Source organism: Acrocarpospora sp. B8E8, from assembly GCF_039871605.1.
GTDB classification, from domain to species: domain Bacteria; phylum Actinomycetota; class Actinomycetes; order Streptosporangiales; family Streptosporangiaceae; genus Acrocarpospora; species Acrocarpospora macrocephala.
The window spans coordinates 1-57,671 of sequence record NZ_JBDPLV010000058.1 but is presented as its reverse complement, the minus strand read 5'-3'; the positions used below and the strand labels follow the sequence as shown (position 1 = coordinate 57,671).

The window sequence follows — 57,671 nt, the reverse complement described above, 5'->3', positions numbered from 1 at the left end:
GAGTTCTTCCACAGCCAGGTGGGCATGACGCCGCTCTGGATGTGCCCCCTGAAAGCCACCAGAGACTGGAGCCTCTACCCGCTGGACTCCGGGCGGCTCTACGTGAACTTCGGTTTCTGGGGGATGGTGGCCCTGCCGAGAGGACGGCAGGACGGCTACTACAACCGTCTGATCGAACGCGCCGTGCACGAACTGGAGGGCCACAAGTCCCTCTATTCGACCTCCTTCTATGCTCGAGAGGAGTTCTGGCGCTTCTACAACGGAGACGCCTACTGGCCGGTCAAACGTGCGTACGACCCCGGTGGACGTTTGCTCGACCTGTATGAGAAATGTGTACGGGGAAGGTGATGACACATGAATCTCGCCGAGATCTTTGAACGGGTTGTCGGATCTGGGGCCGGCATCGAGTTCTCCGCGTACGACGGCAGCAAAGCCGGCCCATCCGGCGCGGACATCCGCCTCGAGGTGAAGTCGCCGATGGCGGTCGCCTACCTGGCCCAGGCCCCGGGTGAGCTCGGCATGGCCCGGGCCTACATCTCCGGCCATCTGGACGTGCAGGGCGACATGTACCAGCTGCTCGACCGGATGTGGTCGTTAACGATCAACGACCTCCCGACGTCTGAGAAAATCGCCGCCATCCGGGCGCTCGGCGTCAAGCCGCTGCTGACCCGGGTCCCGCTGCCCGCCCAGGAGGTCCGCCGCTCGGCGATGGCCCGCCTCGGCAGCCGGCACGCCAAGCAGCGCGACGCCGAGGCGATCCACCACCACTACGACGTCTCCAACCGCTTCTACGAGTGGGTGCTCGGGCCGTCGATGGCGTACACCTGCGCGACCTATCCCACCCCTGACGCCACGCTCGAACAGGCCCAGCACACCAAGTTCGACCTGGTCGCCAGGAAGCTCGACCTCAAGCCCGGCATGCGCCTGCTGGACGTGGGCTGCGGCTGGGGCAGCATGGTCCGCCACGCCGCCCGCGAGTACGGCGTGAAGGCGCTCGGCGTCACCCTCAGCCGCCAGCAGGCCGAATGGGCGCAGAAGGCCATCGCCGAGGAAGGCCTCGGCGAGCTCGCCGAAGTGCGTTTCCTGGACTACCGCGACGTCGCCGAATCCGACTTCGACGTGATCAGCTCCATCGGCCTCACCGAGCACATCGGCCGAGACCAGCTCGCCAACTACTTCAGTTTCCTCCACAGCAAGCTCAAGCCCGGCGGGCGCCTGCTCAACCACTGCATCACCCGCCCGACCGGCAAGGAGAAGACGATCAACAAGGGCGGTTTCATCAACCGCTACGTCTTCCCCGACGGCGAGCTGGAGTCGGTCGGCACCCTCATCCGGGAGATGGAGGACACCGGATTCGAGATCCGCCACGAGGAGAACCTGCGCGAACACTACGCGCTGACCCTCCGCGACTGGTGCCACAACCTGGACGACCACTGGGACGAAGCCGTCCGCGAAGTCGGCCAGGGCACCGCCCGCGTATGGCGCCTCTACATGGCCGGCTGCATCGTCGGCTTCGAACGCAACAAAATCCAACTCCACCAGGTCCTAGGCGTCCGCCTGGACGACGAGGGCGCCTCTTACGTCCCCCTCCGCCCGTCCCTCGACTGGCCCTGATATTTTCCGGGTACGGCTCCCGCGTCGTCACACGCGGGAGCCTCCATTGCGGGTCAGCCATGCGTCCCGCCATTCGGCGCTGCTTCGCCGCTCGTCAATGATCAGAACTGGCGGCGCCGGGGGCGGTGACCCCCGGCGGCCTGAAAGGTTGTTGGGTGTGCCCGTAGAGACAAGCACCAGCCGATATTTCGACGATTTACGGTCATAGGTTCTCTATTCGAGGGAGACCTGGAGGAGTCGGTCTCCTTCGCCGTTGGTGGTGCTGAGCCACAAGGTGTTGGCGTTTGGGACCTTCTCTACGGCGCGCAGTCTGCCGTGGACGCCCTGGAAGTAGGCTGATGCCTCGCCGGCGTCGGTGCCGTTCAGGGGGATGCGCCACAGGCGTTGGCCGCGCATCGCGGCCAGGTAGACCGTGTCACTGACGATGGCCATGCCGCTGGGGGAGGCCGTGTCGGGGGTCCAGGTTTTCTTCGGGTTGGTCATGCCTTCGGTGGTGCACTCGCCCTCGCAGGTGGGCCAGCCGTAGTTCTTGCCCGCTTCGATGAGGTTGAGTTCGTCCCAGTTGATGTTGCCGAGTTCGCTGGCCCACAGGCGTCCGGCCGAGTCCCAGGCCAGGCCCTGGGGGTTGCGGTGGCCGAGGGAGTAGACGGGGGTGCCGGAGGGGTTGTCCGGTGCGGCGGCGCCCTCCCGGGTGATGCGGAGGATCTTGCCGTTGAGGGAGGCCGGGTCCTGGGCCAGGCTGGGTTGCTGGGCGTCTCCGGTGGTGACGTAGAGGAAGCCGTCGGGGCCGAACCTGATCCGGCCGCCGTTGTGGGAACGGTTCTTGCGGATGCCGGTCAGGACGGTGCGGTAGTCGGTGAGGGCGGTGCCGTCGAAGCTCATCCGGGCGACGCGGTTGCCCTCGGCCGCTGTGTGCATGACGTATATGTCACGATCTGTGGTGCCGTTCCAGGTGGACGGGATGGCGATGCCCATCAGGCCGCCCTCGCCGTCGGTGGTGACGGTCTCCGGAACCGCGCCGACCTCGGTGCGCTGGCCTTCCGCGGTGACTTTGTAGATCTTGAAATCGTCGCGCTGGGTGACGAGGGCGTAGTCGCCGGACGGCGTCCAGGCGATGTCCCACGGGATGGTCCAGCCTTCCGACAGCGTCGCCGCCTGCTGCGGCACGCTCTCGGCGCAGGCCGCCGTGGTGAAGGTCTGGGTGCCGCTCGGCTCGGAGGTGTTCCCGGCCGCGTCCTCGGCCACCACGTGCACGGTGTACGGCGTCGCGCAGGTCAGGCCGGTGACGGTGACGCTGGTGGCGCCGGTTGTGGCCAGGACGTTCTCCGCCTCGTCGCGGACCAGGTAGGAGACGGGGTCGCCGGTGGACGCCTGCCAGGCCAGGTCGACGGTGGTGGCCGTGACGTTGGACTGGGTCAGTTCGGCCGGGGCGCTCGGGGGTTCGGTGTCCTCGGCTTCGGTGGTGGCGCATTCGACCAGCGGGCTGCTGTCGGAGACGTTTCCGGCCGCGTCCTTGGCGACGACGGTGAGCTGGTAGGTGGTGGCCGGGGTGAGGCCGACGATGAGGACCGGGGGAGCGGTCGCCTCGGCGATGGTCGTGCCGCCGTCGAAGATGTCGTAGCCGGTGACTTCGACGTTGTCGGTGGAGACCGGCCAGTCGAGGCTCAGCTGGGTGGGGCCGATGTCCTGGCAGACGGGCTGACCGGGCGCGGTCGGAATCTCGGTGTCGCCACCGGGCGGCGGACATTCACCGGGCGGAGTGGGCGATTCAACCGGAGGTGTTTCGACCGGGGGCGTTTCCCCAGGAGGCGTCTCGCCTGGAGGTGTTTCACCCGGGGGCGTCTCGCTTGGAGGCGTCTCAGCCGGAGGAGTTTCGGCGGGAGGAGTTTCTGCCGGAGGTGTCTCGGCCGGGGGTGTTTCCGCTGGTGGCGTCTCGACTGGGGGAGACGATTCGACCGGGGGCGAGCCGAGGAGTGAGGGAGTTTGTGATTCTCCCGGTGGGGTTTCTCCTGGCGGGGTCTCGGCCGGAGGTGTTTCCGCTGGGGGCGTTTCGACCGGCGGGGTTATCGTCGGGCATTCCGTCGGAGGCGGGGTTTCGGATGGCGGGGGCGTTTCGGTGGGAGGCGGTGTTTCGGTGGGAGGCGGTGTTTCGGTCGGGGGTGCCGTCAGAGTGCGGACTTCCAGGTGATCCAGGTGCGGGTTCCCCCGCCGGGACGTCGAGGTGACCCGGATGGTGTTCTCGCCCTGGACGAGCGTCGTCCGGAACGACACCGTCCGCCAGAAGCGCCACCAGCGCGTCCCCGGGAACCGCTGGTCCTCGGCCACGGTCTGCCCGTTCACCGAGATGTCCGAACGCCCGTTGCGCCGGTTCGTGTTCGCGTACCGGATCAGGATCTTCGCCGGTCCGGCCGTCTCGGCCGTGACCGACCATTCGACGTAACTCCCGGCCCGGTTGGACCCGTTGACGTATCCCTCGCCGGTATATCCCCGCCGGGCCTTCTCGACCCGGCCCTGGACGATCGTGGCGGATTCCGCTTCGTACCTGGTGCCTCGCTGGAACGGTGTCGCTGCGCCGGCGTTCGCAGCCGGTGCTGCGGTGACCAGAAGTCCCGCGACGAGCACTAACGCACCGGTGATCGCATGGCCTCGCATGGCGTGTCTCCCCGGAAACATGGATGGCGGCTGACCGTACCCGCGCCCCCTACCCGCATTGTTTCCGGGGAACCACATCAAGAAATTACGGCTACCGCAGTTCGCGTTTGAGGATCTTGCCGGTGGCGGTCATCGGCAGGCTGTCGCGGAACTCCACGATCCGGGGGTATTTGTAGGCCGCCATCATCTCCTTGGACCAGGCGACTAATTCCTCCTCCTGGACGGTGGCGCCGGGCTTGCGGATGACGTACGCCTTGACTTCCTCGCCGAGGGACTCGTGCGCGACACCCACGACGGCGGCCAGCGAGACGGCCTCGTGGGTCATCAGGACCTCCTCGATCTCCCGGGGATAGACGTTGAAACCACCCCGGATGATCATGTCCTTGGCCCGGTCGATGATGAAGTAGTAACCGTCCTCGTCCCGCCTGGCCACGTCGCCGGTGCGGAACCAGCCGTCGCGCATGACCTCCTGAGTGGCCTCCGGACGGTTGTAGTAGCCCTTCATCACGTTATGGCCGCGAATGGCGATCTCGCCCACGTCCTCGACCGTGTTCCAGTCGCTGTCGATCAGCTTCATCTCCACGCCCCAGGCGGGGGTGCCGATGGATCCGGCTTTGGGGACCTTGGCGAGCTGGTTGAAGGAGGCGACGGGCGAGGTCTCCGACAGGCCGTACCCTTCCAGGATGGCCACGCCGAAGGTCTTCTCGAAGTCCTTGAGCACTTCGAGCGGGAGGGCCGAGCCGCCGGCGACGGCCGTGACCAGGGACGTCGGGGCTTCGGTCACCGAGGTGAGCAGGGCCCAGTACATGGTGGGCACGCCCGCGAACAGGGTGACCCGCTCCTGGGCCATCAGGCGCAGCGCCTCGCCGGGTTCGAAGCGTGGCATCAGCACGATCGTGGCGCGGCGGCGGAAACCCGCGTTCATGATCACGGTCTGGCCGAAGGAGTGGAACAGCGGCAGCGTGGCCAGATACACGTCCTGCGGCTGGCGCGGGAACATCTCGTCGCTGATCATGGCGTTGATCAGCATGTTCTGGTGGCTCAGCTCGGCGCCCTTGGGCTGCCCGGTGGTGCCGCTGGTGTAGAGGATCACCGCGGTGTCCTCGGCGGAGGTCTGCACGGTCTCGAACACGTTAGAGACGCCGTCGAGTGCGGCCCAGATCGTCTCGCCGTACGGCGATTCGGTGGCCAGCGGGGTCGCGGGCAGCACGATGAAGTGCTCGGCGGCGGAGTCCTCGAACGCGGCCCGGCCGCGCTCGCCGAGCGGCAGCTCGGGGGTGCCCTCGAAGCAGAACAGCGCCTTCGCCTCGGAGTCGGCCAGATGGTAGGCGATCTCCCGGCCCTGCAGCAGCACGTTGAGCGGCACCACCGTCGCCCCGGTCTTCAGGATCCCGAAGTACACGAACGGGAAGTACGGCAGGTTGGGACAGGCGAGCGCGACCTTGTCGCCCTTGCCGATGCCCCGCGACACCAGCAGATTGGCCACCTGGTTGGCCACGGAGTCGATGAACGAGTACGGCAGGCGGAGGTCGCCGAAGACCACGGCGGTGCGGTCCGGGGTCTCCCGGGCGGTGTCCTCCAGCACGATGGACAGATTGAGCATGTGCACATAGTTCCATCGCCACCATACCGACCGGTAGGTACCACGAGGTTGCGAACTGGACGCATTCCACGAACCGGAGTAAGTACGGAGTTATGGATTTCGACTACGTGATCGTCGGGGCGGGTTCGGCCGGATGTGTCCTGGCCGCCCGGTTGAGCGAGGACCCGAACGTCAAGGTCGCGCTGATCGAGGCCGGCGGCAGTGACCGCAAGCTGGAGGTCCGCATGCCGGCCGGCTTCTCCAAGCTGTTCAAGACGCCCTGCGACTGGGACTACAGCACCACGAAGCAGGCCGAGCTCGCCGGCCGGGAGCTGTACTGGCCGCGGGGGCGCATGCTCGGCGGGACCTCCTCGATGAACGCGCAGATGTGGGTGCGCGGCACCGCCCTCGACTACGACCAGTGGGACCTGCCCGGCTGGAGCTACGACGAAGTCCTGCCCTACTTCCGGCGCGCGGAACGGCGCGCCGGTTCCAACCACGGCGACGTGTACGGCACCGAGGGCCCGATCACGATCTCCGAGCTGCGCAGCCCCAACGTCATCACTCCCGCCTTCCTGGCGGCGTGCGAGGAGATCGGCCTGACCCGGCTGGCCGAGGTGAACGGCCACACCAACGAGGGCTACGGCACGACCCCGGTCACCCAGCTCCGCGGCCACCGCTGGAGCGCCGCGGACGCCTACCTGCGCCCGGCCATGAACCGCGCCAACCTCACCGTGCTGACCGCCGCGCACGTGCACAAGGTGCTGATCGAGGACGGCCGCGCGGTGGACGTCTTATACGGCGACGACCTGCGGGTGCGGGCCGCCCGCGAGATCATCCTGTCGGCGGGCGCGATCGGCTCGCCGCAGCTGCTGATGCTCTCCGGCGTGGGCGACCCGGACGTGCTGGCCGACGACCTGATCGACCTGGTGCACGCCTCGCCGCAGGTCGGCGCGAACCTGATGGACCACCTGGTCACCGGCGCCTTCTACCAGTGCCCGCAGCCGGTCACGCTGAGCGGCGCGGAGTCGCTGCCGAACCTGCTGAACTTCCTGTTCCGGCGGCGCGGCATGCTCACCACCAGCGTGGCCGAGGCGATCGCGTTCATCCGGACCAGCCCCGACGAACCCGCCCCCGACATCGAGCTGGTCTTCGTGCCGGGGCCGTTCGTCGACCACGGCCTGACCAAGCCGTCCGGGCACGGGATCACCGTGGGCGCCGTGCTGCTCCAGCCCGAGAGCAGGGGCCGGATCACGGTGCGGGACGGGCAGGCGGTCATCGATCCGGCGTACCTGACCGCCGAGGCCGACCTGCGGCGGCTGGTCGCCGGGCTGAAGGTGGCCAAGCGGGTGGCCGCCACGTCGGCACTCGTGCCGTACGTGGGGGAGCCGATGGAGCCGTACTGGGGGCCGGAGAGCGACGAGGAGCTGGCCCGCTGGATCCGCGAGCGCGCCGAGACCATCTACCACCCGGTCGGCACCTGCAGGATGGGCGCGGACGAGGACTCCGTCGTCGATCCGGAGCTGCGGGTGCGGGGCGTGGCCGGACTGCGCGTCGTAGACGCGTCGATCATGCCGACGCTCAACCGCGGGCACACCCACGCGCCCACCGTCATGATCGCCGAAAAGGCGGCAGACCTCCTGAAGGCCGCATCATGAGCGTGACCGCCGACATCGACCTCTCCTACATCCCGTTCTGGGGACGCCCCCAGCAGGAGCGCGTGGACGCCTTCCGCCGCCTCCGCCAGCTGGAGCACCCGGTCTTCTGCTACGAGAACAGAGTGCCCTTCATCAAGCAGGGCAAGGGCTACTACGCGCTGGTACGGCACGCCGACGTCACCGAGGCCAGCCGCAACGCCGGGATCTTCAGCAGCGAACCCACCTCCAACAGCATCCCCGACATGCCCAACTGGCTGGCCGTCTACTTCGGCTCGATGATCAACATGGACGACCCCAAGCACGCCCGGCTGCGCCGGATCGTCTCGCGCGCCTTCACCCCGCGCATCCTCGCCAAGATGGAGGAGGACCTGCAGCGCGCCGCCGGGGAGATCGTCGCCGGCGCGCCGGACTCCGGCGACTTCGTCCGCGAGATCGCCGCCCGGCTGCCGGTCCAGGTGATCTGCGACATGATGGGCATCCCGCCCGACCGGCACGACGAGATCCTCCGCCACACCAACGTCATCCTGGCCAACGCCGACGCCGAATACTCCGGTATCACCGTCGACTTCAGCCACCCGGACGCCCCCTTCCGCCGCTGGCCGGTGGCGCGCGGCCTGCTCAAGCTGATCAAGGCCGGGCGCGCGCTCAGCCTGCTGGCCCAGCGGCTCGGCCGGGAGCGGCGCAAACACCCGACCGGCGACCTGACCTCACTGCTGGTCAACGGCGAGGAGCACCTGACCTCCCAGGAGCTCGGCTCGTTCTTCATCCTGCTCGTGGTGGCGGGAAGCGAGACCACCAGGAACGCGATCGCCCACGGGCTGAAGCTGCTCACCGACAATCCGCAGCAGCGAGGACTGCTCCTGAGCGACTTCGAGAAGCACGTGCCCGGCACGGTCGAGGAGGTCATCCGGTACGCGACACCCGTGATCCAGTTCCGCCGTACCCTGACCAGGGACCACACCATGAACGGCATGGACTATCGCGCGGGCGACAAGGTGCTGCTGTTCTACAACTCGGCCAACCGGGACGAGGCCGTGTTCACCGACCCGGACGTGTTCGACATCACCCGCAGCCCGAACCCGCACATCGGGTTCGGCGGTCCTGGGCCGCACTACTGCCTGGGCGCGCACCTGGCCCGGCGCGAGATCACCGTCATGTTCCGCGAGCTGTTCACCCGGTATCCGGGGATCCGCACCGTGGGGGAGCCCGACTACCTGCTGTCCAACTTCGTCAACGGCGTCAAACACGTGGACTACGCCTGGTGATCAACCGCCGTGCCGCGGCCACCTGTGGCAGGATGGAACAGAACGTCATTCTGGAGGGGTGGCCGTATGACGACTTCGCCGGTTGAGCGCGCACCGATTTCATCGGTAGCCGACATCAACCTGTCCGACTGGGACTTCTGGGGTCGTCCCATGAGCGAGCGGGAACACGCGTTCCGGCTGCTCCGCGACCTGGACACGCCCGCGTTCTTCGCCGAGCCCGAGGTCTCCTTCGCCCCGCCGGGAGTGGGCTACCACGCGCTGGTGCGGCACGCCGACATCCTGGAGGCCAGCCGGAACCCGGACGTCTTCTGCTCGGGCTCCGGCGGCGCGACCAACATCGTGGACATGCCGGCCGAGTTCATCGAGTACTTCGGCTCCATGATCAGCATGGACGATCCCCGGCACGCCCGGCTCCGGCGTATCGTCTCCCGCGCCTTCACACCCAAGATGATCAAGCAGTTCGAGGCGGACGTGGAGACGGCCGCCGGTCAGATCGTGGACGATCTCATCGCCACCGGCTCCGGCTGCGACTTCGTCACCGAAGTGGCCGCCCGGCTGCCCTTGAAGATCATCTGCGACATGATGGGCATCCCCGAGAGCGACTACCGCTTCGTCTTCGACCGCTCGAACGTCATCCTCGGCGCCTCCGACCCTGAATACGTCAGCGACCCCGCGGCCATCGCCACCTCACTGCTCACCGCCGGGATGGAACTTCAGCAGCTGGTCCAGGACCTGGCCGCGCACCGCCTCAGCACGCCCACCGACGACCTCATCTCCGCGCTGGTCAACGCCAACATCGACGGCGAGCAGCTGACCGCCCAGGAGCTCGGCTCGTTCTTCATCCTGCTCGTGGTGGCCGGCAACGAGACCACCAGGAACGCCATCTCGCACGGCTTACGCCTGCTCACCGCCAACCCCGACCAGAAGGCGCGCTGGCTCGAAGACGTGGACGGCCGGGCCGCCGGCGCGGTCGAGGAGATCGTCCGGCTGGCGGCGCCCGTCAACTACATGCGGCGCAAGGTGACGCGCGACCACGTCATGAACGGCAACCTCTACCGGACGGGCGAGAAGGTCGTCATGTACTACTGGTCGGCCAACCGGGACGCGCGGGTGTTCGCCGAGCCGGACCGGTTCGACATCGGCCGCAGCCCCAACCCGCACGTCGGGTTCGGCGGTCCTGGGCCGCACTTCTGCCTCGGGGCTCACCTGGCCCGGCGCGAGATCACGGTCATGTTCCGCGAGCTGCTGCGCCGGGTCCCGCAGATCGAGGCCGGTCCGCCGGAGCGGCTCTTCTCCAGCTTCATCAACGGGATCAAGCACATGGACTGCACGTTCTAGTCCAGTTGGTTACGAGTTCGCGACCTTGATGGACTTGAACACGGTGCCCACATCGGGGAGCAGGTCGTCCTTGATGTCGGGCACCTGCATGTAGACGATCGACGGCAGCGGCGCGCCGGTGTTCACCGCGGCGACCACCACCAGCGTCTTCCCGCCGTCGTCGCTCACCTCGTAGGCGGCGAGCTGGCCGATCCCGCCACGCAGCTTCTGCTGCCCGACCTTGGCCACCTTGTTGCCCTTCGGGAACAGGTTCTGCCTGGCCTTGAAGACCACCGCGCTCAGCACCGGGCGCAGGTCGTCGGCGGTCGTGTACTTGGACGCCAGGTCCTGCGCCAGCGGGCCGGACATGACCTGGGCGAACTGCGGCTTGCCCTTCGTGGTCAGGCCCGCGCTGACGAACTGCCGGGTGACGTAGCCGTAGGTGGCCAGGTTCTTCTGCTGGTCCACGTCCGTCTTCCACTGGCCGCCGAGCTTCGGGATCGAGACCCGCGACTCGCTGTCGGCGATCCTGCCCTGTACGGGGGACGGGGTGCCCTCATACTCCAGCAGGCTCGCGGCCTGGGGCTGGGAGGCGTTGGACGCGGAGGCCTTCGACGGCGACGGGGAGGGCTGGCTGGGGGCGGCGTCGTCGCTGCTGGCCAGCGGGCCCGCCAGGAACGCCCACAGCAGGGCCCCGATCAGCGCGATCAGGACGGAACCGGCGAGGGCGAACAGCCAGATGGGGCGGCCGCGCTCCTCGTCCTCGTACTCCTCGATGGCCTGGTAGTTCTCGCCGAAGACGTTGTTCCAGAGTTCCTGCTGGCGGTGGGCGGGAGGGGTCTTCGGGCCGCTGATCTGGCCGGCGGTGACGAATGGCTTGTACTGGTCGTCGCCCTGCGGGTGTTGCTGGGCCTGCGGGTGTTGCGGGCCCTGCGGGTGTTGTTGTTGCGGGGGGCGCTGGCCGGCCATCGGGAACTGGGGGACGCCGTGTTCGCCGGTTTGCGGGCCTGCGTAGGCGGGGGATTGCTGGGGCGGGGCGGCTTGTGGTGGGGCGGAGGCGTCCGCTCGGTAGAGGGGGGTTTCGCCGGTTCCGAACGCCTGGGGGGTCACCATGCCGAACGTCTGGGGGTCGCGGGGGCCGGGTTGCTGCTGGGGCTCGGGCGGGCGGTTGCCGTGGCGGGGCGGGGCCTGCTCGTACTGGCTGGGCTGCTCGAACTGGCCCGGCTGTCCGTGTTGTCCGGGCTGGCCGGGCTGTAGGTGTTGCCCGGGCTGGCCATGCTGACCGGGTAGCCCATGCTGTGCGGGCTGTGCGGGCTGGCCGAGCGTGGGCGCGCCGAAGGGGCCCGTCGAGAAGGGCTCGTGGGCCGGGTGCTCAGGCTCTCGCTGCCATGCGTCACGGGGATGGCGGTCCTGTGGCTGCGGGTCACGAAACTGGGGGTCACGGAACTGCGGGTCGAGCGGCTGCGGCTCGCGGAACTGAGGGTCACGGAACTGCGGGTCGAGCGGCGGCTGATCGCGGAACTGCTCGCGGGGGTCACGCGGTTGAGGTTCGCGGAACTGCTGTTCGCGGGGATCGCGTGGCGGGGGTTCGCGGAACTGCTGCTCGCGAGGGTCGCGCGGCGGGGGTTCGCGGAACTGGAAGTCGCGGGGTTGCTGGTCGCGGGGCGGCTGCGGTTCCATCGGCTGGCCGGGCTGCGGGTCGCGGTAGAGCGGTCTGCCGAAGGGGTCGGTGCCGCCGCGGCCCACCCGGGGCTGCTGGTCGTAGTCGTTGAGCGGGGGCGGGAGGACCGGGTGTTCGCCCGTCCGGTAGGGGCGCTGGCCGTACGGATCGGCGGCCGGTGGGGGCTCGAATGAGCGGCCCGGCGGGGTGGGCCCGGAGGCCGGGGGGACCTCGGGCCAGGCCGGGGGAACCTCCGGCCAGCCGCCACGAGCAGCGGCTCGCTGCGACTCGTCGTGCTCCGAGGGCATGGGACCTCCCGAGTTCATGCCCGAATTAGGGGCGCCTGGCATGATCTCATGCGACCCGGGGGGCACCGCAGCGAAACCCGAGAATGCCCCGCGGAACTGCTCACCCGTGGGGTCGGTCGGCGGATCCTGCATCGGAAGATCCGTTTGCCGGAATTCCGGGCCCGATCCCGGCTCGACTGAGTTCGCCACGAGATGAGGGTAAAGGAAAGGGACACCAGCGGTCACAACGGATCTATCACCATCGGGTATCGGCAGTTGACTCCGCGTGTAAGATCCGCTCTCTCGTACGATAACGTCGGCGATTCGGTTGCAGACTGCGCTAGGCTTGGGTTATGCGTGCGGAGACCCTGCTTCTTACCGGGCCGCATCGAGTGAGCTGATCTCAAGCCTCGATGCGGCTGCCCCTCGTGCTGTTTGCCGGGGGGTTTTCTTATGGGCAGGTGGCGATAAATCAGGAGTGAACCGTGGATGAGCAGGTGTACGACCCGCAGGCGCTGCAGGCCAAGTGGCAGCCGCGCTGGGAGGAACTGAAGCCCTACGCCGCGAGCGAGGACCCGGCCGACCCCCGGCCGCGTAAGTACATGCTCGACATGTTCCCCTACCCCTCCGGCGACCTGCACATGGGCCACGGCGAGGTGTTCGCGATCGCGGACGTGGTCGCCCGCTACTGGTTCCAGAAGGGTTACAACGTCCTGCACCCGATCGGGTGGGACTCCTTCGGCCTGCCCGCCGAGAACGCGGCGATCAAGCGCAACGCGCACCCGGCCGAGTGGACCTACGCCAACATCGAGACCCAGGCCAACTCCTTCAAGCGGTACGGCATCTCCTTCGACTGGACCCGCCGCCTGCACACCAGCGACCCCGAGTACTTCCGCTGGAACCAGTGGCTGTTCAACCGGTTCTTCGAGCGCGGCCTGGCCTACCGCAAGGGCGGCCTGGTCAACTGGTGCCCGAACGACCAGACGGTGCTGGCCAACGAGCAGGTCGTGCAGGGCAAGTGCGAGCGCTGCGGCGCCGTGGTGGTGCGGCGCGAGCTGACCCAGTGGTACTTCAAGATCACTGACTACGCGGACCGGCTGCTGGACGACATGGCGCAGCTGGAGGGCGGCTGGCCCGAGCGGGTGCTGACCATGCAGCGGAACTGGATCGGCCGCTCCACCGGCGCGGACGTGCGGTTCCAGGTCGAGGGCCGGGACGAGCCGGTCACCGTCTACACCACCCGCCCGGATACCCTGTTCGGCGCCACCTTCTTCGTGGTCGCCGCGGACGCGCCGCTGGCCGCCGAGATCTGCGCTCCGGAGGAATTGGGCGCGCTGGAGGCGTACCGCGCGGAAGTGGCCAAGCTGACCGACATCGAGCGGCTGGCCACCGACAAGGAGAAGACCGGCGTCTTCCTGGGCGTGCACGCGATCAACCCGGTCAACGGGGAGCGCATCCCGGTCTGGGCGGCCGACTACGTGCTGGCCGACTACGGACATGGCGCGATCATGGCGGTGCCCGCGCACGACCAGCGCGACCTGGACTTCGCCCGCAAGTTCGAGCTGCCGGTCCGGGTCGTCGTGCACACCGGCATGGCCGACCCGGGCGAGACCGGGATCGCCACGCCAGGCGAGGGCACGCTGGTCAACTCCGGGCCGCTGGACGGCCTGGCCAAGGCGGAGGCGATCGCCCGGATCATCGAGGTCCTGGAGGGGCACGGCACCGGCCGGGCCACCGTCAACTACCGGCTGCGCGACTGGCTGCTGTCCCGGCAGCGGTTCTGGGGGACGCCGATCCCGATCATCCACTGCCCCGACTGCGGCGAGGTGCCCGTACCCGACGAGCAGTTGCCGGTGACGCTGCCGGATCTGCGCGGCGAAGCCCTGGCTCCGCGCGGGGTGTCCCCGCTGGCCTCGGCCACCGACTGGGTGAACGTGCCCTGCCCCAAGTGCGCGGGGCCCGCCAAGCGGGACACCGACACGATGGACACCTTCGTCGACTCGTCGTGGTATTTCCTGCGGTACGTGGATCCGACGTACGAGGACGGGCCCTTCGATGTGGAGCGGGTTCGCAAGTGGGGGCCGATCGATCAGTACGTGGGCGGGGTCGAGCATGCCGTGCTGCACCTGATGTACAGCCGGTTCTTCACCAAGGTGCTGCACGACATGGGCATGGTCGACTTCGTCGAGCCGTTCCTGCGGCTGCTGAACCAGGGCCAGGTCATCAACGAGGGCAAGGCCATGTCCAAGAACCTGGGCAACGGCGTGGACCTGGGGCAGCAGATCGACGCGTACGGGGTGGACGCCGTCCGGCTGACCATGGTGTTCGCCGGGCCGCCCGAGGACGACATCGACTGGGCGGATGTGTCCCCGTTCGCGTCGCAGAAGTTCCTGGCGCGCGCGTTCCGGGTGATGACCGAGGTGTCCAGCGCGCCGGGCGTCGACCCGGCCACCGGGGACCTGGCGCTGCGCAAGGTCACCCATCGCACCCTGGACGAGGTCACCCGGCTGGTGGAGAGCAACCGGTTCAACGTCGCCGTGGCGCGGATGATGGAGCTGACCTCGGCCACGCGCAAGGCCATCGACTCCGGGCCCGGCGCCGCCGACCCGGCCGTCCGGGAAGCCGCCGAGACGTTGGCGATCATGCTGTCGCTGGTCGCGCCGTACGTGGCGGAGGAAGGCTGGGAGCGGCTGGGGCACCAGCCGTCGGTGGCGGTGGCCGGATGGCCGGCCGCGGACCCGGCGCTGCTGGTGCTGGACTCGGTGACGTGCGTGGTGCAGGTGGCGGGCAAGGTCCGGGACCGGCTGGAAGTTTCACCGGACATTTCGGACGCTGACCTGGAGGTGCTGGCCCTGGAGTCCGACAAGGTCCGGGCGTACCTGTCCGGGGCTCCGCGCAAGGTCATCGTGCGTGCGCCGAAGCTGGTGAACATCGTCCCGTGAGGCGTTGTCCCGGCGTGGCGGGTCCGCCCGCCGCGCCGGGACATTGACCGTGGTGTCGCCCGGCGCTCAAAATTGCGGCGAGCCACACATGTTGAATATTGGCGTGCGGTCAGGGCATGCCGCGACCACCGCCGCTCGGTTGAGCGGCGGTTCTTGGGGTGCGCGCTGACCATCGGCTCATGGCGGCCGTCCCCAGGGTGGAGGGCGGTCTACCTTGTCCAGATTTTTCACCACTTCAAGACTCGGCAGAGTCCTGGGGTCCATCGCGGCCAGCGCGGGGATGGTGGCGGCGATGCTCGTCGCGACCAGCTCCCCGGCCAACGCGGCCGGGACCGGCACCGGATACCTGCACACCTCCGGCAACAAGATCGTCGACGCTACGGGTGCGACGGTCCGAATTACCGGAATCAACTGGTTTGGGATGGAAACCGACAATAAGACGTTTCACGGCCTTTGGGCCAGTGTGACGTGGAAGTCCCAGATCGACCACATGGCGCAGCTCGGGTACAACACCATCCGGGTGCCGTACTCCGATGACGCGCTCAAGGCGGGCGCGGTCGCGACCGGCATCAACGACTTCACCAACCCCGACCTCATCGGCCTCTCACCCCTCCAGATCCTGGACAAGGTGATCGAGTACGCCGGGACCAAGGGCATGCGGATCATCCTGGACCGGCACCGGCCCACCGCCGCCGGGCAGTCGGCGCTCTGGTACACCTCCGCCGTGCCGGAGAGCACCTGGATCGCCAACTGGCGGATGCTGGCCCAGCGGTACGCCGGCAACACCACCGTCATCGGCGCCGACCTGCACAACGAGCCGCACGCCGAAGGCACCAACCCGAACGCGACCGGCTCCTGCTGGGGCTGCGGAGTGGAGGCCCGGGACTGGCGGCTGGCCGCCGAGCGCGCCGGCAACGCCATCCTCGCGGTCCAGCCCAACTGGCTGATCTTCGTCGAGGGTGTCAGCTGCCCGAGCGGCGGGCTGTCCAACGTGTGGGACAACGACCCCAGCAACGACGAGGACTGCGGCTGGTGGGGCGGCAACCTGACCAAGGCAGGGGAGTTCCCGGTCCGGCTGAATGTGGCCAACCGGCTGGTCTACTCGCCGCACGAGTACGCGACCTCGGTGTTCAACCAGACGTGGTTCAGCGACCCGACGTACCCGGCCAACATGCCGGCTATCTGGGACAAGTACTTCGGCTACATCCACAAGCAGAACATCGCGCCGATCATGATGGGCGAGTTCGGCAGCACGCTGGCCAGCAACGTGGACCGGATCTGGCTGACCGAGCTGATGCGATACACCGGGACCGGGGTGAACGGGATGTCGTTCACGTACTGGTCGTGGAACCCGAACTCGGGGGACACCGGGGGAATCGTGATGGACGACTGGGTGACGGTGCAGACCGCCAAGCAGAACATCCTCCAGCCGTACCTGATCGCCCCGGTTCCGCCGGGATCCTCCCCTAACCCGACGGACACGACCCCGCCAAGCACCCCCGCTGGTCTGGCAGCTTCCGGGACGACGTCCACAGGGACCCAACTGGCGTGGACCGCGTCCACTGACACCGGTGGCAGCGGTCTGGCTGGGTACGACATCCTTCGGGCGCCTGGCACTTCTGGTGGCACGTTCACCGTGGTCGGCGATTCGACGACCGCGTCCTTCGCGGCCACTGGCCTTACGGCTGGTACGACGTATCGGTTCCAGGTCCGGGCCCGTGACGGCGCGGGCAACCAGTCTGCGGTCTCCAACACGGTGACCGTGACGACCACAGCCGCCACCGACACCACCCCGCCGAGCACACCTGCCGGTCTGGCGGCCTCCGGAACGACCTCGACCGGGACTCAGCTGGCGTGGACCGCCTCCACCGACACCGGTGGCAGCGGTTTGGCCGGGTACGACATCCTTCGGGCCCCAGGCGCTTCTGGTGGCACCTTCGCCGTCGTCGGCACCTCCACCACGCCGTCCTTCGCGCCCACCGGACTGTCCGCCTCCACCACCTACCGGTTCCAGGTCCGGGCCCGTGACGGCGCGGGCAACCAGTCCGCGGTCTCCAACACGGTGACCGTGACCACCACCGGCACCGGCACCGGCGGCTGCTCGGTCGCGGCCACCACCCAGAGCGCCTGGCAGAACGGCTACGTCATCCAGCCGATCAACGTCACCAACACCGGCACCTCGGGAATCACCGGCTGGACGGTGACCTTCACCCTCCCGGCCGGACACACGATCACCGGCTTCTGGAACGCGGTCATCACCGTCAGCGGCCAAACCGTCACCGCCAAGAACACCTCCTCCAACGGCACCTTGGCCCCCAACGGCACCACCAACTTCGGCTTCCAAGCCAGCCGCCCCAACAACGACTCCGCCCTCCCCTCGGCCTACACCTGCACCTCTCCCTAACCCAAGGGAACCGCGAGGGCCGAGCCTCGGCCCTCGCGGTACTTCGCTCGGAGGCAGATTTGAGGACTGGGTCGATTCAGACCCTGACTATGTCCCCTTCAGGGAGGGCACGGCGGCCGCGATCCTGGTGAGCATTTCCTCCAGGATCGGGCCCGATGTGCCGAAGTTGAGGCGGGCGAAGCCATCTGGAGCGCCGAACAGCAGGCCGGGATTCAGTCGGACCCCGGCCTCGCTTTCCAGGTATCCAGCCGCGTCCGGGATGCCGAAGTCGAGCCAGCCCAGGTAGGTGGCGGCCGGGATCTGGTAGCGGACGTGCGGGGGGATACGTTCGGCGATCAGCTTGCGGTTGCGGTCGAGGATCGACATGACCTCGGCCAGCCACATGTCCCCGTGCCGCCAGGCGGCGACGGTGGCTTCCACGGCCAGCACGCTGGCAGCCCCGTACAGGTGGGGCGGTTGCGCATCGAATGCCGCTTTGGTACCCGGATGCCCGAGATGTGCCACCGAGCAGTGCACGCCGCCCATGTTGAACGCCTTGCTGGCCGAAGTGATCGTGATCGTCCGGTCCGGCAGCAGGGTCCCGAAGGGAATGTGCGCGTCCGGCGCGAAAGCCAGATCGGCGTGAACCTCGTCCGAGACAACGATCATGTCGTGCCGTTCGGCGAGTTCGGCCAGCTCGTGTAATTCGGCCAGAGTGAAGCAATGCCCAGTGGGATTGTGCGGATTGACCAGCAGCAACACCTTGGCCCCTCCGGCGTCCGCCGGTCGCTCGAAGTGCCAGGTCTCCCCGTCGGCAACCAGTTCCAACGGAACCGGCCGCCGATCCATGGTCCGCAACGTGTCCAGGAACGCGTTGTACGTGGGAGTGTGCACCAGCACGCCATCCCCCGGCGCGGTCATGAGATGCAGGACGATCTGCAGAACCTGGTTCAGATCCGTGAACGACCGCACCAGCCCAGGATCCGCATGGAAGTCATACCTAGTCTCCATCCGCTCCGCGAACGCCTCTGCCAGCGGCCCCACAGTCGAGTCGTCCAGCCAGCCGGGATAACCCAGATCGGTGTCCACCCGCCGCAACACGGCTTCCCGCACGGCCTCCGGCGGCGGAAAATCCATATCCGCGACCCAGGCCGGAATCACCCCCGCTCCGACCTGCGTCCACTTGAGCCCATCCCGAACAGCAACATCAACCAAGCTCAACTCATCAAGTCTCCGACCCACAATTCAGGATATTTCCCCATAAACGGGCACGTTACTATGAATACCGAGTAACGATCACATCGGCCGTCCCCGCCACCGAGCCTCCAGGCCGCACGGCCACATCACTCCGTACGACGCCACCCCGAACGATGCCACTGCCTCGCTGACATCGGCGCGCCGTTAGCTGATCAACCCCCGCGGCCATGCCATCTTGAACGACGCCAGCACCTCGAACGAGGTCACCGCTTCGCCAGCTTCGGTGCGTCGCTCCGGTTGATCAAGCCGTGCGGCTGGATCGCCCCGAGCGCCGCTACTTCGCCGACACCGGCATACCGGTCCACCTGCTCAAGCCGTGCGGCGGGACTACCTCGAACGATGCCGCTGCTTCGCTGGCGCCGTCAGCTGATCAAGCCGCGCAGCCGCAGCCGCACGACGCCACCACTCGAAGAAGCCACAGCCCCGGCCGCTGAGGCGGACGGGGCTGGGTGGATCGCCGTTGTGGGCGCGTTTGGCTGTCGCAATGGTCAAGGAGGCGATTCCTTGGCCGAGCGGCACCGCACGGCGTTACAGCTTGCGGAGGACGGCCGTGACCTTGCCGAGGACGGTGGCCTCGTCGCCGGGGATGGGCTCGTAGTTGGCGTTGTGGGGGACCAGCCAGACGTGGTTGTCCTTGCGCTTGAACGTCTTCACGGTGGCCTCGCCGTCGATCATGGCGGCCACGATGTCGCCGTTGTCGGCGACCGGCTGCTGGCGGACCACAACCCAGTCGCCGTCGGCGATGGCGGCCTCGATCATCGAATCGCCGCTGACCTGGAGCAGGAACAGGGTGCCTTCGCCGACGAGCTGCTTCGGCAGCGCGAAGACATCCTCAATGCTCTGCTCGGCGAGGATCGGCCCACCGGCGGCGATCCGGCCGACCAGCGGCACATAGGCGGCGGTCGGGCGATTGAAGCCCGAATCCTCCTCGGCGGCATCCGGGTCGACCCACAGCACAGGCTCACCCGGGAGGCGCACTTCCAGCGCCCGCGGGCGATGCGGGTCCCGGCGCAGGTAGCCCTTGCGCTGAAGGGCGGTGAGCTGATGCGACACACTGGACGTGCTGGTCAGCTGAACGGCCTCGCCGATCTCGCGCATCGACGGGGGATAGCCACGCTGCTGAACGGAATCGCGGATCACCTCAAGGATCTTGCGCTGCCGTGGGGTGAGGCCGAGCGAGTCCCGTCGGCGCACCGCCAGGTCACTCACGCTCTCGTCGTGCTGGCTCACCAGACCGTCGCTGTTCACCCGGGCACCTCCCAATCCGTATTCCCAATGTCGCTCAGAGCGACGGTACCGCGATTCAAGATCATTATCAAACAATTGTTCGATAGTCCTCGAAAACGTCGGTCCCGTGGTGTACAACATCGTACGGGAGTTCGATCGACATCGTGTTCGATTCCGCGATCTTTCTTCCAAGTTTTGATCTTCCTCGGTGGCTGGAGGTAACGATGCAAGCCACGAAACCGTCCATGCGTCCCGATCCGGTCCCCAAAGTCCGATACCCCAGTCCCCCCGTGCGCCTCACCCGCCGGGGACGCATCGTCCTCATCACTTTCGTCGCCGCCCTCACCCTCCTCATCCTCTGGTACGGCACCCGCGCCGCCGTCACCGCCTCGACCGGCCGCCCCGACCACGCCGGCCTCCCCTGGGTCACCGTCCAGGAGGGCGACACCCTCTGGGAAATCGCCACCGCCGTGAGCGAAGGCGACGACCCCGGCCCAATGGTCCGCCAGATCATGAACCTCAACGGCCTACCCGACCCACTGATCCGCCCAGGCTCCAAGCTCTACTTACCCAGCGGCCAAGCCGGCTGACCCGAACGCGTCCCCAGGACCTGGCCAGATGGTCCGGACGCGTACGTCTGCGACGACAGCGAGGCTGGCGCCCCGCCAACTCCCCACGAACACGAAGCCTCGGACCGAGCGCGAACATCCCGTGGGTGGCTGAACTGGGGAAACCCTGGTCCCGTCAACGCGGAGCTCCGGGCAGGTCGAGAGCGTGTCCGTGGCAACTGGATGGGGAGCCCGTGCCGGTCCCGTGAATGCGGAAGGTTCGAGCCGAGTGTGTCCGTGGTGGCTGGATAGGGACAGCTGCCGGTCCGGTGAATGCGGATGGTTGAGCTGAGTGTCTCTGTGGACGGCTGGATGGGGGAGGGCCTGCTGGTCCCGCGGATGCGGGGTTCGGGCCGAGCGCGAGCGTCCCAAAGGGCGGGTGGGTGGGGGAGAACCCTGGTCAGTCCCGCGAATGCGGAAAGTTCGAGCGCGAGCGTATCCGTGGACGGGGGAGCCCCATTGGTTCCGCGGATGCGGGAGGTTCGGGCTGAGCGTGAGCGTCCCAAAGGGTGGAAGCCCGGCAAGGGGTTCCAAGGTGGTGTGGCTGACAGTGTGCTCGACACGCCCGACGTTTCGCCGTAGACGTTCCGTTGAGCTGCCGGTTCGGTCGGATCTCCGGTTGGATCGCTGTTGCCGACTTGCGATCAACCCTGGCTGCTTCTAGGTTTGGACCACAACATCTAGTGATTACACCGATGTAGTTCACCACCTATTGTGTTTCCTTGCCCGCACCACAGGACTCTGTGGGGCGTGCGTGAGCGTCCCATGACCTGGCCTGTGGCACGAGCGGTGCCAGGGCCGATGAGAGGGCCGGATCGGGGAAGCAGGGGTGACGCGGGGGAGTTGAACCGGAAGGAGGCGGGCGTTATGCATTGCCCGTTCTGCCGACATCCTGACACGCGGGTGGTCGACAGCCGTTCGACCGAGGACGGCGGCGCCATCCGGCGCAGGCGGACGTGCCCGGAATGCGGCCGCCGGTTCACGACCCAGGAGACGGTGCTGCTGATGGTGAGCAAACGCAGCGGGGTCACCGAGGCGTTCTCGCGCGACAAAGTGGTCGCCGGGGTCCGCAGGGCCTGCCAGGGACGCCCGGTCAGCGAGGACGCGCTGGCCCAGCTGGGTCAGAAGGTGGAGGAGAGCATCCGGGCCACCGGAACCGCCGAGATCCCCTCACACGAGGTGGGCCTGGCGATCCTCGGCCCGCTCGGCGAGCTGGACGAGGTGGCGTACCTGCGGTTCGCCTCGGTCTACCGCAGCTTCGAGACCCTCGCCGACTTCGAGGCCGAGATAGAACGGCTCCGAGCCGTCGCGAACGACTGAACTTCCGCCGGGCACCGCCTCTCGCGGGCACCCAGCGACACATTTTCAAATTACGACACATTCAAGACACGACAACTCAAGACGCGGGCTTAACCAGAATTGGCTGATCTGGACTACAGAAACGCAATCTCGCAGGCGGCGGATTCGACTCTGCAAAGATCAAGACTTTCTGTCCAAAGACAAGCGACGCATTGAAGACAAACGGGTTGAAACACGAGGGGCGAAGGCCCTGGAAGGGGGAGTCATGACGGAGACCGTCAACGGCACATCCACACGCGGGGGCAAGCGGACGCGCGCCAAGGGCCTGAAGATGAAGCGCATCTTCACCACGGCGGGCACCCATCCGTACGACCAGATCACGTGGGAGCGCCGTGACGTCGTCATGACGAACTGGCGGGACGGTTCGATCAACTTCGAGCAGCGCGGGGTCGAGTTCCCCGAGTTCTGGTCCGTGAACTCCGCCAACATCGTCACCACGAAGTACTTCCGCGGCGCTGTGGGCACCCCCCAACGGGAGTGGAGCCTCAAGGCCCTGGTCGACAGGGTGGTCGGGGTCTACACCCGCACCGGCATCGAGCACGGCTACTTCGCCACCGAGGAAGACGCCGAGATCTTCGACCACGAACTGAAGCACGCGCTGGTCCACCAGCTGTTCAGCTTCAACTCCCCGGTCTGGTTCAACGTCGGCACACTGTCGCCGCAGCAAGTTTCAGCGTGCTTTATCTTGGCCGTCGACGACCAGATGGAGTCCATCCTCGACTGGTACAAGGAAGAGGGCGTGATCTTCAAGGGCGGCTCCGGGTCAGGGGTCAACCTGTCCCGGATCCGGTCCTCCAAGGAGTTGCTCTCCAGCGGCGGCACCGCCAGCGGCCCGGTCTCGTTCATGCGCGGCGCCGACGCCTCGGCCGGCACCATCAAGTCCGGCGGCGCCACCCGCCGCGCCGCCAAGATGGTGGTTCTGGACGTCGACCACCCCGACATCGAGGAATTCATCGAGACCAAGGCCCGCGAAGAGGACAAGATCCGCGCCCTCCGCGACGCCGGTTTCGACATGGACCTGGGCGGCAAGGACATCGTCTCCGTGCAGTACCAGAACGCCAACAACTCGGTCCGGGTCTCCGACGAGTTCATGCGCGCGGTGGAGAACGGCGAGCAGTTCGGCCTGCGAGCCCGGCTGACCGGCGAGGTCTTGGAGAAGGTGGAGGCCCGCTCCCTCTTCCGCAAGATGGCGCAGGCCGCCTGGGAGTGCGCCGACCCCGGCGTGCAGTACGACGACACGATCAACGACTGGCACACCTGTCCCGAAACCGGTCGGATCACGGCGTCCAACCCGTGCTTCCCCGCTGATCAGCGTGTCGTGACCGACAAGGGGCTGGTTCCCATCGGCGAGCTTGTGGCGCGCGCCGCCACAGGTGAGAGCTTTTCCGTCTACACCAACGATGTGACCTCTGAGGAAGATCCCCAGGATCAGGTCGTGGCGACCTCACCCACGCGTTACATGGTGACCGGGACGAACGAGATCATCGAGCTGCGCTTCACGGATGGATCGCGCCTGCGCTGCACCCCGAACCACCGTCTCTGGACCACGAATCGCGGATATGTTCGCGCAGATGAGCTGCAGGCTGATGATCGGGTCGCCAGGTCTGTTCAGTATGCGCCCCGTTCCATGGCTTCGTGGAGTATTCCCGCCCATGCTCTCTCGGCCGCGCGCGCGGCCACATCCAGGCGGGACATGAATCTGCCGACGAAATGGGATGAGGATCTTGGTCACTACCTTGGCTGGCTCGTGGGTGACGGGTGTCTCACGGCGTCCGCCACGGTGACGGTCTATGGTCCGGCGGAGGAGCAGGAGGAGATCCTTCCCAAGCACGGTGCGCTGCTCAAGCGGCTCACCGGATTCGAGTACAAGGTGAGCGACCAGTCCAACGGGACCAAGCAGCTTCGCCCCGCCGGTGCCGCGCTCCATGATTTCTTCGCGGCTCTCGGCGTCTCTACCGGGCGTTCAGCAGAGAAGGTCGTTCCTGCCGCGGTGTGGGAAGCCCCAGAAGAAGTTCTGATCGCCTTCCTCCAGGGGCTGTTCGACGCGGATGGCTGTGTTGTGAATCAGTCATCCAACGGAACCCGTTACGTGGGCCTGGGTAGCCGATCAAATGAACTGCTGCTCGGCGTTCAGGAGCTTCTCGCATCACTGGCCATCGGGAGTCGGATCTACACCATCGGAACGAAGAAGGAGTCTTTCCACTACACCCGTAAAGATGGCAGCGAGGTGACGTATGGATCGGACGGCCCTTCCTACGACCTGCGAATCACGGCCAGCTCAATCAGGGAGTTCGCCGCGCTGATCGGGTTCAGCGTCCCGAGCAAGCAGGAACGCTTGGTTGACCTGATCGACACGACCGGCTACTACAAAAAAGCCCACAGCGTCCGGATGGTCTCTCGCGAATCCAAGGGATTCGAAACCACGTATAACCTCACCGAGCCGAGGAATCACTCGTACATCGTGAGTGGAGTAGTGGTCGCAAACTGCTCCGAATACGTCCACCTGGACAACTCCTCGTGCAACCTGGCCTCGATCAACCTGCTCAAGTTCCTCAAGGATGACGACACCTTCGACATCCCGAACTTCGTCAAGCTGACCGAGCTGATCATCACCGCGATGGACATCTCGATCACCTTCGCCGACTTCCCGACCGAGAAGATCGCCGAAACCACCCGGGCGTACCGGCAGCTCGGCATCGGCTACGCCAACCTGGGCGCGCTGCTGATGGCCACCGGCCACGCGTACGACTCCGACGGCGGCCGGGCCATCGCCGGGGCTATCACCTCGCTGATGACCGGCGCCTCCTACCGCCGCTCCGCCGAACTGGCCGGAATCGTCGGGCCGTACGACGGGTACCAGCGGAACGCCGAGCCGCACAAGCGGGTCATGCGCAAGCACTCCGCCGCCAACGACGACCTCCGCACGGTCGGCGCGATGGACCGGGCCATCCACACCGAGGCCAGCAAGCAGTGGGCCGACTGCCTCAAACTGGGCGACAAACACGGCTACCGGAACGCGCAGGCCTCGCTACTCGCACCCACCGGCTGCCTGACGGGCGACACCCTGATCACGACGGACCGCGGTCTCGTGCGGCTGGCGGAGATCGGCGATGTGTACGGCGACCGCTGGCAGGACCTGACCATGACGGTGTCAACGGACGAGGGGCCCCGCCAGGCGACGAAGTTCTTCGTCAACGGTGAGGAGCCGACGCGGCTGATCCGCACGGCGGGCGGATACAAGATCCAGGGCACGCTGACGCACCGGGTCAAGGTTGTCGATCAGGACAGCGGCGAGTGGGTGTGGAAGCGTCTCGCCGACATCGCCGAGGGCGATGTGCTGCCGCTGCAGACTCGGACCCTGGTCGGCGAGCCGCGGCCGGTGGTGCTTCCGGTGCTCGATCAGGCGTACTACGCCGGAGACCGCGCCGTGCGGGTTCCCGACGCGGTGACGGAGGACCTGGCGGAACTGGTCGGCTACTTCATGGGCGATGGCAGCCTGCACGCCAAGGGGATCCGCCTCTGCGTCGCGGACACAGACCTCGACGTGCTCGATCGGCTGCGGATCATCTCCAAGGAACTGTTCAACCTGGAGCCGGTGGTCACCCAGCAAGAGGGGTACCACGAGGTCACGCTTCAGTCCGTACGGCTGGCCCGCTGGTGGCAGGCGTCCGGATTCGCCAAGGATCTGCCGGGGCTTGACCACAGCGGCAAGGGATGGACCCCTCGCGTGCCCTCGGCCATTCTCGAGACGAACGACGCCGTCATCTATGCGGCGTTCCTTCGCGGCCTGTTCGAGGCCGACGGCACCGTGCTCGAAGGCGTGCCGAGCGTCTCGACGGCTTCCGAGCCCTTCGCCGATGAGATCCGTACGCTGCTCCTCTCGCTGGGATTCGTCACCACCACCAGAAAGACGGTTTCCGGTTTCGGTGGCGACATCTTCCAGGTCCGGCTCCGCAATGTGGACCACGCGTTGAACTACGACGAGATCATCGGGTTCATCGGCGAGCGGAAAGCGAAGCTGCTGGCTCTCCTGGAGCCGGGACGGTCGGCCAAGAAGGTGCTCGACTACGCCTTCGAGACCGTGTCCGTCAATGAGGACGGCGGTGTGCAGCCGACATACGATCTGTCGGTTCCGGAAAACGTCACCTACGTCGCGAACGGCATGGTGAGCCACAACACCATCGGCCTGATGATGGACTGCGACACCACCGGCATCGAGCCTGACCTGGCTCTGGTCAAGTTCAAGAAGCTGGTCGGCGGTGGCTCCATGCAGATTGTCAACCAGACGATCCCGCGGGCGCTGCGGCAGCTCGGCTACCAGCAGGAGCAGGTCGAGGCGATCGTCGAGTACATCGCCGAGAACAGCCACGTGGTGGACGCCCCCGGGCTGCGGCCGGAGCACTACGAGGTCTTCGACTGCGCGATGGGCGAGCGCGCCATCGCCCCGATGGGTCACGTCCGGATGATGGCCGCCACCCAGCCGTTCCTCTCGGGCGCCATCTCCAAGACCGTCAACCTGCCGGAATCCGCCTCGGTGGACGACATCGAGCAGGTCTATCTGGAGGGCTGGAAGCTCGGCCTGAAGGCGCTGGCCGTCTACCGCGACAACTGCAAGGTCGGCCAGCCGCTCTCGGTCGCCGGCAAGAAGGCCGACGAGGCGACAGCGGAACCCGAGGTCAAGGTCATCGAGGTCCCGCGCCCGACCCGCCGCCGCATGCCCGCCCAGCGTCCCAGCCTGACCACCCGCTTCACGGTCGGCGGCGCCAAGGGCTACATGACAGCCTCCTCCTACCCCGAGGACGGCCTCGGCGAGGTCTTCCTGAAGATGTCCAAGCAGGGTTCCACCCTGGCTGGCGTCATGGACGCCTTCTCGGTTGCGATCTCCATCGGCCTGCAGTACGGCGTTCCGCTGGAGACCTACGCCCAGAAGTTCGTCAACATGCGCTTCGAGCCCGCCGGCATGACCGACGACCCCGACGTCCGCATGGCCCAGTCCGTGATGGACTACATCTTCCGCCGCCTGGCCCTGGACTACCTGCCGTACGAGGACCGGGCCGCCCTGGGTATCTTCTCCGCCGCCGAACGCTCAGCCCAGCAACGCGGCGAAGACCCCACCACCCTGACCGACTCCGTCGACACCGCCGCCCTGGCCCAATCCGCCCCCATCGAGGAGAAGCCCACCCCACGCCCCACCGCCCTCCCCACCCCGACCCGCTCCAAGGTCGACTCTCTGGAAAGCCACCAGGGCCGCACCGCCGACGCCCCCCTCTGCATGACCTGCGGCACCAAGATGCGCCCCGCCGGCAGCTGCTACGTCTGCGAGGGCTGCGGCAGCACCAGCGGCTGCAGCTAACACCGCGCGGAATCGCATCCGATGCATCATTCGACCTGATCGGCTGTCATTGAAAGTCCAGGTCGAAAGGGGGAGCCGACTTCGGTCGGCTCCCCTTGATGCGTTTGGCGTTAGCGCCTCCCGCCCCGACGGTGGGGTCGGCGCAACAGCTGAGTGGGTTCCGCATGGCTGACCCTGACTTCGTCCGCAGCGCCATCGGCCAAGAGCAGCTCTGGTCCAGCGGTGTTCCCCTCGGCGACTATCTGGAGCGATGAGACGAACATCGAGATTATGTTGCTACCGGTGGTAGCATCATGCTGTGAGTGCTCAGCCGATCGAACCGAGTCCGGAGGACAATCTCCGAGGTCATCAGCTTGCAGGCGCGCGGCTCTATCAAGAGCTGGGAGAGCGTCTTGACGCAGCTGATCTTGCCGCCGTGCTCTCGTTTCTGCACGATGTCAAGGCGTCTCCGGCATTCCAGGACAGCGTGAAGCATGTTGAGGATTCCCCGGCCGCTCAGAGCGTGCATCCTGGACGTGGTGCCCGGGCTCGTAAGGTGAGCGTTTCCATGCCCGAGGGGCTGACTTCGGCTGTTCAGCGGCGTGTGGGGCGCGGCGAGTTCAGCCAGTACGTGACCGCCGCTGTGACCCGGCAACTGGAACTTGACCTGCTGGCTGAACTCTCCGCCTTGCTTGAAGCCGATCACGGGCCTATTCCCGAGGAATTCCTGGCAGAAGCGGAGGCGGCGTGGCCGGACGCCGTCTAGCCACGGGTGGCACGCTCGTTCTCGACAGTGAAGGTTTGTCCAAGCTCGCGTCCGGTGATCCGCGGGTACGTGCCTACCAGGAAGTCGCGCGCAATCGCGGTGCGAGGGTCGTGGTCAGTGCGATCACCCTTACGGAAGTGCTGCGCGGTGGGGCGCGCGATGCTCTCGTGCACCGGGTGCTGGCACGAGTGGTCAAGGTGCCGGTCACCGAAGAAATCGCCCGTCGCGCCGGAGAGTTACTCGGAGCGGCAGGGCTGTCAGGTCATCGCTGCGCGATAGACGCGGTGGTCGCCGCGACCGCGCTGGACTTGCCGCGGCCGGTCATCCTTCTCACCAGCGACCCTGATGACATGAACCAGCTCACCGAGGACCATGGCTGCGCCAAAGAGCAGCGAGTCGTTGTCATGCACGTATGACAGCAGAACCAGATCGGCGGGCCCGCCTTCGCCGTACCTGCCAGCCTAGAATCTCCGGGTGGCTGAGGCATGGTGGGTCGAGGTGGGAGAGGGGATCTGGGTTCGGCGGCATGCTGAGCTGGATCTTTCGCTGGGGCTGGTTGTCGGTGAGCGGTGCTGTCTGGTGGTGGACACCGGGGGTGATGAGGTTCAGGGGGCCGCTTTCGCGGGGGCGATCAGGGAGCTGACTGAGTTGCCGTGGGCGGTGGTGCTGACGCATGCGCATTTCGATCACGCTTTCGGTACTGCGGCCTTTCAGTCGGATGAGGTGTGGGCACATCCGGCCTGCCGCCGTGAGCTGGAGGAGACGGGTGAGCGGCAGCGGCAGGAATGGGTTACTCGCTACCGAAAAGAGAACAAGCCGGAAATAGCCGATCAAATAGGGCGCACGCGAATCGTTCTCCCCAGGTCCGCGCCGGAAGGTGACGTCGATCTGGGTGGGCGAATAGTTCGGCTCATCCATCCGGGGCCCGCACACACAGAGCACGATCTGGTAATCCATGTTCCCGACGCGCACGTGCTGTTCGCGGGAGACCTGCTGGAGCAAGGCGCTCCGCCCGCGTTCGGCGACGCGTTTCCCGATGTCTGGCCGGAAGCGCTGGATCGTGTGCTCGCGCTCAAGCCCACGACCCTCGTCCCCGGCCACGGAGATCCGGTCACCGCCGACTTCGCCAGGACGCAACGGGAAGAGATCGCTCAGGTCGCGGAACTCTGCCGATTGTTCCAGGAAGGACGAATCACCACCGAACAGGCGATCGAGAGGTCGCCGTATCCTGCGGAGTTCACGTCCGAGGCGCTCAGTCGACCTCGAACGAGAGGCGGTCGCTGAGCCAGCGGTGGAACTTTATGGCGAAGCGGACCCAATGGGCGACGATCGTGGTGAGGTGTTCGCGGGTGACGCCGGCGCCGATGTAGAGCTGGGCGTCGCCGATGACGCGGATGATGCCGTTGTCGGGGGTGAAGGCGTAAACCTTCGGCCACATGGTGTCGGTGTTCCACTCGTTCAGGGCGGTCAGCAGCAAGGGCTTCTCGTCGATCGAGTAGTGCCGGTCATAGAAGGTGCGAATGGTAAAGAGGTCACCTTCCGCGCCGAACAGGAAAAAGACCGTGAGCGCGTCGGTGGAGATGGCGAGGTCGCCGTCTGAGTCGAAAGTGAACTCGATATCGAGCTCGTTGAGAATCTCGATGATCAGTTCCTGGTCGGGCTGGACCACGGCCGGGGATGGGCTCACCCCTCCATCCTGACAGACTGAGGCTCGTGTTTGACGACCCTGGCGCGGAGTTCGAGGAACACCGGTCGAGAATGTTCGCCTTGGCCTACCGGATGCTGGGGTCCGCGACCGAGGCGGAGGACGTCGTTCAGGACGCCTACCTGCGATGGAACGGTGCGACGCGAGAGGCGATCCAGGCGCCGGGGGCATGGCTGGCCCGAGTGGTCACCAACATGTGTCTCAACCGTCTCACTTCCGCGCGTGCCCGCCGCGAGCACTATGTCGGCCCATGGCTGCCGGAACCCATCCTCACCGACCCGGACCCGCCCGCCGAAACCGCCCTGCTCCGCGAATCGGTGTCGATGGCGTTCCTCCTCCTGCTGGAACGGCTGACGCCCGCGGAACGCGCCGTCTTCGTGCTGCGCGAAGCCTTCTCGTACGGCTACCGCGAGATCTCCGCCGTGCTCGACCTGTCGGAGGCCAACTGCCGCCAGCTCCACGGCCGAGCCCAGCGCCGGTTGGGGGAACGGCGCAGGTTCGAGGCCCCGGCGGCGCGGCGGCGGTCGATCGTGGAACGATTCCTGACGGCCGCCAACGACGGCGACCTGGCCGCGCTGGAGCGGGTCCTGGCGGCCGACGTGACAGCCTGGTCGGACGGGGGCGGGCAGGTGAGCGCGGCCCTGCGGGCGGTGCTCGGACCCGCCAAGGTGGCGCGCTACGTGGTGGGCGTGACAGGAAAGGCCTCCGTCCATGCCGAGCTGACGTTTGCCGAGGTCAACGGTGAGTCAGGGTTGGTTGCGAGGGTCGGGGGAAGGGTTGTGTTAGTGGCAGCGTTCGAAACGGACGGAGAGCGGATCTTCGTTCTGCGTTCGGTCCTCAATCCCGACAAACTCCGGTATGTCGCACGGCAACTGAATTCCCAGAACCTGTCACATCCCGAGCGGCTGACCGGTTCTTAGGGTCATGAACGAATCGATACTTGTCACCGGTGGCACCGGCGCCCTCGGGCGTGAGGTGGTCGATCGGCTGAAGGACGGGACTCGCGAGGTGCGGGTGCTGAGCCGCAAGCCGGGGGCGTACCAGGGGAATCTGACCACGGGCGAGGGCGTGGCCGAGGCCGTGGCGGGGGTGGGTACGATCCTGCACCTGGCCAGTGATCCGAGGACCAAGGGCGCGGATCTCGAAAGCACCCGCCATCTGATCGAGGCGGCGGCGCCGGGGACGCACCTGGTCTACATCTCGATAGTGGGGGTCGATCGGCATCCGTTCTGGTATTACCAGGAGAAGTACCAGGTCGAGCAGATGATCGGGGCGTCCGGGCTGCCGTACACGATCTTGCGGGCGACGCAGTTCCATGATTTCGCGCGGTTCCTGATCCAGGGGATGACGCGGATGGCGGTGGCGCCGGTTCCTGCGGGGTGGAGCGTGCAGCCGGTCGACACCGGTGAGGTGGCCGATCGGCTGGTCGAGCTGGCGCTGGGGGCGCCGGTGGGGCGCGTGCCTGATATGGGCGGGCCTGAGGTGCTTCCGTTGCGGGAGATGGTCAACATCTATCTGCGGGCTTCGGGGCGGAGGCGGATCCTGGTTCCCATCTGGGTGCCGGGGAAGACGGCCGCCGCTTATCGCGCGGGGATACACCTGGCGCCGGAGCACAAGACCGGGAAGATCACGTTCGCGGAGTTCCTGGCGGCCACGGTGAAGCCCGGCGGGCCGACGAAGGGCTACGGGTGATGTACCTCGGCGATTTCGTCGAGGGTGAGGCCGTTGTCCACGCGGCGGTCCAGGACGCCGGCGAGTGTCGTACATTTCTGGACCGGGTTGGGGGTGGTGCACTCGCGGGCGTGTAGGAGGAAGTCCTGGGTGCGGCGGGCTTTCTCGATCAGGAGTTCCAGGCGGGCGATCTGGCTGTCGATGGCCTGGCGCCAGCGCTCGCCGGGCTGGTCGAGCACCTCGGCGATCACGTCCAGGCTGAAACCCAGCTCCTGGGCCATCTGGACGAACGCCAGTCGTCGCAGTTCGGTCCGCCCGTAGGTGCGGCGTCCACCGACGCGTGCGGCTGGGTGAACCAGGCCGATCTCCTCGTAGTACCGCAGAGCGGAGGTGTTGATCCGGAGCAGCCGGGCGGCTTCGCCGATGGAAATGAGGTTCATCTTCACATCTTGACTTCAAGTCGGCTTGAACTACCAGCCTGAAGGCATGGAAATGAGGCAACTACGTTCATGGGCCGTCGAAGGCCCTGTCAGTTCACCTTTCGCTTTCCCGGAGGGGCGTCGAGGGCGCTGGGCGGGGCGGGTGATGAGTCTCACCAATCCGCAGCGGGAGATCGCCGCTCTGGTCGCGAATGGTTGCGATGATCGCGTGCTCGAAGTGGGTTACGGGCCTGGGAGGCTTGTCGCGCTGCTCGCTCGTGCCGGAACCGTCTACGGTGTGGATCCTTCGCCAGAAATGCGGATCCTGGCCACTGCTCGCAATCGCAGGAAGTCCAGGGCCGGGCGTGTGGATCTCCGTCTTGGTACGGCTGACGCCACCGGCTTTCCTGATGACTACTTCGACGCGGTGGTCAGCGTGAACAATGTCGCGCTCTGGCCTGATCTGGAGGCGGGGTTGCGGGAACTCGACCGGGTTCTCAAGCCGGGCGCGTACCTGGTGATCGCCTGGCATGGCGGGACTCGGCCGTCTCGGATAACTCGCCGTCTGCGCCTGCCCGAACCCATGCTGTTCCGCGTTTATGACGCTCTGAGCAGCTTGTTCAGCAAGGTGGATCGTCACGAGCTTCGTGGGTCGACCGTTTTCCGCGCGACTCGCTGAAGTTGGGTGAAGATGGGGCTTTGTCCTGACAAATGCCGTCGCTAAGCTGCTTCTTGATCAGCGCTTACCACGGCAAAGGAAATCCCCCATGCAGTTGTCGGACAGCATCGCGCGTGCCGCCGCCATAGCCCCCGAGAGCCATACCGGAACTCTTCAGGATGTTGAGCACATTGTTGTGCTGATGCAGGAGAACCGATCTTTTGATCAGTATTTTGGTGTGCTTCGCGGGGTTCGGGGGTTTGGTGATCCTCGGCCGGTCGTGCTGCCGAGTGGGAAGCCGGTCTGGTATCAGTCCGACGGTACGCGGGACGTGCTGCCCTTCCGGCCTGAGGGGAGGCCGCTCGGCGGGAGGTTCCTGGAGGATCTGGACCACGAGTGGAACAGCGGGCACGAAGCGTTCAACCAGGGGAAATACGATCGATGGATCCCGGCGAAGACCGCGGGGACCATGGCGTACCTCACGCGTGAGGACATTCCCTTCCATTACGCGCTGGCTGATGCGTTCACCTTGTGCGACGCGTTCCACTGCTCGGTGCTCGGGCCCACCGACCCGAACCGTTTCTACATGTGGACCGGGCACACCGGGAACGATGGAGCGGGCGGCGGTCCGGTGTTGCGGAACGATCAGCTTGGCTACGGGTGGACGACCTATCCCGAGCGGCTGGAGCGGGCCGGGATCTCGTGGAAGATTTATCAGGACATCGGGGATGGGCTGGACGCGGCGGGTAACTGGGGCTGGACCGACCATGCGCCCTATATCGGCAACTACGGCAGCAACAGCCTGCTGTTCTTCAACTCCTTTCGGGACGCGCGGCCTGGTGAGCCGCTCTACGAGAAGGCGCGTACCGGGACCAATGCCAAGGCCGGGGATGGGCTGTTCGACATATTCAAGGCGGATGTGCTCAGCGGGCGGCTGCCTCAGGTCTCGTGGCTGGCCGCGCCGGAGGCGTACAGCGAGCATCCGAACTGGCCGGCGAACTACGGTGCCTGGTATATCGCGCAGACGCTGGACGCGCTGACGGCCAACCCGGAGGTGTGGAGCAAGACCGTGCTGCTCGTCACGTACGACGAGAACGACGGGTTCTTCGATCATGTCGTTCCGCCTTACCCGGCGGGGTCTCCCGAGCAGGGGGGCTCCACGGTGGATGTCACCGGCGAGATCCATACGGGGGGCGGGGACTTCCTGAACGGGCCCTACGGTCTGGGTCAGCGGGTTCCGATGATCGTGGTGTCGCCGTGGAGCAAGGGCGGCTGGGTGTGTTCCGAGGTGTTCGATCTGACGTCGATCATCCGGTTCATGGAGGCGCGCTTCGGGGTGCACGAACCGGGCATCTCGCCGTGGCGGCGTGCCGTGTGCGGCGACCTCACCTCGGCGTTCGACTTCACCTGGACCGACGTGGCCCCCGCGGCGCTCCCCGACACCAGCGGTATGGCCCCCCAGGACCGGAAACGTCACGCCGATCACGTGACGCCGCTGCCCGCCGATCCCGCACTGCCCAAGCAAGAGCCAGGATTACGGCCCGCCCGCGCGCTTCCTTACGATCTGCGCGTCGAGGGACGGACTTCCGATGACGGCTCCTTCGTGATCGAGTTCGAGAACCGAGGCGAGGCAGGAGCGACGTTCTACGTGACAGGCGAAGGCGGCCCATGGACGTATACCGTCGAATCCGGCAAGACACTCTCAAGCGCGTGGCCTCAGGTTGAGCTGTCGGTCTACGGGCCCAACGGTTTCCTCCGCACCTTCGGAGGGATTCCGGGTCAGGCCGAGATCAGCGTCCACTGCGACGAGACGCTCGAACTCACCCTCATGAACGGCGACACCCCCTGTGCGCTCACGATCACCGACACCTACGGCGTCGCGACCCCAGCGACATACCCGCTGAAGCCGGGTGCCAGCATCACGCACACGACGCCGCTCGCTACAACCCACGGCTGGTACGACCTGACGGTCACATCGGACACCGATCCGACCTTCATCCGCCGCGTGGCCGGACACGTGGAAAACGGCCAGCCGAGCATGAGCGATCCCGGAATCATCACCGAATGAAGGTGGCGCGAACACCCGCGGCGCACGCACTCATCGGACGAGCTCCGACTTGGCCGTGCTTATGCCGGGACCGGGATCAACCCCCGATTCGTCGGAAAGCGCGCTCGAAGGGGGGCGGGGTCATGCCACGTCAGGCCACTGACGTCAGGCCACTGTTGTGGGGTCGTGGCGCTCGGGGAAGTGGATGATCTTGGCGTGCCGGTACGTGTGGAGATGGATGACCTTGGTGTCGTGGATGGTGGTCGTGAGTCTGGCGCTGGGCCGCCGGCGTAGGGCAGACCGGATGTCTCTCACTTTGGCGAGTGGTGGCACCACCTTGAGCATCGCTATCCCCCCGGACGTGATGATTTCGTTACCTAACATGAAATTTCTACAGATGATGGCATAAAACTGCTGTAAAGCGCCTAGAACGGCAGCAGGCGACCGGAGGGGGAACGGAGGTCGAGGTCGGCCACCTTGCGTCGCATCCGTGACTTGGGAATGCGGATTCGTCGGCGGCGTCCTTGAATGGCCATGATGATCGCCCTCCTTCCGGTGACTTGAGCAGACTATGCGCCTTCGTGTTTGCCGTCCCCTTGTTTTTTACTTGCAGAGTTTGACCGTTGCTTGAAGAGGACGGTTGCCGGTCGCAACTGGTTGACAGCGCCTGCCGGTCTGGTTGGAGTGCGCCCCGACCGCGCGGACATGAGGCCGGGGCGCTGAGGCCGGGCCGGGATGTTGTCCCAGGCCGCCTCGGCCAGCCATCGGGACTGGCACGGGGACGGTAGGCCGCCGTGCCATCCACCTGAAAGTCCAACAAGAGCCCGATAAGTTGCCATTCCTGATCCAGTTCACGTTTGGGCAGGTCAGCGGCAAGGGTCATTGAATATCGCGAAACCGCCTGGCGGCAGGGGGTTGGGAGCGACGCCGTGGACGGTGTCCTTGGTGTGGTTGATGGCGTAAACGGTTCCGTCGCGGTGGCGGATGACCTCGACGCCGGCCGGGACGGAGGCGACGGGCAGCCCCGCCGCGGTGAGCAGCGCGGCGTAACCGTCGTCATCGAGCTGGGTGGACAGATACCAGGCTGTCCCGGCTCCGTAATGATTGCGCGTGATCGCCGGGGTTCCACTGGAATAGGTGACCACCGCCTCGGCACCCACAAGACGGACGTTCTCACTCCAGATCATGCCGGTGAGCTGGGCGTTCCAGGCCGTGCCGGAGGAGCGGGCGAGTGGGGGCTTCTCGTCCGGGGCGAGCAGGGGGATCGGTTCGGAGGGCCGCGCATGCGGAGGCGTCGCGCTCGGGGTCGTATGGGCGGCGAGCAAGGGGATTGCTTCGGATGAGGGGGCCCGCGGGGACGTCACGTCCTGGGCGAATAGGGGGTTCGGGTCGGGGGAGTGGGTGTGCGGGAGCGTCGCGTCCGGCGCGGTGTGGGGGGAGGGCAAGGGCATTGAGTCGGTGGAGTGGGTCTTCGGGGGCATCGCGTCATGGGTGGCGTGGTTGGCAAACAAGGGGATTGGTTCGGTTAGTGGGGTGAATTCGTCGATTGAGATGCCGAGGAGGTGGCGGAGGGCGCCGGGGTGGCCGTTTAGGTGGATCTGGCAGTGTTCGTTGGTCAGGGCGGTGAAGTAGGAGACGATCAAGGTGCCGCCGTTTTGCACGAACGTGGTGAGGTTGGCGGCGGATTTACTGGTGATTAGGTACAGGCTCGGGACGAGGATCGTTTCGTATTGTGAAATGTCGTGGGATGGGTGGGCGAAGTCGGGGATGATTCCGCGTTGCCACAGGGCGCGGTGGGCCTGGCGGATCGATTTGAGGTAGTCGAGGTCGGGCGAGGGCAGACCGGGGGATTGCAAAGCCCACCACGCTTCGTAGTCCCATAGGATCGCGACCTTGGTGTCGATCCCAGGAACATGATCAGGAAGCCCAGCGAGCGTCCTGCCTAATGCCGATATTTCCTGGAATGTGCGGGAGTTGGGGCCTGCGTGGGGAACCATGCCGTGATGCCATTGTTCGGCACCGCCCCGGGAGGCCCGCCACTGGAAGAACATCGCCCCCTGGGAGCCTCGGGCGATGTGCTGCATCGAGTGCCGAGCCAGCGCCCCAGGCTCTTTGGGGATCATTCGCCCCCCGGCGTACCGCACCCCGGCAGCCTGCTCCATCAGCAACCACGGCCGCCCCCGCGCCCACGACCGCGCCAGATCGGCCGCGAACGCGCTCTCCTCCTCCGCATTCCCGGACGGATAATCATCAATGGCAACAAGATCCACTTCCTCCGCCCACCGCCAGTGATCCACCGGAACCCACCCACCGAACACGAAGTTCGTGGTCACCGGCACCCCCGTCGGCCGCAGGACGTCCCGCTGCTCCACGTAACACGCGAGCATCTCATCGGAAAGGAACCGCCGGAAATCCAGCAACTGCGCGGGATTGGCCAGATACTGCGTCTTCCGCGGCGGGCTGATCTGCGCCCAGTCCGAATAACGCTGGCTCCAGAAATCAGTCGTCCACGCCTCATTGAGCACGTCCAGCGACCCATGCCGCCGCCGCAGCCACTCCCGGAAGGCGCCGGCCACATGATCGCAATGGCACCACGTCCCGTACTCGTTGTGCACATGCCACATCGCCAGCGCGGGATGCTCGCCGTACCGCCCGGCCAGCGCCGTTGCCATCCGCTTCGCGGCCGTCCGGTACGGCGGAGCGCTGGCGCAGTAGGTATCCCGGCTGCCGTGCGTGAGCCGTACCCCATCGGCGGTGACGGTGAGCGCGTCCGGGTACGCCAGGCTGAACCACGGCGGCGGGGACGCGGTCGGCGTGGCCAGATTGACCTGGATGTCGTTGGCGGCCAGCAGGTCGAGCACGCGGTCGAGCCAGCCGAAGTCGTACTCGCCTTCCACGGGTTCCAGGCGGGACCACGAGAAGACGCCCACGGTCACGAGGTTGACCGAGGCCTCCCGCATCAGGGCGACGTCTTCATGCCAGACCTCCTCGGGCCACTGCTCGGGGTTGTAGTCGCCGCCGTAGCGCATCGGCCCACCTCTTGCCGCCCATTAGGATGGAGGTCAAACTAATTGCCATGATCTCCGGTGTCAACGGCTTCACCTCGGCCACCCCCGCCGACGACTGGGAACACGCCCTGATCACCGGAAACGGCCGTCAGGGCACCCTCGTGTACGGCGGCCCGCACGCCCTGGCCCTCACGTTCTCCCACGAACGCCTGTTCCTCCCGCTCGTGCCCCCACTCGACCCCCCGAACACCGCGCGCATCCTGCCCGAACTCCGTTCCCTCCTGTACGGCGGCGCGTACCAGCAAGCAGCCGACCGAGTAACCGCCCTTGCCATCGAGGAAAACCCGGACTACACGGAACTCCGCCAGATCAACCCCTTGGTCCCCTCAGCCACCCTCACATTCCACCCACTCACCAGCAATTCACCATATTTCCGGGAATGCGATTTCACGTCGGGCCTGGTCACGCAAGGCTGGCCGGGCCTCACCCAGGAGGTGTTCGCCTCCCGCCCCGACGACGTGATCGCGATCCGCCTCACCGGCGACGTCAGCGGCATCCTCACCCTCTCCCCACCCGGATCCACCCCCATCGAATCCACCCCCACCATCACCGGCGCCTTCACCCTGCGCCTGAACACCCCCATTTACCAGGTCGAATGCCACGTCACCGCACAAGGCGGCCACCTCTGGACCACCGGCACCCGCCTGGAGATCCGCAGCGCCACCTCAGTAACGATCACCGCCAGAACCACCATGGCCACAGACCCGCTTCTCCCCAGCACCCCACACCCACCCGCGCGCTTCGACGAACTCCTAACCCGCCACGCACCCATCCACGGCAACCTCTTCCACCGCTCCCACCTCCACCTCAACCCCCACCAAGCCACCGCGAGGGCAGAAGAGACCGACCGCTCCCGCCCTCCGCAAACCATCGCGAAGGCGGAAGGAACCGACGCCGACTTCTTCGACCGCTCCCGTCACCTGAAAGCCACCGCGAGGGCGGAAGAAGCCGACGGCGACCTCTTCGACCGCTCCAGTCACCTGCAAACCACCGCGAAGGCGGAAGAAACCCACGGAGACCTTTTCGACCTCCCCCGCCTCCGGCAGATCACCGTAAACGCGGAAAGAACCCTCGCCCAGGGCGGTGAACAACTCATCGAAACGCTCTACGCCGCAGGCCGCTACGCGATCATCTCCAGCGTTGGCGACCTCCCGCCCACCCTGCAAGGCGTCTGGTCCGGCACCTGCCACCCCGCCTGGCAGTCCGGCTACACCATCGACGGCAACCTGCAATCCGCCGTCGCCGCCCTGCTCAGCACCGGAACCCCCGAACTCCTGCTCCCCGCCTTCGACCTGTTCGACTCCTTCCTCCCGGACTTCCGCGCCAACGCCCACCGCCTGTACGGCTGCCGCGGCATCCTCACCCCCGTCCACCTCTCCACCCACGGCCGCCAGAACCACTTCACCCCCCGCTGGTGCCAGACCTTCTGGACGGCAGGCGCCGCCTGGCTCTCCCGCCTCTACTTCGACTACTACAGCCACACCCTCGACACCCACTTCCTGCGCACCCGAGCCCTCCCCTTCATGACCGAAGCCGCCACGTTCTACGAGGGCTTCCTTGATCCCCAGGGCAACTTCGTCCCTTCGTACTCCCCGGAGAACGCCCCTCCCGGCGAAACCACCCAAGCCGCGATCAACGCCACCATGGACCTCGCCGCCGTACGCGACCTGCTCACCAATCTCCGCCGGGTCGATCCCCGCCCCCGCTGGGAGACGTTGGCGCGGCGGTTACCCTCGTACCGCATCGCCCCCACCGGCGAACTCGCCGAATGGGCATGGGACATCAAGGACAACCACGCCCACCGCCACGCCTCACACCTCTACCCCTTCTGGTACGAAGCCGATTTCCACCTCGCCGAAGCAGGGGCGATAGCCGTACAGAAACGGCTGGCATGGTGGCGAAGCGCAGAGTCCGATGAGATGGCCTTCGGCCTGGTCCAGATCGGACTCGCCGCCGCCGGCCTGGGCATGACCGCCGAGGCCGATGAGGCACTGACCCTGCTCAGCACCCGCTACTGGCGCCCCAACCTGGTCTCCACCCACAACCGCGACGCCATCTTCAACGTCGACATCTGCGGCGGAACCCCCGCCTTGATCGCCGCCATGCTCCTCCGCTCCACCCACGAGGGCCGCATCGACCTCCTCCCCGCCTGCCCCTGGCCATCCGGCGAGGTCACGGGCCTCCTGGCCAGAGCCGGAATCAGACTCGACCGCCTGGCCTGGTCCCCCAAGCGAATCGAAGCCACCCTGACCGCCCGCGAGACCATCACCGCCAAGGTCAACGGCCAAGAAGCCCACCTCCCCGCTGGAACCCCTACCGACCTTCATTTCTAGGAGCGCCGAATAGAACAACCGGCTCACCGGGTTACTCGCCGTTATCCGGCGCCGTTCAACGCAGGCGACGGTTCTCGCCGTACCGGCGCCAAGAGGTGCCCTGACATCAGGAGATGCCGTACGTCAGGAGGCGCCTGCGGCTAAGCGGAATCGCGGACGATCAGCCGGGTGGGAACGGTCACTGACGGCACGTGCTCCGCGCCGTCGATCAGGTCCAGCAGGATCCGCACCGTCTCTTCGGCGATCTCCGCCAGCGGCTGGCGGATGGTGGTCAGCGCCGGATGGGTGGACATCGCCACCGCGGAGTCGTCGAAACCGCCCAGCGCCACATCGTCCGGCACGCGCCGCCCCGCCGCCCGGAGCGTCGACAGCGCTCCGGACGCCATCACATCCGAGGCCGCGAAGACCGCGTCAAGATCAGGGGAGCGCTCCAACAGGCGCGCCATCGCGCTCTCCCCGCTCAGCCGGGTCCAGTCGCCGTGCTCGATGAGCTTCTTGGACGCCTTGCGCCCGAGCACGTCCGCGAACCCCTCCAGCCGCTGGATCCCCCCGGGCGTGTCCATCGGCCCGGTGATCATCGCGATCTTCTTCCGGCCCTGCTCGACGAGGTAGCGCGTCATCTGCTGGGCGCCGCCGCGCTCGTCGCACGCCGCGTACGGGATCACGTTCTCCCGCCCGATCACGGCCCCGAACGACACGGCCGGGATGCGCGCCCCGTCCAGCGCGTCCACCAGCGGATCTCCCGCGTGCGTGGACATGAGCAGCACGCCGTCCGCGTGGCCGCCCTTCACATACCGCAGCACCCGCTCCCTGTCCCCGGCGTCGCCGGCGATCATCATCACCAGGGACAGGTCGCGCTCGGCGAGCCGCCGGATCGCGGTCCGGATCGCGGTGCTGTCATTCGGGTCTTCGAAGATCTTCTCGTGCGGCTCGGAGAGCACCATCACCACCGAGCCCGACCGCTGGGTCACCAGGTTGCGGGCGTTGAGGTTCACCACATATCCGGTTTCGGCGATCGCGCGCTCGGTCGCCAGGCGGGCGGCGGTGCTCACGTAGCGGTCCCCGTTGAGCACGCGCGAGACCGTCCCCCGCGAGACGCCCGCCGCCGCCGCGACGTCGTGGATTGTCGGCCTCTTCACACTGGCATTCTCCACTAGCCCTTGAGGGCTCCGCCGGACAGGTCCGTACGCCAGTAGCGCTGCATGGTCAGGAACAGCGCGATCAACGGAATGATCGACAACAGCGCGCCGGTGATGATCAGGTTGTACAGCGAGGGCTGGTTGGCCCCGGCGGCGAGCAGCGAGTAGAGCCCGACGGCCAGCGGGAACTTGCCGTCGTCGCCCAGCATGAGGAACGGCAGCAGGAAGTTATTCCAGATCGCCACAAACTGGAACAGGAAGATCGTCACCATGCCGGGCACCATCAGCGGCAGCGCGACCCGCCCGAGCAGCCGCCCCTCCGAGGCGCCGTCGATCCGCCCGGCCTCCAGCAGCGAGTCGGGTACGGCCGCGCTCGCGTACACCCGGGCCAGATAGATGCTGTAGGGATGCAGGATCTGCGGCAGCAGGACCGCCCAGTAGGTGTCCGCCATCCCGATCTTGGAGAAGAGCAGGTACTGCGGCACCGCCAGCACCACCGACGGCACCAGGATCCCGCCGATCAGCACATTGAAGATGAGATTCCGCCCCGGAAACCGATATTTCGCCAGGGCGAAGCCGGACACCGCCGACACCAGCGTGGACAACAACGCGCCGCCCCCGGCGTACACGACGCTATTCAGCATCCACCGCCAGAACACCCCATCCCGGTACGCGTTGAGCTCCCGCACGTTCTCCAGCAGCCCGCTCCCCGGCGTCAGCGTCCCCAGCGTGAACAGCTCACCCGGAGACTTGCTCGCCGAGATCAGCACCCAGCTCACCGGCAGCAGGCAGTAGATCGCCCCCAGCACCAGCAACCCCGTGGGCAGCGCCCCCACCGGCCGCCGGTTCACCGGCCCTCCCCGAACGCGCGCCCGCGCACCACCCGCAGGAACCCGAACGACAACACCAGCGACACCGCCGCGATCACCAGCGATGTCGCCGCCGCCGAATACAGGTCACCGGTCACGAACGCGTCCCGATACACCTTCATCAACGGGCTCCAGGTCGAGCTGATCGTGTTGGTCAGCGGCCGCAGCGTGGTCGGCTCGGTGAACACCTGAATGGTGGCGATGATGGAGAACACCGTGGTCAGGATGATCGCCGGAACCAGGATCGGGATCTTCACCCGGAGCGCGATGGCCAGCTCGGACGCGCCGTCCATGCGCGCCGCCTCGTAGTAGCTGCGCGGGATCGCCCGCAGGTTCGTGTAGAGCACGAGCATGTTGAATCCGGTCCCACCCCAGACGGCCACGTTCGCCATCGAGTACGTCACCGCCGAAGCGCTCAGGAAATCGATCCCCCCGATCGGCGTCAGGCTCGGCAGGTAGAGGAACCCCCACAACAAGGACGCCACCACGCCCGGCACCGCGTACGGCAGGAAGATCGCGATCCGGGAGAACCGGGCCAGTCGCACGTGCGCCGAATCCAGCAGCAGCGCGAACAGCAGGGCCAGCCCGAGCATGACGACCAGCACGAGCGTGCCGTAGCCGAGCACCCGCAGCCAGCCGGCCCAGAGCTCGCCGTCCGAGACTGCCGCGCGCAGGTTGTCGAGCCCGACGAACACCTCCCGCCGCGACCCCTTGCCCAGGCCTAGCCCGGACACCCGGGTCCGCCGCAGCGCCAGATGCACGGTGTAGCCGATCGGCACCGCGAGGAACAGGATGAACAGCACGATCGCCGGAGTCAGGAACAGGTAGGGGGCGGCGCTCAGGCGAGCGCCGCCGTGTCTCCGGTGCATCTACTGCGCCAGCGTGAAGCCGGACTTCTGCATGTCCGCCACGGTCGCGTCCTGCATGGTCCCGACCGAGGCACTGAACGGGGATTTGTCCTGCAACGCCTTATCGAAGGCATCCTTGTACGCGTTGTACGTGACGCCCACATTCGGCCCGAAGGTGAACCCGCGCGCCGACGTGCCGATGGTCGCGGCCTGCTGCCAGAAGTCCGGCTGGCTCTCCACGAAGTACGCCGGAGGAGCGCCCAGCGCCGCCTGCCCCTTGCCGGAGGCCGGATACACGAACGCCTCCTTGACCAGCAGATCGATCCCCTGCGGATCGGTGTTCAGCCAGGTCGCGAACTTGACCGCGGCAGCCCGGTTCTTGGATCCCGCCGAGACCGCTGTCGACGAGCCGCCCCAGAAGCCGCTGAAGTTCTCCCCGCCGTTCCACTGCGGCAGCGGCGCGATGCCCCACTTGCCCTTGCCCTTGGGCGCGTTGCTCTCCAGCACGCCGGGCCCCCAGACGGCCGACGGCCAGCTCAGCTGCGTGCCGTCGTTGAGCGCCTTGTTCCACTCCGGGGTGAAGTACGGCATGTCGTCGATCACGCCCTCCTGGACCAGGCCGCCCCAGAAGTCGGCGACCTTCGTGGTGGCGGCGTCGTTGATGCCGACCTTCCACGCGTCCCCGGAGATCGACCACCACTGCGCGCCCGCCTGCTGGGCGAGCCCGGCGAACCAGCCGGGATCCTTGCTGGAGAAGCTGCCCAGGTAGACCTTCGGGTCGGCCTTGTGGACGGTCCTGGCGGCTTCGGCGTATTCGTCCCAGGTCTTCGGGACGCCGATGCCGTACTTCTCGAAGAGGTCCTTGCGGTAGTAGAGCATCATCGGGCCGCTGTCCTGCGGGATCGCGTAGACGCTCTCGGTGCCCAGCGTGACCAGGCCCCAGAGGCCGTCGCTGAACTCGGGCTTGACGGCGGCGGCCTCGGCGGCGATGTCGGCGACCGCGTCGGCGGCGATGAACGACGGCAGGTGCTGGTATTCGGCCTGTACCAGGTCGGGGGCGTTGCCGGCCTTGGCGGCGGTGAGGAACTTGGCGGCCGCGTCGTCGCCGCCCGCCTGCTTGCTGACGGTGACCTTGATGTCCGGATTCGCCTGGTTCCAGACTTCGACGATCTTGTCCATGTTGGGGGCCCAGGTCCAGTAGGTGAGGGATACCGGGCCTGCGGGGGCCGACGTTGCGGGCGCCGCCGCGGGCGTCTCCGCCGCGCCGCCGCATCCGGCGGCCAGCATCGTGGCGAGAGCTATGGCCAGGCGTTTGGTACGCATAGGTGCCTCCGCTGGGAAGTCTGTGAACGTTCACAGAGTGCGAGCGGCCCCATCTGGCTGTCAATGCCCGTTACGTTCTCGTTAACTCGCTGGATCTGGGCGATATCTTCCCTCCCGGGAGGTCGTGCATTACTGTGCACGTTCACAGAAATGATTAACGCTTGGGGGGCTTTGTGCCTGGATATCCCGCTCTGCCGGAGGGCATCGCGTATGGCGGCGACTACTACCCCGAGCAGTGGCCGCGCGAGGTTCAGGAGGAGGATGTCCGCCTGATGCGCGAAGCCGGGGTGACCCTGGTCAGCCTGGGAATCTTCGCGTGGGTCCTGCTGGAACCCGCCGAGGGGCGGTACGAGTTCGGCTGGCTCGACGAGATCATCGATCGGCTGCACGCGGCGGGCATCGCGGTCAACCTGGGCACACCAACCGCGACCCCACCACCCTGGTTTTCCCGGAAATATCCGGACTCGGTGCCGGTGACGCGGGAGGGGGTCCGGATCGGGCTCGGCAGCAGGGAGAGCGCCTGCTCCAGCCATCCCGCCTTCCTCGCGGCCACGTCCGCGCTGGTCACCCGCCTCGCCGACCGGTACGGAGACCACCCGGCGGTCGTGATGTGGCACGTGCACAACGAGTACGGCGCGCCGCTCGGCGAGTGCTACTGCGCGGCCAGCGTCACCGCCTGGCGGGACTGGCTGCGCCTCGCGCATGAAAGCCTCGACACCCTCAACGACGCCTGGGGCACCACCTTCTGGGGCCAGCGGTACGGCGACTGGGACGAGATCGACGCCCCCCGCTGGAGCCACACCGTGGTCAACCCCGCCCAACGCCTCGATTACGCGCGTTTCTCCAACGACGCCCATCTGTCGCACTACCGCCTGCAGCGCGACCTGCTGCGCGGCACCGGAAAACCGGTCACCACCAACTTCGCCGGGACCGTGAACTGCAAGTCCATGGATCTGTGGCGGTGGGCGCCCGAACTGGACGTGATCGCCAACGACCACTACCTGGACGGCGAGCGGCGCGACAACCACATCCACCTGGCGATGTCAGCCGATCTGAGCCGTTCCCTGGCCGGCGGCGGGCCTTGGATGATCATGGAACATTCGACCGGAGCCGTCAGCTGGCAGCCGCGCGGCATCGCCAAACGCCCGGGGGAGATGCGGCGCAACAGCCTCGCCCACGTCGCCCGGGGCTCCGACGCCGTCATGTTCTTCCAGTGGCGGGCGTCCCGGTTCGGCGCCGAGAAGTTCCACTCGGCGATGGTCCCGCACGCCGGCACCGACTCCCAGATCTGGCGTGACGTCGTCGCGCTCGGCTCCGACCTGCGGGAACTCGCCGAGGTCCGGGGCAGCAGGGTCGCCGCCGAGGTGGCGATCGTGTGGGACTGGGAGTCCTACTGGGCACTCGAACTGGAGTGGCGCCCGTCCGGCGACCTCACCTTCCTGGACAGAATCAGCGCTTTCTACGAAACGCTGTGGCGCACCCACGTCACCACCGACTTCGTCCACCCTTCCGCCGATATTTCGGGATATCGGGTGGTGGTTGCGCCGTCCTCGTACCTGCTGACCGAGGCCTCCGCCAAGAACCTGCAGCGCTACGTCGAGTCCGGCGGGAACCTCGTCGTGTCGTATTTTTCCGGCATCGTCAACGAGCACGACACCGTGCATCCGGGCGCCCACCCCGGCGTGCTCCGCGACCTGCTCGGCCTGTCCATCGAGGAGTTCCACCCGCTCCGCGAGCACGAGACCGTCACCCTCTCCGGCGGGGCCACCGCACGCGTCTGGTCGGAGCGGGTCCGCCTGACCGGGGCCCGCTCCGTCCAGACGTTCACCACCGGCCCCGACGCGGGCCACCCCGCCGCCACCGTCAACGAACTCGGCGCGGGCAGCGCCTGGTACCTCGCCACCGCCCCCCTCGACGGCCTGCGCGACCTGCTCACCCCGATCCTCGACCGGGCGGCCGTGGCCCGCCCGCAGGACCTGCCCGACACCCTGGAATATGTCCGGCGCGACCGGCATGTCTTCCTCATCAACCACGCCGACACCCCCGCGACGGTCCCCGGCCTCACCGGAACCGACGTGCTCACCCGAACGCCGTTCAACGGCGAGGTGCCCGCAGGCGCGGTCACCGTCGTCCGCCTCTCCTGACCGGAGGATCCGATGAACCGTCTCCTGGCGGCGCTGACCGGCGTCGCACTCGGCCTCACCCTGGCCGCCCCCGCGCACGCCCATCCCCGTCCACTCCCCATCCGCGGCGCCGACGTCTCCAGCCTGGCCAAATCGGAGGCGTACGGCGGTGTCTACCGCGACCGCGACGGCCGCCGCGGTGACGCCCTGCGCATCCTGGAGAAGGCGGGCCTCAACTACATCCGCCTCAAGGTCTGGGTCGACCCGGCCGACGGCTACAACGACAAGACCCACGTCCTGGCCATCGCCCGCCGCGCCAAAGCCGCCGGTCTGAAGCTCCTGGTCGACTTCCACTACTCCGACAGCTGGGCCGACCCCGGCAAGCAGAACAAACCCGCCGCCTGGGCGGCCCTGACCTACGACCAGCTCAAGCAGGCCGTCTACGACCACACCTACGACGTGCTCAACGGGCTGCGCCGCCAGGGCACCACCGCCGACCTGGTGCAGATCGGCAACGAGCTGAATGGCGGCCTGCTCTGGCCGGACGGGCGGTATGACAACTGGCCGGGCATGGCCGGGCTGCTCAACTCGGGCTACGACGCCGTGAAAGCCGTCTCTTCCCGCACCCGCGTTGTCCTGCACCTCGCCAATGGCGGCGACAACGGCCTCTACCGCTGGTGGTTCGACAACGCCGCCGCCAACGGCATCCGCTACGACGTGATCGGCCTGTCCTACTACCCGTACTGGCACGGCACCTTCGAGGCGTTCCAGGCCAACCTCAATGACATCGCCGTTCGCTACGGCAAACCGTTGATCCTCGCCGAAACCGCCTACCCGTTCACCACCGTCGACAAGGACGGCTGGGAGAACATCATCTTGTCCGCCGAGCCGTATCCCGGCTATCCGGCCACCCCTGAGGGTCAGACCGCCTTCCTTCGAAAGATCACCGAGATGATGCGGGCCGTCCCGAACAATCTGGGTCTCGGCGTCTTCTACTGGGAGGCCACGTGGACCGGCGTGCCCGGCAACGGCTGGGATCCGGCCGATCCCACCTCCGGCAACGGCTGGGAGAACCAGGCGCTCTTCGACTTCACCAACCGTCCGCTCCCCGCCATGCGCGAGTTCGGACAGGGCCGATGAGCAGGATTCTGGCCGTTCTCGCGCTGCTGGGCGTCACCCTGCTGCTCCCGTCGCCCGCCCAGGCGGCGACCACGCTCACCAACACGGGCTTCGAAACCGTCAACCTCTCCGGCTGGAGCACCACCGGCACGGCCGCCGCCGACTTCCACGAAGCGGGTGGGCGCTCCGGCAGCTACCGGCTCTCGCACTGGTCGTCCTCGGCGTACACGGTGGAGACCTGGCAGTTTCTGTCCGGCATCGCCAACGGCACGTACACCCTCCGCGCCTGGGTCCGCGCCGGTACGGCCTCCCAGAGCTGGATCTCGCTCAAGAACTGCGGCGGCGCCGAACGGCGCACCTACGTTCCCGTGTCAGGGAACTGGCTGCGGATCGCGGTCACCCAGACCGTGACGAACTCCCAGTGCACCATCAGCCTCAACAGCTCCGCCGCCGCCGGAGGCTGGGCCAACTTCGACGACGTCAGCTTCTCCACGGGCTCGGCCACCTTGTCGATCAAGGGTGCCGACGTGTCCAGCCTGCCCAAGTCGGAGGCGTTCGGCGGGCGGTACTTCACCGCCGCCGGAGTGCGCGGGGACGCGCTGACGATCCTGCGCGACAACGGCGTCAACTACGCCCGTCTCAAGGTCTGGGTGAACCCCGCCGACGGCTACAACAACAAGGCCAGGGTGCTCGCGATGGCCTCCCGGGCCAAGGCGCTCGGCCTGGGCCTGCTGATCGACTTCCACTACTCCGACAGCTGGGCCGACCCCGGCAAGCAGTACAAACCCGCCGCCTGGACGTCCCTCTCGTTCGCCCAGCTCAGAACCGCCGTCTACAACCACACCTTCGACGTCCTGAACGCCCTCAAAGCCCAGGGCACCACCGCCGACATGGTCCAGGTCGGCAACGAGATCAACGACGGCATGCTCTGGGAAGACGGCCGCAGCTCCCGCTTCGCGCAACTCGCCCAGCTCATCGCGTCCGGCTATGACGCGGTGAAGGCGGTCTCCAGCTCGACGAAGGTCGTCCTGCACGTGGCCAACGGCGGCGACAACGGCCTGTTCCGCTGGTGGTTCGACAGCGCCGCCGCCAACGGGGTGCGGTACGACGTGATCGGCGTCTCCTACTACCCGTACTGGCACGGCACCTTCGCCGCCTTCCAGACCAACATCGACGACATCGCCACCCGCTACGGCAAACCGGTCCTGCTGGCCGAAACCGCCTACCCGTTCACGCCGGCCTCCGACGACGCCTTCGGCAACATGGTGAACTCCGCCACGCCCGTGACCGGCTACCCATCCTCACCGGCCGGCCAGTCCGCGATGCTCCGCGACATCATGTCCCTGGTCCAAGCCATCCCCAACGCCCGCGGCCTCGGCGCCATCTACTGGGAACCCACCTGGACCGCCGTCCCCGGCAACGGCTGGGACCCCACCAACCCCTCCTCCGGCAACGAATGGGAAAACCAAGCCCTTTTCGACTTCAACGACCGAGCCCTCCCGGCCCTGACCCAGTTCACCCACCAGTAGCACTTCCAACCCCGGGCGGTGTCGTGGCACCACACCAGACACCGCCCGCTGGTGGTGCGGATTCTGAGGCAGGAGGGTTGCCGAGGGGTAACGTTGGAGACATGAGCGCGCAGCCTGTCCATGATCCTCGGTACGACCCGGAGGCGATCCTCCGAGCCCTGCCGGAGAAGTGGCGCCCGGTGTTCCTCGCCCAGTATCACGAGGCGTGGGAGGTGGCGCGCGAGCCTGGTGAGTACCACCGGCTGCCCGAGGTTCTCAACCTGTGGTGGCTGAACTCGATCGCGTTCGCCGATCCCACGTATGATCAGCGCGCGGAGGAGGCGGCCGGGAGCTCGGGCGAAGTCGTGCCTCTCGAGGAAGCGATTCCCGACTGGGATGAGCGCCTGGCTCGGATACGGCGTAAGTGAGCTACCGCGCAGTCCTGTCTTCGTCGGCCTTGGCCCTAGTCGAGCGGACGGCCGATCTGCTGGAGGAGCCGTGGGATGCACAGGTGCTGTATCCCGGACGCACGGACTACCGGCAGACCACCTTCGGTGATTATGGCCTGCTTCACTTCCACGTCGATGCGGAGGCCGAGTTGATCACCATCTACGAACTGGTCTGGGCTGGCTGATCATCGACACCGAGTATCCCGGGGTCAGAGGATTTCTGGAGAGGCTTCCCAGTCCCGGCAGGGGATGACCGCGTAGTGGCGGTAGAGGACGGCGACGGGGCCCTGGCCGGCCATGGCGCCGCGTAGTTCTATGGATTCGGTGTAGGGGCCGCAGACGCAGTCTGGGCTGCCCTCGTGGGGGATGACGTCGTCAGTTGGCAGAACGTGCACGAATTTGGACATCTCATTTCCCGCTTTGCTCCGGCTAAGTTCTCAAGTTACCACATAGCGGGACAAATCAGGCAAGGGCTTGGGGTGGGCTTGGCTGGGGTCAAGCTCGTCTGACCCGGAAGGCGGCCATGTCACAGCGTTGACGTTTGTTGGGATGGACGGCAAACTAATTCGCGAAGTGGTCGTCTGCTGGGGTGGGAGATCTGATGCCGTACCGTCCGCCGTTGGTGGCTCGTGAGTATTTTGTGGCGGATCCGCCGGAGTTGCCGGTTCGGGAGCGCGGGGAGGGAGGGCTTTCCGCGCTGATCCGGGCCGAGGTGGTGACCGTGGACTGGGCGGGGGTGACGTTCAAGGGGGCCACGTCGGCGGACGAGTCGCTGGTGGTGCGGATCTGCGCGGCGGGGGAGGGGGTCATCCGGGTCCGGTTGATGCAGGACGCGGACGCCAGGACACGGTCGGCGCGGGCGATCTCCATGGTGACGCCGGGGAAGTACCACGCGGTGGTGACGGCGGACGAGAGCCGGGTGGTGCTGAACGCGGGCGGGCTGCGGGTGGAGATCCAGCTGAATCCGTGGAACATGCGGTTCGTCGATGAGAGCGGGCGGGTGCTGGTCGAGCAGGATCCGGGGCGGCCCGACATCAGCGGGCGGCTGCGCACGCTGCCGTTCGGGCGGTCGACGGTGGACGGGACGACCGTGGCCTATCACGAGACGTTCCTGGTTCCGGCGGACGAGGCGTTCTGCGGGTTCGGGGAGTCGTTCACGCCGGTGAACAAGCGCGGGCAGCGGCCGCTGATGTGGAACTTCGACGCGTTCGGGGCCGAATCGCAGCGTGCGTATAAGAATGTGCCGTTCTACCTGTCCAGCCGGGGCTACGGGATCGTCGTGGACAGTGGCATGCCGGTCGAGTTCGACATGTGCCAGTCCACGCACAGCGACGTGCAGATCGTGGTGCCGGACGATCTGATCGACTACTACGTGCTGGCGGGGCCGGGGCCCGAGCAGGTACTGGCGCGGTTCGGCGGGCTGACCGGGAAGCCGGTGCTGCCGCCGAAATGGGCGTTCGGGGCGTGGATCTCGTCGGGGTTCTTCCGGGACAGCCAGGAGCGGGTGCTGGAGCGGGCCCGGACGATCCGGACCAAGGGCATTCCGTGTGACGTGCTGCATCTGGACACGTTCTGGCAGACCGATGGGCATTGGTCGGATCTGCGGTGGGATCCGGAGGCGTTCCCGGACCCGGCAGGCATGCTGGCCGAGCTGGCCGAGCAGGGCTTCCACGTCTGCCTATGGATGAATCCGTATATTTCCCACTTGAGCCCGGCCTTCGCCGAGGCCGCCGACGCCGGATATTTCCTGAAGAAGCGTGACGGCGAGGTGTATGTCGCCGACGTCTGGCATGGCTCCTACCCGGCTTCCGGCATCGTCGACTTCACCAATCCGGACGCGGCGGCCTGGTTCCGTGGCCTGTTGAAGCCCCTCCTTGAGCAAGGCGTCGCCGTGTTCAAGACCGACTTCGCCGAAGGGGTTCCCGCCGACTCGATCGCCTTCAACGGCATGACCGGCGTCGAACTCCACAACGTCTACACGCTGCTCTTCAACGACCTGGTCGCCGACGTCACCCGGGAAGTCGCCGGGCATGGCATGGTCTGGGCGCGTTCCTCCTACCTGGGCGGGCAGCGCCACTCCGCCCAGTGGAGCGGCGACGTCGACGCCACCTACCCGGCCATGGGCAGCACGATCCGCGGCGGCCTCTCGCACGGCCTGTCCGGCATCCCGTTCTGGAGCCACGACGCGGGCGGCTTCACCGGCACGCCCAGCCCGGAGCTGTACATCCGCTGGTCCCAGTTCGGGGCGCTGTCTCCATTGGTGCGCTTCCATGGCACGTCCAGCCGGGAACCGTGGGAGTTCCCGCCGCATGCCGAGCAGGGCGCGATCGACGCGTTGCGGTTGCGGTATCGGCTTATGCCGTACATCTACAGCTCGGCGGTGGTCGCGGCTGAGACGGGCGCGCCGATGATGCGGGCGCTCTGCGTCGATTACCCGGATGATCCGGTGTCGTGGCAGGCGGACCTGGAGTACCTGTTCGGTACGGATCTGCTTGTCGCGCCGATGACCTCGGCCGATGGTTCCCGGAGCGTTTACCTGCCCGCGGGGTCGTGGGTGGACTACTGGACCGGCGAGGTCCTGACCGGTGGGCGATATTTCCCCATCTCGCCGCACCTCGACCGCATCCCGCTGTACGTCCGGTACGGCGCGCTTATCCCTACGACCACCCCGGGCGACACGGTGGCCGACGACCCGGACATCACCCTTGTCGTGTACGGGCTGCCGGAAGGCATTAGCCGTACCGAAATAAGGGATTTGGACGGAACGACCACCGTGACCGCGGCGGTGGACGGAGACCGGCTGGTGGTCAGAGCCGACGGTCCCAAGCGGATCTCCCACGTCGAGCTCGTCGGCGCGTCCGCCGAGTTCGTCATTCTCTAGGAGTATGCAATGCGTAAATCCCCCTTCATCGTTCTCATGGTGGCCGCTTTGGCCGCCTGTGGGGGCACCGATAGCACCACCCCCCAGTCGTCCAGCGGCACTCAGGCCAGGACGCTCACGCTCTGGCACTACGAGGGCGCCGACAGCGCGATGGGCAAGGCCTGGGCCGAGGCGATCAAGAAGTTCGAGGCCTCCCACCCCGGGGTCACGGTGAAGTTCGAGGAGAAGGGCTTCGAGCAGATCCAGAAGACCGCCGGAATGGTGCTCAACTCCGATGAAGCGCCCGACATCATGGAATACAACAAGGGCAACGCGACCGCCGGGCTGCTGTCCAAGCAGGGGCTTTTAAGCGATCTGACCGAGCAGGCGACCCAGCGCGGCTGGGACAAGGCGCTCTCGGCGTCCCTGCAGACCACCGCGAAATATGACGAGCGCGGCATCATGGGCTCCGGCAAATGGTTCGGCATTCCGAACTACGCCGAATACGTGATGGTCTACTACAACAAGGACCTCTTCGCGAAGCACAAGGTGGAAGTCCCGACCACGTACGAGCAGTTCACCGCCGGTCTGGACACGTTCGTCAAGGACGGCGTGACGCCGATCGCCAACGCGGGCGCCGAATACCCGGCCCAGCAGATCTTCTACCTGCTCGCTCTGAGCAAGGCCCAACGGCCGTGGGTGGACAGTTACCAGCTCTACAAGGGCAAAGTCGACTTCCACGGGCCAGAACTCACCTATGCCGCCAACACCTACGCCGACTGGGTGAAGAAGGGCTACGTCGACAAGGACTCCGCCGGGATCAAGGCCGAGGACATGGGCGTCGCGTTCATGAGCGGCAAGTTCCCCATCATGGTGTCCGGTTCCTGGTGGTACGGCAGGGTCCAGTCGACGGTCAAGGACTTCGAGTGGGGGTCCTTCCTCTGGCCGGGCAACCAGCTGGCGCCGGGCTCCTCGGGCAACATCTGGGTGGTGCCGGAGAAGGCCAAGAACAAGGACCTCGCGTACGACTTCATCGACATCACGATGAGCAAGGAGATCCAGAACCTGCTGGGCAACTCGGGCGGGCTGCCGGTGGCGGCCGATCCGGCGGCGATCACCGACGCCAAGAGCAAGGAGCTGGTGGAGAACTTCAACAAGCTGTCCGCGCAGGACGGCCTGGCGTTCTATCCGGATTGGCCGGCTCCGGGGTACTACGACGTGATGGTGGCCGGCGTACAGGGGCTGATCAACGGGACCGCGCCCGGCGCGGTGCTGGACGAGATCGCCGGGCCCTACAACGAGAATCTGGCGGATATCGGCGGATGAGGTCGCGGGGATACTGGCTCTATCTGATCCCCAGCCTCGTGTTGTTCGTCGGTGTGATCGTGGCGCCGTTCCTGATGAACGTCGCCACGAGCTTCACCCGCTGGTCGGGGGTGGGCACGCCGGAATGGATCGGGTTCGAGAACTACGCCAGGCTGCTGAAGGATGAGCGGTTCTGGGGGTCATTTCAGCACAACGTGGCGCTGATCCTGGCGATGGCGGTGGTGCCCACCCTGCTCGGGCTGGTGCTCGCCGCCGCGCTGTTCGACTACATCGTCAAGAAGTTCGGGCCGCGTACGGCGTCCGCGTTGCGGGCGGCCTTCTACCTGCCGCAGGTGCTGCCGGTGGCGATCGCGGGCGTGGTGTGGGGGTGGCTGCTGCACCCCTCGTACGGCGCCGTGAACGAGATCTTCGGGATCGACGTCAACTGGCTGGGCGATCCGTCGATCGCGCTGGCCACGGTGATGGCGATCATGGTGTGGTTCCAGCTGGGGTATCCGGTGGTGATCTTCATGGCCGGTTTGCAGCGGGTGGATCCGGCGCTGTACGAGGCGGCGGAGATCGACGGCGCTTCGTGGTGGCGGCGGTTCTGGCACATCACCGTGCCGCAGATCCGGCCGGAGTTCTTCGTGGTGCTGCTGACCTGCACGATCGCCGCTCTGAAGGTGTTCGGGCCGATCTTCGTGCTGACGCGTGGGGGACCGGCGGGGGCGACCATGGTGCCGTCGTATTTCTCGTATCTGAACTTCTTCCAGCGGGTCAATGTCGGGTACGGCTCCGCGATCGCCACCGTGCTGGCGCTGATCATCGTCGTGGTGACGTTCCTGTTCCTGCGGGTTCAGGAGCGTGAGACGTGAGACGGTACTCGCTGCTGGCCGCACTGATCGTCCTGGCATTTGTCATGCTATTTCCGTTTTTGTTGGTGGGGCTCAACGCGTTCAAGTCTCCGGCGGAGTACTCGTCCGGGGGGCCGCTGGCGTTGCCTGACGGGATTTATCTCGACGGGATCGTCGCTTTCTGGGATCGCGTGGATTTCACCCGCAAGCTGTGGAACAGCCTGCTGATCAGTGGGTGTGTGGCGGTGGGCGCGGTGGCGTTGTCCGTGCTCAACGCGTACGCGCTGGGGATCGGGCGGGTGCGCGGGCGGCTCTGGATCCTGGTCGTGTTCCTGGTGGCGAACACGCTGCCGCAGGAGGCGCTCGTCTATCCGCTGTACTACCTGGCCAAACAGGTCGGCCTCTACGACAGCCGCCTCTTCGTGATCCTGATATTTGTCGTTATTCAGGCAGCTTTCGGGACATATCTGCTTTCGGCGGTGCTGGGGAGGTTTCCGGCCGAGATCCTGGAGGCCGCCGCCATCGACGGCGCGAGCAAGTGGCGGGCGCTGTGGCGGATCGTGGTGCCGATCAGCCGGCCCACGCTGTCGGTACTGCTCATCTTCTTCTTCATCTGGACCTGGAACGAGTTCTTCCTGCCGCTGGTCTTCCTGATCTCCAACGACAACCAGACCGTGCCGGTCGCGCTCGGCGTGCTGCAGGGCGACCGGCTGATGGACGCCACCATGTCCAGCGCCTCCGCGCTGCTCGGCATCGTGCCCGCCGTGGTGTTCTTCCTGATCTTCCAGCGGACCCTCACCCGCGGGATCACCGTGGGCGCCATCAAATAGCCGCCACCCTGACCTGGAGGCTTTCCCATGTTCCGACGATTGTTGTTCGCGCTGGTCCTGGTCCTCGCGATGGGGACCGTTCCCGCCCAAGCCGCTGACGACTTCCCGTTCCGCGATCCCGGGCTGCCTCTGTCGCAGCGGATCGATGACCTGCTCGGGCGGCTCACGCTGGCCGAGAAGATCTCCTGGCTGCACCAGTACCAGCCCGCCGTGCCACGCCTCGGCATCGGCTCGTTCAAGACGGGCACCGAAGCGCTGCACGGCGTCGCCTGGTCCACCGACGTCGAGGCGGGCGGCGCGGTCCGTACGGCGGCGGGGACGGTGTTCCCGCAGGCCGTCGGGCTGGCGAGCACGTGGGATCCGGCGCTGATCAAACGGGTCGGCGCGGCCGTCGGCACCGAGGCGCGGGGGTATCACGCGGAGAATCCCCGGGTGTGGGGGCTCCAGCTGTGGGCGCCCGTGGTGAACCTGCTGCGGGATCCGCGCTGGGGGCGCAACGAGGAGGGGTATTCGGAGGATCCGCTGCTTACCGGGGCGATCTCCACCGCGTACGGGAGTGGCATCACCGGGGACGATCCCGACCATCTGCGGGCGGCCCCGGTGCTCAAACACTTCCTGGCCAACAACAACGAGGTCAACCGTACGACGACCAACTCCAGCCTGCCGGCGCGGGTGCTCAAGGAATACGAGGAGCCCGCCTTCCGCACGGCCATCGCCGCCGGGGCGGCCACCGGGGTGATGACCTCGTACAACGTGGTCAACGGCCGCCCGGCCACGGTCACCGACCTGAACTCCGGCGTACGGACCTGGAGCACGCGCGATCTGTTCAACGTGACCGACGCGCACGCGCCCAACAACCTGGTCGACTCCCAGCGCTACTACCCGGACCTCGCCCAGGCGGACGCGGCCACGCTGAAGGCCGGCGTGGACAGCTTCACCACCGACGACACCAACTCCGCCAGGACGATCACCGCCGTGACCGACGCGCTGGCGGCGGGGCTGATCACCGAAACCGATGTGAACACGGCAATCCGCCACATCCTGAGCATCCGGTTCCGGCTGGGTGAATTCGATCCCGGCGGCGGCCCCTACGGGAACATCACCAAAGCCGTCGTGGACTCGCCCGCGCACCGCGCGCTCAACCGGGAGACAGCGGGCAAAGCCACCGTCCTGCTGAAGAACTCCGGCCTGCTCCCGCTCACCCCCAACCGCAAGGTCGCCGTCATCGGACCACTCGGCGACACCCTCTACACCGACTGGTACGGCGGCAGCCTTCCCTACCGCGTGACCGCCCTCGACGGCATCAAGGAACGCGCGACGGCCACCGGGACCGAGGGGGTGGATCGGGTCGCGTTCAAGCATGTGGCGTCCGGCAGATACATCACCGCGACGGGCACGACGGACGCCGACACCGTCGGAACGGCATTGGCTTCCGGGGTCGCGATGGGCACTTCGGACGCTGGGACGGCATTGGCTTCTGGGATCGCGACGGGCACTTCGGACGCTGGGATGGCATTGGCGTCCGGTGGAGGTGCCACGGACGCCGGCACCCCGGAGATCGCCGCTGCCGCCCAGTGGGATCTGACCGACTGGGGCGAGGGGGTCGTGACGTTGCGGAATGCCGGGAACGGCCGGTATCTCGGCTGGAACTTCGCGCCCTTCATCACCCGCGACGACCAGCCCAACGGATGGTTCGTCCAGCAGCAGTTCAAACTGGAGCCCGCCGGGGATGGATCCTTCCTTATCCGATATGTCGGGTATGAGGTTACGCAGCCGTGGTTCTGGCTGCCGGAGACCTACGTGCAGGTCGACCCCGACGGCAAGCTCTCGGTCGGCGCGAAGGCCACCGCCGCCAGGTTCACCAAGGAGGTCGTGACCGACGGCATCGCCACCGCCGTCGCCGCCGCGAAGGCCGCCGACGTGGCCGTGGTCGTCGTCGGCAGCATGCCGTTCATCAACGGCCGCGAAGACCACGACCGCACCTCCACCAAGCTGGCCGAAGGCCAGGAAGCCCTGGTCAAGGCCGTCCGCGCGGCCAACCCGAAGACGGTCGTGGTGCTCCAGAACAGCTACCCTGCCACGATCGACTGGCTCCAGGACCACGTCCCCGCCATCCTCTGGACCACCCACGCGGGCGCAGAAACCGGCCACGCCCTCGCCGACGTCCTGTACGGCGACGTCAACCCCGCCGGACGCCTCACCCAGACATGGCACCGCGCCACCGCCACCCTGCCCCCGATCACCGACTACGACATCATCAAGACAGGTTCGACGTATCTGTACTACTCAGGCAGCCCGCTCTACCCCTTCGGCCACGGCCTCTCGTACACGACCTTCGGCTACCAAGGCCTGACGGTCACCCCTCAAGGCGCGGGTTACGAAATTTCCGTCAAAGTGACGAACACGGGCAACCGCGCGGGGGATGAGGTGGTTCAGCTCTACACCCATCAGCGGCAATCCCGCGCGAAGCAGCCGATCAAGCAACTCCGCGGCTTCCAGCGCGTGACCCTAGCCCCGTTTTCCGCAGGTCTGTGATCGTCACCGGAGCTGCCGTGGATCCACCCCGAGGAGATAGAGGAGATCGAGCTGGGTGGGGGTGGGCTGCGGGATCACCGGTGGCGTGGCGAGGTGGCC

General features: G+C 66.8%; 43 protein-coding genes (1 of these 43 running past the window's edge). 29 read left to right on the top strand and 14 right to left on the bottom strand.

Annotated elements, in window-relative coordinates; translation table 11 throughout:
* Together ABGB08_RS39970 and ABGB08_RS39965 are read left to right on the top strand one after the other, a co-directional pair.
* Positions 1 to 348 carry the 3' portion of an FAD-binding oxidoreductase gene (locus ABGB08_RS39970; protein ID WP_347601630.1) on the top strand. 1,023 nt of this gene lie to the left of the window's left edge, so 348 of the gene's 1,371 nt are visible here — the last part of the coding sequence; its start codon lies beyond the left edge, outside the window; the stop codon is at positions 346 to 348.
* Between the two features lie 6 nt (positions 349 to 354).
* Entirely contained in the window at positions 355 to 1,614 is a 1,260-nt protein-coding gene (locus ABGB08_RS39965) for a class I SAM-dependent methyltransferase (RefSeq protein ID WP_347601628.1), read from the top strand.
* Between the two features lie 213 nt (positions 1,615 to 1,827).
* On the opposite strand, the gene ABGB08_RS39960 is transcribed toward ABGB08_RS39965, so the two are convergent.
* Complete coding sequence (locus ABGB08_RS39960) at positions 1,828 to 4,266, bottom strand: PQQ-dependent sugar dehydrogenase (RefSeq protein ID WP_347601627.1); 2,439 nt, start codon at positions 4,264 to 4,266, stop codon at positions 1,828 to 1,830.
* A 91-nt stretch (positions 4,267 to 4,357) separates the two neighbouring features.
* Positions 4,358 to 5,869, bottom strand: coding sequence for a long-chain fatty acid--CoA ligase (locus tag ABGB08_RS39955; RefSeq protein ID WP_347601626.1), 1,512 nt, complete (start codon positions 5,867 to 5,869; stop codon positions 4,358 to 4,360).
* A 92-nt stretch (positions 5,870 to 5,961) separates the two neighbouring features.
* On the opposite strand from ABGB08_RS39955, the gene ABGB08_RS39950 reads away from it, so the two are divergent.
* The 3 genes from ABGB08_RS39950 to ABGB08_RS39940 all read left to right on the top strand — a co-directional run bounded on the left by ABGB08_RS39950 (position 5,962) and on the right by ABGB08_RS39940 (position 10,109).
* Positions 5,962 to 7,506 carry a GMC family oxidoreductase N-terminal domain-containing protein gene (locus ABGB08_RS39950; RefSeq protein ID WP_347601624.1) on the top strand — a complete coding sequence of 515 codons (1,545 nt, stop codon included), beginning with the start codon at positions 5,962 to 5,964 and terminating at the stop codon, positions 7,504 to 7,506.
* Positions 7,503 to 8,771 carry a cytochrome P450 gene (locus ABGB08_RS39945; RefSeq protein WP_347601622.1) on the top strand — a complete coding sequence of 423 codons (1,269 nt, stop codon included), beginning with the start codon at positions 7,503 to 7,505 and terminating at the stop codon, positions 8,769 to 8,771. Before ABGB08_RS39950 ends, ABGB08_RS39945 begins: the two co-directional genes overlap by 4 nt.
* A 66-nt stretch (positions 8,772 to 8,837) precedes the next feature.
* Positions 8,838 to 10,109 (top strand): cytochrome P450, encoded by a 1,272-nt coding sequence (locus tag ABGB08_RS39940; RefSeq protein ID WP_347601620.1) that lies wholly within the window; start codon positions 8,838 to 8,840, stop codon positions 10,107 to 10,109.
* 9 nt (positions 10,110 to 10,118) lie between these two features.
* Here ABGB08_RS39940 and ABGB08_RS39935 read toward each other — a convergent pair whose 3' ends face one another.
* Positions 10,119 to 11,201 carry a hypothetical protein gene (locus ABGB08_RS39935; protein WP_347601618.1) on the bottom strand — a complete coding sequence of 361 codons (1,083 nt, stop codon included), beginning with the start codon at positions 11,199 to 11,201 and terminating at the stop codon, positions 10,119 to 10,121.
* A 180-nt stretch (positions 11,202 to 11,381) separates the two neighbouring features.
* Between ABGB08_RS39935 and ABGB08_RS39930 the strand changes: the two genes are divergently transcribed.
* From ABGB08_RS39930 to ABGB08_RS39920, 3 genes are all read left to right on the top strand, one after another.
* Entirely contained in the window at positions 11,382 to 11,942 is a 561-nt protein-coding gene (locus tag ABGB08_RS39930; RefSeq protein ID WP_347601616.1) for a hypothetical protein, read from the top strand.
* 578 nt (positions 11,943 to 12,520) lie between these two features.
* Positions 12,521 to 14,977 (top strand): leucine--tRNA ligase, encoded by a 2,457-nt coding sequence (gene leuS / locus ABGB08_RS39925; RefSeq protein ID WP_347601614.1) that lies wholly within the window; start codon positions 12,521 to 12,523, stop codon positions 14,975 to 14,977.
* A 214-nt stretch (positions 14,978 to 15,191) separates the two neighbouring features.
* On the top strand, positions 15,192 to 17,381 hold the full coding sequence (locus tag ABGB08_RS39920; protein WP_347601612.1) for a cellulase family glycosylhydrolase: 2,190 nt from the start codon (positions 15,192 to 15,194) through the stop codon (positions 17,379 to 17,381).
* A gap of 87 nt (positions 17,382 to 17,468) precedes the next feature.
* Here ABGB08_RS39920 and ABGB08_RS39915 read toward each other — a convergent pair whose 3' ends face one another.
* Together ABGB08_RS39915 and lexA are read right to left on the bottom strand one after the other, a co-directional pair.
* The gene (locus ABGB08_RS39915) at positions 17,469 to 18,575 is read right to left on the bottom strand and encodes an aminotransferase class I/II-fold pyridoxal phosphate-dependent enzyme (protein ID WP_347601610.1); all 1,107 of its coding nucleotides are present in this window, start codon (positions 18,573 to 18,575) and stop codon (positions 17,469 to 17,471) included.
* A gap of 570 nt (positions 18,576 to 19,145) precedes the next feature.
* On the bottom strand, positions 19,146 to 19,847 hold the full coding sequence (gene lexA / locus ABGB08_RS39910; RefSeq protein ID WP_155360630.1) for a transcriptional repressor LexA: 702 nt from the start codon (positions 19,845 to 19,847) through the stop codon (positions 19,146 to 19,148).
* A 221-nt stretch (positions 19,848 to 20,068) separates the two neighbouring features.
* On the opposite strand from lexA, the gene ABGB08_RS39905 reads away from it, so the two are divergent.
* From ABGB08_RS39905 to ABGB08_RS39880, 6 genes are all read left to right on the top strand, one after another.
* A complete protein-coding gene (locus ABGB08_RS39905; RefSeq protein WP_155360601.1) occupies positions 20,069 to 20,434 on the top strand; it encodes a LysM peptidoglycan-binding domain-containing protein in 366 nt (121 codons plus the stop codon).
* 885 nt (positions 20,435 to 21,319) lie between these two features.
* Complete coding sequence (gene nrdR / locus ABGB08_RS39900) at positions 21,320 to 21,772, top strand: transcriptional regulator NrdR (RefSeq protein ID WP_155348670.1); 453 nt, start codon at positions 21,320 to 21,322, stop codon at positions 21,770 to 21,772.
* A 244-nt stretch (positions 21,773 to 22,016) separates the two neighbouring features.
* Entirely contained in the window at positions 22,017 to 27,164 is a 5,148-nt protein-coding gene (locus ABGB08_RS39895; protein WP_347601607.1) for an LAGLIDADG family homing endonuclease, read from the top strand.
* A 298-nt stretch (positions 27,165 to 27,462) separates the two neighbouring features.
* A complete protein-coding gene (locus tag ABGB08_RS39890; RefSeq protein ID WP_347601605.1) occupies positions 27,463 to 27,909 on the top strand; it encodes a hypothetical protein in 447 nt (148 codons plus the stop codon).
* Positions 27,891 to 28,325, top strand: coding sequence for a PIN domain-containing protein (locus ABGB08_RS39885; RefSeq protein ID WP_347601603.1), 435 nt, complete (start codon positions 27,891 to 27,893; stop codon positions 28,323 to 28,325). The genes ABGB08_RS39890 and ABGB08_RS39885 overlap by 19 nt, the downstream gene beginning before the upstream one ends.
* Positions 28,326 to 28,383: 58 nt before the next feature.
* Positions 28,384 to 29,193 carry an MBL fold metallo-hydrolase gene (locus ABGB08_RS39880; protein WP_347601601.1) on the top strand — a complete coding sequence of 270 codons (810 nt, stop codon included), beginning with the start codon at positions 28,384 to 28,386 and terminating at the stop codon, positions 29,191 to 29,193.
* Here ABGB08_RS39880 and ABGB08_RS39875 read toward each other — a convergent pair.
* Positions 29,162 to 29,596 (bottom strand): YbjN domain-containing protein, encoded by a 435-nt coding sequence (locus tag ABGB08_RS39875; RefSeq protein ID WP_155348673.1) that lies wholly within the window; start codon positions 29,594 to 29,596, stop codon positions 29,162 to 29,164. The genes ABGB08_RS39880 and ABGB08_RS39875 overlap by 32 nt on opposite strands.
* A gap of 26 nt (positions 29,597 to 29,622) precedes the next feature.
* On the opposite strand from ABGB08_RS39875, the gene ABGB08_RS39870 reads away from it, so the two are divergent.
* Both ABGB08_RS39870 and ABGB08_RS39865 read left to right on the top strand, forming a co-directional pair.
* Positions 29,623 to 30,534 carry an RNA polymerase sigma-70 factor gene (locus ABGB08_RS39870; protein ID WP_347601599.1) on the top strand — a complete coding sequence of 304 codons (912 nt, stop codon included), beginning with the start codon at positions 29,623 to 29,625 and terminating at the stop codon, positions 30,532 to 30,534.
* 4 nt (positions 30,535 to 30,538) lie between these two features.
* Positions 30,539 to 31,306 (top strand): SDR family oxidoreductase, encoded by a 768-nt coding sequence (locus ABGB08_RS39865; protein WP_347601597.1) that lies wholly within the window; start codon positions 30,539 to 30,541, stop codon positions 31,304 to 31,306.
* On the opposite strand, the gene ABGB08_RS39860 is transcribed toward ABGB08_RS39865, so the two are convergent.
* Complete coding sequence (locus ABGB08_RS39860) at positions 31,297 to 31,725, bottom strand: MerR family transcriptional regulator (protein WP_347601595.1); 429 nt, start codon at positions 31,723 to 31,725, stop codon at positions 31,297 to 31,299. The genes ABGB08_RS39865 and ABGB08_RS39860 overlap by 10 nt on opposite strands.
* A 25-nt stretch (positions 31,726 to 31,750) precedes the next feature.
* Between ABGB08_RS39860 and ABGB08_RS39855 the strand changes: the two genes are divergently transcribed.
* Entirely contained in the window at positions 31,751 to 32,383 is a 633-nt protein-coding gene (locus ABGB08_RS39855; RefSeq protein WP_347601593.1) for a class I SAM-dependent methyltransferase, read from the top strand.
* Between the two features lie 88 nt (positions 32,384 to 32,471).
* The gene (locus tag ABGB08_RS39850; RefSeq protein ID WP_347601591.1) at positions 32,472 to 34,430 is read left to right on the top strand and encodes a phospholipase C, phosphocholine-specific; all 1,959 of its coding nucleotides are present in this window, start codon (positions 32,472 to 32,474) and stop codon (positions 34,428 to 34,430) included.
* A gap of 144 nt (positions 34,431 to 34,574) precedes the next feature.
* Here the strand turns inward: ABGB08_RS39850 and ABGB08_RS39845 are convergent, their stop codons facing one another.
* Both ABGB08_RS39845 and ABGB08_RS39840 read right to left on the bottom strand, forming a co-directional pair.
* Positions 34,575 to 34,754 carry a hypothetical protein gene (locus tag ABGB08_RS39845; RefSeq protein ID WP_155361076.1) on the bottom strand — a complete coding sequence of 60 codons (180 nt, stop codon included), beginning with the start codon at positions 34,752 to 34,754 and terminating at the stop codon, positions 34,575 to 34,577.
* 521 nt (positions 34,755 to 35,275) lie between these two features.
* Complete coding sequence (locus ABGB08_RS39840) at positions 35,276 to 37,438, bottom strand: beta-galactosidase (RefSeq protein WP_347601589.1); 2,163 nt, start codon at positions 37,436 to 37,438, stop codon at positions 35,276 to 35,278.
* 47 nt (positions 37,439 to 37,485) lie between these two features.
* Here ABGB08_RS39840 and ABGB08_RS39835 point away from each other — a divergent pair, with 47 nt between their 5' ends.
* The gene (locus ABGB08_RS39835) at positions 37,486 to 39,810 is read left to right on the top strand and encodes a glycoside hydrolase N-terminal domain-containing protein (RefSeq protein WP_347601587.1); all 2,325 of its coding nucleotides are present in this window, start codon (positions 37,486 to 37,488) and stop codon (positions 39,808 to 39,810) included.
* Positions 39,811 to 39,950: 140 nt separating this feature from the next.
* On the opposite strand, the gene ABGB08_RS39830 is transcribed toward ABGB08_RS39835, so the two are convergent.
* Genes ABGB08_RS39830 through ABGB08_RS39815 form a run of 4 tightly spaced genes read right to left on the bottom strand, consistent with a single transcriptional unit; the run spans position 39,951 to position 43,989 of the window.
* Positions 39,951 to 40,949 (bottom strand): LacI family DNA-binding transcriptional regulator, encoded by a 999-nt coding sequence (locus ABGB08_RS39830; protein WP_218041717.1) that lies wholly within the window; start codon positions 40,947 to 40,949, stop codon positions 39,951 to 39,953.
* 14 nt (positions 40,950 to 40,963) lie between these two features.
* Entirely contained in the window at positions 40,964 to 41,800 is an 837-nt protein-coding gene (locus tag ABGB08_RS39825; RefSeq protein WP_347601584.1) for a carbohydrate ABC transporter permease, read from the bottom strand.
* The gene (locus tag ABGB08_RS39820; RefSeq protein ID WP_347601582.1) at positions 41,797 to 42,687 is read right to left on the bottom strand and encodes a sugar ABC transporter permease; all 891 of its coding nucleotides are present in this window, start codon (positions 42,685 to 42,687) and stop codon (positions 41,797 to 41,799) included. The genes ABGB08_RS39825 and ABGB08_RS39820 overlap by 4 nt, the downstream gene beginning before the upstream one ends.
* Entirely contained in the window at positions 42,688 to 43,989 is a 1,302-nt protein-coding gene (locus ABGB08_RS39815) for an extracellular solute-binding protein (RefSeq protein ID WP_347601580.1), read from the bottom strand.
* Between the two features lie 173 nt (positions 43,990 to 44,162).
* On the opposite strand from ABGB08_RS39815, the gene ABGB08_RS39810 reads away from it, so the two are divergent.
* From ABGB08_RS39810 to ABGB08_RS39790, 5 genes are all read left to right on the top strand, one after another.
* A complete protein-coding gene (locus tag ABGB08_RS39810) occupies positions 44,163 to 46,133 on the top strand; it encodes a beta-galactosidase (RefSeq protein ID WP_347601578.1) in 1,971 nt (656 codons plus the stop codon).
* A gap of 12 nt (positions 46,134 to 46,145) precedes the next feature.
* Complete coding sequence (locus tag ABGB08_RS39805) at positions 46,146 to 47,252, top strand: arabinogalactan endo-1,4-beta-galactosidase (protein WP_347601576.1); 1,107 nt, start codon at positions 46,146 to 46,148, stop codon at positions 47,250 to 47,252.
* Positions 47,249 to 48,760 carry a glycosyl hydrolase 53 family protein gene (locus ABGB08_RS39800; protein ID WP_347601574.1) on the top strand — a complete coding sequence of 504 codons (1,512 nt, stop codon included), beginning with the start codon at positions 47,249 to 47,251 and terminating at the stop codon, positions 48,758 to 48,760. Before ABGB08_RS39805 ends, ABGB08_RS39800 begins: the two co-directional genes overlap by 4 nt.
* A gap of 101 nt (positions 48,761 to 48,861) precedes the next feature.
* Entirely contained in the window at positions 48,862 to 49,167 is a 306-nt protein-coding gene (locus ABGB08_RS39795) for a DUF6247 family protein (protein WP_347601572.1), read from the top strand.
* Positions 49,164 to 49,373, top strand: a complete 210-nt coding sequence (locus tag ABGB08_RS39790) for a hypothetical protein (RefSeq protein ID WP_347601570.1) — start codon at positions 49,164 to 49,166, stop codon at positions 49,371 to 49,373. The genes ABGB08_RS39795 and ABGB08_RS39790 overlap by 4 nt, the downstream gene beginning before the upstream one ends.
* 24 nt (positions 49,374 to 49,397) lie before the next feature.
* Here the strand turns inward: ABGB08_RS39790 and ABGB08_RS39785 are convergent, their stop codons facing one another.
* Positions 49,398 to 49,595: a hypothetical protein gene (locus ABGB08_RS39785; protein WP_347601568.1), complete on the bottom strand. Its 198-nt coding sequence runs from the start codon at positions 49,593 to 49,595 to the stop codon at positions 49,398 to 49,400.
* Between the two features lie 194 nt (positions 49,596 to 49,789).
* Between ABGB08_RS39785 and ABGB08_RS39780 the strand changes: the two genes are divergently transcribed.
* Genes ABGB08_RS39780 through ABGB08_RS39760 form a run of 5 tightly spaced genes read left to right on the top strand, consistent with a single transcriptional unit; the run spans position 49,790 to position 57,572 of the window.
* A complete protein-coding gene (locus tag ABGB08_RS39780; protein ID WP_347601566.1) occupies positions 49,790 to 52,069 on the top strand; it encodes a TIM-barrel domain-containing protein in 2,280 nt (759 codons plus the stop codon).
* A 9-nt stretch (positions 52,070 to 52,078) separates the two neighbouring features.
* Complete coding sequence (locus tag ABGB08_RS39775) at positions 52,079 to 53,374, top strand: extracellular solute-binding protein (protein ID WP_347601564.1); 1,296 nt, start codon at positions 52,079 to 52,081, stop codon at positions 53,372 to 53,374.
* Complete coding sequence (locus tag ABGB08_RS39770) at positions 53,371 to 54,228, top strand: sugar ABC transporter permease (protein WP_347601562.1); 858 nt, start codon at positions 53,371 to 53,373, stop codon at positions 54,226 to 54,228. Before ABGB08_RS39775 ends, ABGB08_RS39770 begins: the two co-directional genes overlap by 4 nt.
* Complete coding sequence (locus ABGB08_RS39765) at positions 54,225 to 55,037, top strand: carbohydrate ABC transporter permease (protein ID WP_347601560.1); 813 nt, start codon at positions 54,225 to 54,227, stop codon at positions 55,035 to 55,037. Before ABGB08_RS39770 ends, ABGB08_RS39765 begins: the two co-directional genes overlap by 4 nt.
* 27 nt (positions 55,038 to 55,064) lie before the next feature.
* Positions 55,065 to 57,572, top strand: a complete 2,508-nt coding sequence (locus tag ABGB08_RS39760; protein WP_347601558.1) for a glycoside hydrolase family 3 C-terminal domain-containing protein — start codon at positions 55,065 to 55,067, stop codon at positions 57,570 to 57,572.
* Positions 57,573 to 57,671 lie beyond the last annotated feature (99 nt).

Excerpts from the sequence above, each read along its gene's own strand:
- ABGB08_RS39965 (WP_347601628.1), top strand. The coding sequence starts at position 355 with ATGAATCTCGCCGAGATCTTTGAACGGGTTGTCGGATCTGGGGCCGGC.
- ABGB08_RS39960 (WP_347601627.1), bottom strand. The coding sequence starts at position 4,266 with ATGCGAGGCCATGCGATCACCGGTGCGTTAGTGCTCGTCGCGGGACTT.
- ABGB08_RS39955 (WP_347601626.1), bottom strand. The coding sequence starts at position 5,869 with ATGCTCAATCTGTCCATCGTGCTGGAGGACACCGCCCGGGAGACCCCG.
- ABGB08_RS39950 (WP_347601624.1), top strand. The coding sequence starts at position 5,962 with ATGGATTTCGACTACGTGATCGTCGGGGCGGGTTCGGCCGGATGTGTC.
- ABGB08_RS39945 (WP_347601622.1), top strand. The coding sequence starts at position 7,503 with ATGAGCGTGACCGCCGACATCGACCTCTCCTACATCCCGTTCTGGGGA.
- ABGB08_RS39940 (WP_347601620.1), top strand. The coding sequence starts at position 8,838 with ATGACGACTTCGCCGGTTGAGCGCGCACCGATTTCATCGGTAGCCGAC.
- ABGB08_RS39935 (WP_347601618.1), bottom strand. The coding sequence starts at position 11,201 with ATGGTGACCCCCCAGGCGTTCGGAACCGGCGAAACCCCCCTCTACCGA.
- ABGB08_RS39930 (WP_347601616.1), top strand. The coding sequence starts at position 11,382 with ATGCTGTGCGGGCTGTGCGGGCTGGCCGAGCGTGGGCGCGCCGAAGGG.
- ABGB08_RS39905 (WP_155360601.1), top strand. The coding sequence starts at position 20,069 with ATGCAAGCCACGAAACCGTCCATGCGTCCCGATCCGGTCCCCAAAGTC.
- nrdR (WP_155348670.1), top strand. The coding sequence starts at position 21,320 with ATGCATTGCCCGTTCTGCCGACATCCTGACACGCGGGTGGTCGACAGC.
- ABGB08_RS39895 (WP_347601607.1), top strand. The coding sequence starts at position 22,017 with ATGACGGAGACCGTCAACGGCACATCCACACGCGGGGGCAAGCGGACG.
- ABGB08_RS39865 (WP_347601597.1), top strand. The coding sequence starts at position 30,539 with ATGAACGAATCGATACTTGTCACCGGTGGCACCGGCGCCCTCGGGCGT.
- ABGB08_RS39860 (WP_347601595.1), bottom strand. The coding sequence starts at position 31,725 with ATGAACCTCATTTCCATCGGCGAAGCCGCCCGGCTGCTCCGGATCAAC.
- ABGB08_RS39850 (WP_347601591.1), top strand. The coding sequence starts at position 32,472 with ATGCAGTTGTCGGACAGCATCGCGCGTGCCGCCGCCATAGCCCCCGAG.
- ABGB08_RS39845 (WP_155361076.1), bottom strand. The coding sequence starts at position 34,754 with ATGCTCAAGGTGGTGCCACCACTCGCCAAAGTGAGAGACATCCGGTCT.
- ABGB08_RS39840 (WP_347601589.1), bottom strand. The coding sequence starts at position 37,438 with ATGCGCTACGGCGGCGACTACAACCCCGAGCAGTGGCCCGAGGAGGTC.
- ABGB08_RS39835 (WP_347601587.1), top strand. The coding sequence starts at position 37,486 with ATGATCTCCGGTGTCAACGGCTTCACCTCGGCCACCCCCGCCGACGAC.
- ABGB08_RS39820 (WP_347601582.1), bottom strand. The coding sequence starts at position 42,687 with ATGCACCGGAGACACGGCGGCGCTCGCCTGAGCGCCGCCCCCTACCTG.
- ABGB08_RS39815 (WP_347601580.1), bottom strand. The coding sequence starts at position 43,989 with ATGCGTACCAAACGCCTGGCCATAGCTCTCGCCACGATGCTGGCCGCC.
- ABGB08_RS39805 (WP_347601576.1), top strand. The coding sequence starts at position 46,146 with ATGAACCGTCTCCTGGCGGCGCTGACCGGCGTCGCACTCGGCCTCACC.
- ABGB08_RS39800 (WP_347601574.1), top strand. The coding sequence starts at position 47,249 with ATGAGCAGGATTCTGGCCGTTCTCGCGCTGCTGGGCGTCACCCTGCTG.
- ABGB08_RS39795 (WP_347601572.1), top strand. The coding sequence starts at position 48,862 with ATGAGCGCGCAGCCTGTCCATGATCCTCGGTACGACCCGGAGGCGATC.
- ABGB08_RS39785 (WP_347601568.1), bottom strand. The coding sequence starts at position 49,595 with ATGTCCAAATTCGTGCACGTTCTGCCAACTGACGACGTCATCCCCCAC.
- ABGB08_RS39780 (WP_347601566.1), top strand. The coding sequence starts at position 49,790 with ATGCCGTACCGTCCGCCGTTGGTGGCTCGTGAGTATTTTGTGGCGGAT.
- ABGB08_RS39775 (WP_347601564.1), top strand. The coding sequence starts at position 52,079 with ATGCGTAAATCCCCCTTCATCGTTCTCATGGTGGCCGCTTTGGCCGCC.
- ABGB08_RS39770 (WP_347601562.1), top strand. The coding sequence starts at position 53,371 with ATGAGGTCGCGGGGATACTGGCTCTATCTGATCCCCAGCCTCGTGTTG.
- ABGB08_RS39760 (WP_347601558.1), top strand. The coding sequence starts at position 55,065 with ATGTTCCGACGATTGTTGTTCGCGCTGGTCCTGGTCCTCGCGATGGGG.